The 52,242-nt window shown below is 66.0% G+C and carries 54 protein-coding genes, 1 tRNA gene and 1 pseudogene (1 of these 56 cut by a window edge); 20 read left to right on the forward strand and 36 right to left on the reverse strand.

Annotated features, from left to right (window positions below):
- Nucleotides 1-125, reverse strand: partial view of a type II toxin-antitoxin system VapB family antitoxin gene (gene vapB, locus KBY93_RS06035; protein ID WP_255093373.1) — the 5' portion only. It extends 112 nt beyond the left edge of the window; the window shows 125 of its 237 coding nt (coding positions 1-125); it begins with the start codon at nt 123-125; its stop codon lies off the left edge, out of view.
- A gap of 98 nt (nt 126-223) precedes the next feature.
- Nucleotides 224-421 (reverse strand): hypothetical protein, encoded by a 198-nt coding sequence (locus KBY93_RS06040; protein WP_255093374.1) that lies wholly within the window; start codon nt 419-421, stop codon nt 224-226.
- Between the two features lie 89 nt (nt 422-510).
- On the opposite strand from KBY93_RS06040, the gene KBY93_RS06045 reads away from it, so the two are divergent.
- Genes KBY93_RS06045 through KBY93_RS06095 form a run of 11 tightly spaced genes read left to right on the forward strand, consistent with a single transcriptional unit; the run spans nt 511 to nt 9,045 of the window.
- Entirely contained in the window at nt 511-1,491 is a 981-nt protein-coding gene (locus KBY93_RS06045; RefSeq protein WP_255093375.1) for a major capsid protein, read from the forward strand.
- 57 nt (nt 1,492-1,548) lie between these two features.
- Nucleotides 1,549-1,980, forward strand: a complete 432-nt coding sequence (locus tag KBY93_RS06050) for a hypothetical protein (protein ID WP_255093376.1) — start codon at nt 1,549-1,551, stop codon at nt 1,978-1,980.
- A gap of 4 nt (nt 1,981-1,984) precedes the next feature.
- On the forward strand, nt 1,985-2,917 hold the full coding sequence (locus KBY93_RS06055) for a hypothetical protein (protein WP_255093377.1): 933 nt from the start codon (nt 1,985-1,987) through the stop codon (nt 2,915-2,917).
- 15 nt (nt 2,918-2,932) lie between these two features.
- Nucleotides 2,933-3,715: a hypothetical protein gene (locus tag KBY93_RS06060; protein WP_255093378.1), complete on the forward strand. Its 783-nt coding sequence runs from the start codon at nt 2,933-2,935 to the stop codon at nt 3,713-3,715.
- Nucleotides 3,716-3,772: 57 nt separating this feature from the next.
- Nucleotides 3,773-4,153 carry a hypothetical protein gene (locus KBY93_RS06065; RefSeq protein WP_255093379.1) on the forward strand — a complete coding sequence of 127 codons (381 nt, stop codon included), beginning with the start codon at nt 3,773-3,775 and terminating at the stop codon, nt 4,151-4,153.
- Complete coding sequence (locus KBY93_RS06070; RefSeq protein WP_255093380.1) at nt 4,153-4,971, forward strand: hypothetical protein; 819 nt, start codon at nt 4,153-4,155, stop codon at nt 4,969-4,971. Before KBY93_RS06065 ends, KBY93_RS06070 begins: the two co-directional genes overlap by 1 nt.
- A gap of 3 nt (nt 4,972-4,974) precedes the next feature.
- Nucleotides 4,975-5,220: a hypothetical protein gene (locus tag KBY93_RS06075; RefSeq protein ID WP_255093381.1), complete on the forward strand. Its 246-nt coding sequence runs from the start codon at nt 4,975-4,977 to the stop codon at nt 5,218-5,220.
- Nucleotides 5,221-5,272: 52 nt separating this feature from the next.
- Nucleotides 5,273-6,535, forward strand: coding sequence for a hypothetical protein (locus KBY93_RS16065; protein WP_261355261.1), 1,263 nt, complete (start codon nt 5,273-5,275; stop codon nt 6,533-6,535).
- Nucleotides 6,535-6,969 carry a hypothetical protein gene (locus tag KBY93_RS06085; RefSeq protein WP_255093382.1) on the forward strand — a complete coding sequence of 145 codons (435 nt, stop codon included), beginning with the start codon at nt 6,535-6,537 and terminating at the stop codon, nt 6,967-6,969. The genes KBY93_RS16065 and KBY93_RS06085 overlap by 1 nt, the downstream gene beginning before the upstream one ends.
- Complete coding sequence (locus KBY93_RS06090) at nt 6,969-7,838, forward strand: hypothetical protein (protein ID WP_255093383.1); 870 nt, start codon at nt 6,969-6,971, stop codon at nt 7,836-7,838. Before KBY93_RS06085 ends, KBY93_RS06090 begins: the two co-directional genes overlap by 1 nt.
- A gap of 4 nt (nt 7,839-7,842) precedes the next feature.
- On the forward strand, nt 7,843-9,045 hold the full coding sequence (locus KBY93_RS06095) for a hypothetical protein (protein ID WP_255093384.1): 1,203 nt from the start codon (nt 7,843-7,845) through the stop codon (nt 9,043-9,045).
- A 95-nt stretch (nt 9,046-9,140) separates the two neighbouring features.
- Here KBY93_RS06095 and KBY93_RS06100 read toward each other — a convergent pair whose 3' ends face one another.
- Both KBY93_RS06100 and KBY93_RS06105 read right to left on the reverse strand, forming a co-directional pair.
- Complete coding sequence (locus tag KBY93_RS06100; RefSeq protein ID WP_255093385.1) at nt 9,141-10,148, reverse strand: hypothetical protein; 1,008 nt, start codon at nt 10,146-10,148, stop codon at nt 9,141-9,143.
- The gene (locus KBY93_RS06105; protein WP_255093387.1) at nt 10,148-10,600 is read right to left on the reverse strand and encodes a DUF6932 family protein; all 453 of its coding nucleotides are present in this window, start codon (nt 10,598-10,600) and stop codon (nt 10,148-10,150) included. Before KBY93_RS06105 ends, KBY93_RS06100 begins: the two co-directional genes overlap by 1 nt.
- An 857-nt stretch (nt 10,601-11,457) precedes the next feature.
- Between KBY93_RS06105 and KBY93_RS06110 the strand changes: the two genes are divergently transcribed.
- Complete coding sequence (locus KBY93_RS06110; RefSeq protein ID WP_255093388.1) at nt 11,458-11,772, forward strand: hypothetical protein; 315 nt, start codon at nt 11,458-11,460, stop codon at nt 11,770-11,772.
- A 68-nt stretch (nt 11,773-11,840) separates the two neighbouring features.
- Here KBY93_RS06110 and KBY93_RS06115 read toward each other — a convergent pair whose 3' ends face one another.
- The 9 genes from KBY93_RS06115 to KBY93_RS06155 all read right to left on the reverse strand — a co-directional run bounded on the left by KBY93_RS06115 (nt 11,841) and on the right by KBY93_RS06155 (nt 20,249).
- The gene (locus KBY93_RS06115; protein WP_255093389.1) at nt 11,841-12,626 is read right to left on the reverse strand and encodes an RAD52 family DNA repair protein; all 786 of its coding nucleotides are present in this window, start codon (nt 12,624-12,626) and stop codon (nt 11,841-11,843) included.
- Nucleotides 12,627-12,661: 35 nt separating this feature from the next.
- On the reverse strand, nt 12,662-12,874 hold the full coding sequence (locus KBY93_RS06120) for a hypothetical protein (protein ID WP_255093390.1): 213 nt from the start codon (nt 12,872-12,874) through the stop codon (nt 12,662-12,664).
- 85 nt (nt 12,875-12,959) lie between these two features.
- Nucleotides 12,960-13,592, reverse strand: a complete 633-nt coding sequence (locus KBY93_RS06125) for a siphovirus Gp157 family protein (protein WP_255093391.1) — start codon at nt 13,590-13,592, stop codon at nt 12,960-12,962.
- A 49-nt stretch (nt 13,593-13,641) separates the two neighbouring features.
- Nucleotides 13,642-14,109 (reverse strand): SLOG family protein, encoded by a 468-nt coding sequence (locus KBY93_RS06130; protein ID WP_255093392.1) that lies wholly within the window; start codon nt 14,107-14,109, stop codon nt 13,642-13,644.
- A gap of 817 nt (nt 14,110-14,926) precedes the next feature.
- Nucleotides 14,927-15,000: transfer RNA gene (locus KBY93_RS06135), tRNA-Pro, on the reverse strand.
- Between the two features lie 68 nt (nt 15,001-15,068).
- Nucleotides 15,069-18,077, reverse strand: coding sequence for an AAA family ATPase (locus tag KBY93_RS06140; RefSeq protein ID WP_255093423.1), 3,009 nt, complete (start codon nt 18,075-18,077; stop codon nt 15,069-15,071).
- The gene (locus KBY93_RS06145) at nt 18,074-19,255 is read right to left on the reverse strand and encodes an exonuclease SbcCD subunit D (protein WP_255093393.1); all 1,182 of its coding nucleotides are present in this window, start codon (nt 19,253-19,255) and stop codon (nt 18,074-18,076) included. Before KBY93_RS06145 ends, KBY93_RS06140 begins: the two co-directional genes overlap by 4 nt.
- A gap of 178 nt (nt 19,256-19,433) precedes the next feature.
- On the reverse strand, nt 19,434-19,706 hold the full coding sequence (locus KBY93_RS06150; protein ID WP_255093394.1) for a hypothetical protein: 273 nt from the start codon (nt 19,704-19,706) through the stop codon (nt 19,434-19,436).
- A gap of 141 nt (nt 19,707-19,847) precedes the next feature.
- Nucleotides 19,848-20,249 (reverse strand): Rid family detoxifying hydrolase, encoded by a 402-nt coding sequence (locus KBY93_RS06155; protein WP_399222688.1) that lies wholly within the window; start codon nt 20,247-20,249, stop codon nt 19,848-19,850.
- Between the two features lie 76 nt (nt 20,250-20,325).
- Between KBY93_RS06155 and KBY93_RS06160 the strand changes: the two genes are divergently transcribed.
- Entirely contained in the window at nt 20,326-21,489 is a 1,164-nt protein-coding gene (locus KBY93_RS06160; RefSeq protein ID WP_255093395.1) for an ABC transporter ATP-binding protein, read from the forward strand.
- On the opposite strand, the gene gloB is transcribed toward KBY93_RS06160, so the two are convergent.
- Nucleotides 21,490-22,251 carry a hydroxyacylglutathione hydrolase gene (gene gloB / locus KBY93_RS06165; protein WP_255093397.1) on the reverse strand — a complete coding sequence of 254 codons (762 nt, stop codon included), beginning with the start codon at nt 22,249-22,251 and terminating at the stop codon, nt 21,490-21,492.
- A gap of 29 nt (nt 22,252-22,280) precedes the next feature.
- On the opposite strand from gloB, the gene hisG reads away from it, so the two are divergent.
- Together hisG and KBY93_RS06175 are read left to right on the forward strand one after the other, a co-directional pair.
- Nucleotides 22,281-22,952: an ATP phosphoribosyltransferase gene (gene hisG, locus KBY93_RS06170; protein ID WP_255093399.1), complete on the forward strand. Its 672-nt coding sequence runs from the start codon at nt 22,281-22,283 to the stop codon at nt 22,950-22,952.
- On the forward strand, nt 22,952-24,751 hold the full coding sequence (locus tag KBY93_RS06175; RefSeq protein ID WP_255093400.1) for an ABC transporter ATP-binding protein: 1,800 nt from the start codon (nt 22,952-22,954) through the stop codon (nt 24,749-24,751). The genes hisG and KBY93_RS06175 overlap by 1 nt, the downstream gene beginning before the upstream one ends.
- A 3-nt stretch (nt 24,752-24,754) precedes the next feature.
- Here KBY93_RS06175 and KBY93_RS06180 read toward each other — a convergent pair whose 3' ends face one another.
- Nucleotides 24,755-25,480 (reverse strand): alpha/beta fold hydrolase, encoded by a 726-nt coding sequence (locus KBY93_RS06180; protein ID WP_255093401.1) that lies wholly within the window; start codon nt 25,478-25,480, stop codon nt 24,755-24,757.
- Nucleotides 25,481-25,587: 107 nt separating this feature from the next.
- Between KBY93_RS06180 and KBY93_RS06185 the strand changes: the two genes are divergently transcribed.
- A complete protein-coding gene (locus KBY93_RS06185) occupies nt 25,588-26,076 on the forward strand; it encodes a GNAT family N-acetyltransferase (RefSeq protein WP_255093402.1) in 489 nt (162 codons plus the stop codon).
- Nucleotides 26,077-26,101: 25 nt separating this feature from the next.
- On the opposite strand, the gene KBY93_RS06190 is transcribed toward KBY93_RS06185, so the two are convergent.
- From KBY93_RS06190 to KBY93_RS06200, 3 genes are read right to left on the reverse strand one after another with little or no spacing between them, the layout of a single operon-like run.
- Nucleotides 26,102-26,815, reverse strand: a complete 714-nt coding sequence (locus KBY93_RS06190; RefSeq protein WP_255093403.1) for a TIGR04283 family arsenosugar biosynthesis glycosyltransferase — start codon at nt 26,813-26,815, stop codon at nt 26,102-26,104.
- Nucleotides 26,812-27,435, reverse strand: a complete 624-nt coding sequence (locus KBY93_RS06195; RefSeq protein ID WP_255093404.1) for a TIGR04282 family arsenosugar biosynthesis glycosyltransferase — start codon at nt 27,433-27,435, stop codon at nt 26,812-26,814. Before KBY93_RS06195 ends, KBY93_RS06190 begins: the two co-directional genes overlap by 4 nt.
- Nucleotides 27,432-28,592, reverse strand: a complete 1,161-nt coding sequence (locus KBY93_RS06200) for a trypsin-like peptidase domain-containing protein (protein ID WP_255093405.1) — start codon at nt 28,590-28,592, stop codon at nt 27,432-27,434. The genes KBY93_RS06195 and KBY93_RS06200 overlap by 4 nt, the downstream gene beginning before the upstream one ends.
- A 99-nt stretch (nt 28,593-28,691) precedes the next feature.
- On the opposite strand from KBY93_RS06200, the gene dnaA reads away from it, so the two are divergent.
- Entirely contained in the window at nt 28,692-30,125 is a 1,434-nt protein-coding gene (gene dnaA, locus KBY93_RS06205) for a chromosomal replication initiator protein DnaA (protein WP_255093406.1), read from the forward strand.
- A 9-nt stretch (nt 30,126-30,134) separates the two neighbouring features.
- Here the strand turns inward: dnaA and cbbX are convergent, their stop codons facing one another.
- From cbbX to KBY93_RS06275, 14 genes are all read right to left on the reverse strand, one after another.
- Nucleotides 30,135-31,085 (reverse strand): CbbX protein, encoded by a 951-nt coding sequence (cbbX, locus tag KBY93_RS06210; RefSeq protein ID WP_255093407.1) that lies wholly within the window; start codon nt 31,083-31,085, stop codon nt 30,135-30,137.
- Nucleotides 31,069-31,326 (reverse strand): 4a-hydroxytetrahydrobiopterin dehydratase, encoded by a 258-nt coding sequence (locus KBY93_RS06215; protein WP_255093408.1) that lies wholly within the window; start codon nt 31,324-31,326, stop codon nt 31,069-31,071. Before KBY93_RS06215 ends, cbbX begins: the two co-directional genes overlap by 17 nt.
- A 10-nt stretch (nt 31,327-31,336) precedes the next feature.
- Nucleotides 31,337-32,485: a CO2 hydration protein gene (locus KBY93_RS06220; protein ID WP_255093409.1), complete on the reverse strand. Its 1,149-nt coding sequence runs from the start codon at nt 32,483-32,485 to the stop codon at nt 31,337-31,339.
- Nucleotides 32,485-34,041, reverse strand: coding sequence for an NADH-quinone oxidoreductase subunit M (locus KBY93_RS06225; protein ID WP_255093410.1), 1,557 nt, complete (start codon nt 34,039-34,041; stop codon nt 32,485-32,487). Before KBY93_RS06225 ends, KBY93_RS06220 begins: the two co-directional genes overlap by 1 nt.
- A gap of 30 nt (nt 34,042-34,071) precedes the next feature.
- Nucleotides 34,072-35,940, reverse strand: coding sequence for an NAD(P)H-quinone oxidoreductase subunit F (locus KBY93_RS06230; protein ID WP_255093411.1), 1,869 nt, complete (start codon nt 35,938-35,940; stop codon nt 34,072-34,074).
- 23 nt (nt 35,941-35,963) lie between these two features.
- Nucleotides 35,964-36,431 carry a ferritin-like domain-containing protein gene (locus tag KBY93_RS06235; RefSeq protein ID WP_255093412.1) on the reverse strand — a complete coding sequence of 156 codons (468 nt, stop codon included), beginning with the start codon at nt 36,429-36,431 and terminating at the stop codon, nt 35,964-35,966.
- 5 nt (nt 36,432-36,436) lie between these two features.
- Nucleotides 36,437-37,060, reverse strand: a complete 624-nt coding sequence (locus tag KBY93_RS16135) for a BMC domain-containing protein (RefSeq protein ID WP_315856389.1) — start codon at nt 37,058-37,060, stop codon at nt 36,437-36,439.
- 46 nt (nt 37,061-37,106) lie between these two features.
- Nucleotides 37,107-37,358, reverse strand: coding sequence for a carboxysome peptide B (locus KBY93_RS06245; protein WP_255093413.1), 252 nt, complete (start codon nt 37,356-37,358; stop codon nt 37,107-37,109).
- Nucleotides 37,358-37,642 (reverse strand): carboxysome peptide A, encoded by a 285-nt coding sequence (locus KBY93_RS06250; protein ID WP_094554447.1) that lies wholly within the window; start codon nt 37,640-37,642, stop codon nt 37,358-37,360. The genes KBY93_RS06245 and KBY93_RS06250 overlap by 1 nt, the downstream gene beginning before the upstream one ends.
- 1 nt (nt 37,643) lies before the next feature.
- Complete coding sequence (locus tag KBY93_RS06255; RefSeq protein ID WP_255093414.1) at nt 37,644-39,206, reverse strand: carboxysome shell carbonic anhydrase; 1,563 nt, start codon at nt 39,204-39,206, stop codon at nt 37,644-37,646.
- 38 nt (nt 39,207-39,244) lie between these two features.
- Nucleotides 39,245-41,650 carry a CsoS2 family carboxysome shell protein gene (locus KBY93_RS06260; protein ID WP_255093415.1) on the reverse strand — a complete coding sequence of 802 codons (2,406 nt, stop codon included), beginning with the start codon at nt 41,648-41,650 and terminating at the stop codon, nt 39,245-39,247.
- A 158-nt stretch (nt 41,651-41,808) separates the two neighbouring features.
- Entirely contained in the window at nt 41,809-42,150 is a 342-nt protein-coding gene (locus KBY93_RS06265; RefSeq protein WP_094513225.1) for a ribulose bisphosphate carboxylase small subunit, read from the reverse strand.
- Nucleotides 42,151-42,242: 92 nt separating this feature from the next.
- On the reverse strand, nt 42,243-43,655 hold the full coding sequence (locus KBY93_RS06270; protein ID WP_255093416.1) for a form I ribulose bisphosphate carboxylase large subunit: 1,413 nt from the start codon (nt 43,653-43,655) through the stop codon (nt 42,243-42,245).
- A 70-nt stretch (nt 43,656-43,725) separates the two neighbouring features.
- Nucleotides 43,726-44,037 carry a BMC domain-containing protein gene (locus KBY93_RS06275; RefSeq protein WP_035828781.1) on the reverse strand — a complete coding sequence of 104 codons (312 nt, stop codon included), beginning with the start codon at nt 44,035-44,037 and terminating at the stop codon, nt 43,726-43,728.
- Nucleotides 44,038-44,310: 273 nt separating this feature from the next.
- On the opposite strand from KBY93_RS06275, the gene KBY93_RS06280 reads away from it, so the two are divergent.
- The 3 genes from KBY93_RS06280 (at nt 44,311) to bchL (ending at nt 48,368) form a co-directional block, all read left to right on the forward strand.
- Nucleotides 44,311-45,564: a ferredoxin:protochlorophyllide reductase (ATP-dependent) subunit N gene (locus tag KBY93_RS06280; protein ID WP_255093417.1), complete on the forward strand. Its 1,254-nt coding sequence runs from the start codon at nt 44,311-44,313 to the stop codon at nt 45,562-45,564.
- The gene (locus KBY93_RS06285; RefSeq protein ID WP_255093418.1) at nt 45,555-47,159 is read left to right on the forward strand and encodes a ferredoxin:protochlorophyllide reductase (ATP-dependent) subunit B; all 1,605 of its coding nucleotides are present in this window, start codon (nt 45,555-45,557) and stop codon (nt 47,157-47,159) included. The genes KBY93_RS06280 and KBY93_RS06285 overlap by 10 nt, the downstream gene beginning before the upstream one ends.
- 282 nt (nt 47,160-47,441) lie before the next feature.
- Nucleotides 47,442-48,368 (forward strand): ferredoxin:protochlorophyllide reductase (ATP-dependent) iron-sulfur ATP-binding protein, encoded by a 927-nt coding sequence (bchL, locus tag KBY93_RS06290; RefSeq protein WP_255093419.1) that lies wholly within the window; start codon nt 47,442-47,444, stop codon nt 48,366-48,368.
- Nucleotides 48,369-48,393: 25 nt separating this feature from the next.
- Here the strand turns inward: bchL and KBY93_RS06295 are convergent, their stop codons facing one another.
- The 4 genes and pseudogenes from KBY93_RS06295 to KBY93_RS06310 form a co-directional block, all read right to left on the reverse strand.
- Nucleotides 48,394-49,281 carry a hypothetical protein gene (locus KBY93_RS06295; protein ID WP_255093420.1) on the reverse strand — a complete coding sequence of 296 codons (888 nt, stop codon included), beginning with the start codon at nt 49,279-49,281 and terminating at the stop codon, nt 48,394-48,396.
- Nucleotides 49,278-49,886, reverse strand: coding sequence for a hypothetical protein (locus KBY93_RS06300; RefSeq protein ID WP_198949645.1), 609 nt, complete (start codon nt 49,884-49,886; stop codon nt 49,278-49,280). Before KBY93_RS06300 ends, KBY93_RS06295 begins: the two co-directional genes overlap by 4 nt.
- Nucleotides 49,887-49,943: 57 nt before the next feature.
- Complete coding sequence (locus KBY93_RS06305) at nt 49,944-50,885, reverse strand: protochlorophyllide reductase (RefSeq protein WP_255093425.1); 942 nt, start codon at nt 50,883-50,885, stop codon at nt 49,944-49,946.
- Between the two features lie 337 nt (nt 50,886-51,222).
- Nucleotides 51,223-51,795: pseudogene (locus KBY93_RS06310) on the reverse strand (IS1595 family transposase); the annotation flags it as partial.
- Nucleotides 51,796-52,242 lie beyond the last annotated feature (447 nt).

A 52,242-nucleotide genomic window follows, 5' to 3' on the forward strand; every position in this document is an offset into this window, starting at 1 on the left:
ATGATCCGCTCCTGGCCGCAGGCCCGGACCTCCACCTCCGTGACGGAGTCGGGAAGCCGCAGATGAGCGGGGATGCGTACCGCCTGGCTGCGGTTGCTCAGAAACAGCTTGGTGACAGCCCGCATCCGACCTCTTGGATATACATGCAGTCTATCCCTGGATCACTTGTCCCGCCAGCGGGATGAGAAAGCCCGGCCGCAGCCGGGCTCGGTGGGCAGGAGACCTAATAGGGCAGCAGAGCCAGGATCTCCGGATCAAGAGCCCGCTCCGGCAGCGCCGCCTGGCGCTCCCTGAGGATCTGATCGGCCAGCTCTGCCAGCCGTGGTAGCGGCACCCAGGCCGAGTGGCAGATCGTGCTGATCCGATCAAGGGATTCGGAGCTGTGGCGCTCCTGTGCAGCGCGGCGGAAGGCGGAAGCCATGGGGAGCTGGAGAAGGACCCCAAAGCCGGGCGGGGTGGGGTCAAGGGCGGCTTTGCCGCTTGCGTCAGCCCTTGAGGCCACCCCGCACCATGACGGGCCCTGACCAGCGCCCAACCCTTTCTGTCGATGGCAATAGATGGGTGACGTTGCTGGGTACACCCGGAGCAAGCATGGGCCTCTCCCTGATCGAGGCTGCCAAACACGAGACGCGGGTGGAGCGCCTGGCCGTGATCAAGACCTTCACTGAGGGTCAACTGATCAGCCGCCTGCCCTTCCGCAACCTGCTTGGTGGTGCTCTCAAGTTCGCCGTCGAGAAGAAAATGCCCCGCGTCGGCTTCCGCGCCGTCAATGAGGGCTACCGCCGTGATTACGGCGCCGTCGAGAACGACACCGAGTTCGTCCACCTCTTTGGGGGGGACCTTGATGTGGACCGCTCGATCGTGGACCTCAACGGCCCTGAGGCCAGGGCTTCCCAGACCGAGCAGAAGGTGCGCTCAATGCGGCTCACCCTGGAAGCAGCTGTGATCAACGGCGATGCCGCCTTCGACCCCCGTGCCTTCAACGGCCTCAGCAAGCGGCTCACCCCCGGCGGCCCCCAGACCGTCGACAACACCTCAGGCAGCGTCAAGCTCACCCGCCTGGAGGCCCTGGTGGACTCCGTCAATGCCTACGGCAGCGAGAAGGTGCTGCTCACCAGCAAGGCGGGCCGGCGTCAGATCAGCTCCGCCTGCCGCGCCGCAGGCGGTGATCTCTACCAGGTGATGGACGGCCGCCACTGGTTTGAGGACACCGAAATCCTCTGCCTGGAGGAGGACGCCAACGGCAACGACGTTCTGGGCTTTGGGGAAGCGGGCGGCACCACCTCGATCTACTGCTGCGCCTTTGGCGACGAGCAGATGACCGGCCTGCAGGGACCGTTCGAGGGCCGCTACGGCATCTCGGTGCGGGACTTCGGCGAAGTGCAGGACGCCCCTGTCTTCCGCACCCGCGTCGATTGGTACGTGGGCTTCGCCGTGTGCGATCAGAAGGCGATCGGGCGGCTGTTCAACATCGGCCCCGCTCTGACCTGAGGGCCAGAGGCCCGAGGCCCAGAGGGCCACACCGCTCGATCCGTTTCTCCTGAGGACATGACCATGACCGCTTCCGGCAACAAGCTCATCGATGCCGCCACCACGCTGGTGGGCTGGATCAACTACAGCGCCACCGACCCGTTCGAGCGCACCCGGGTGAGTGCTGAGATCGTGCGCCTGAGCGTTCCGCTCGACACCGTCGAGCACTTCACCCTGCTGTTCTCCCACCCCGGTGCCGCTGCTGCGGTGACGGCCGTGCTGCAGGTGGCCCCGCTGCTCAAGGACGGCACCACCGGCACCTGGGTGACGGCCGCCACCGTGGCGATCCCCGCCGCTGGCGGCCAGATCGAGGCGACGATCAGCGGCGATGCCCTGGTGCCCGCCGCTGGTGATCTGGCCAACGTGGTTGACCCGTGCTTCTTCTTTGCGCGCGCAACCCTGACGCCATCGACGCCCGCTGGTGCCCACGTCAGCCTCACCCACGGTTGAGCCGATGAGTGACTCCGGCCCTGACGACCTCAATGGCTCCGTGATTGAGGCGACGGCGCTCGCCAATCCAGTCGTGCGCCCCACGGTGCCCGGCTCCCCCTGGGCGCCGCCTCAAGCCCTGACGCAGGGCTCGGATCCGACGGTGCCGACGGCGCCGCCGCTCGATCCGTTGCCCGATGAACTCTCTGATCGCGTCCGACCCTCTGATCCGACGATGTCGATGCCACTCACCGATGCGATGCCGAGGCTGGATGTCCCCCCCGAGGGGATGATCCGGATCACCCGTGGCAGTGAGACCCGCTACTGCTTCCCGTGTCACATGGACGGTTGGCAGACCCTGGGCTGGCAGGCGCACGCTCCCAGCCTTCCGGGTGCTGATGGGGAGAACGGTGGATCGCCGGTTGATCCGCCTGACTCGGTTCCAACGATCACCGCGATCAAAGGCGGACCATTTGTGGTCAAGGGCGAGACCGTGGAGGCGTTCGTTGTTGGTACGGGCTTCTCTGCTGATGGTGACCTTGAGGTCCGTGGTGAGAGCCAGGCAGAGGCAGGTGACTACAGCTTCCTCAGCGCCACGGAGTTGAGCTTCCAGCTGGATTGCAGCCTGATCACTGAACCTGTCCGGCTGCCGGTGGTGGCGGTGAACAGTGCGGGCAGGAGCACGCCGTTCCTGCTTCCGGTGGTGGCCGCCGGATCTGTAAGTGCAGCGGTTGCGGATGCAGCGGTGGCGGCCTCGCTGCCTGAGTTTGCGGCGATGACCAAGGCGCAGATCATCGCCGAGGTGGAGCGCCGCTACGGCGTGGCGCTGGATCCGGGCATGACCAAGGCGGAGCTGGTGGCCGAGGCTGAGCGGCTGACCTCCGGTGGCCTGACTTCCGAGGCGGAACCTGACTCCCGAGGCGAGCTCCCGGCCCTGCCGCTGGATCTGCTGCGCTGATCCCGTCGCACCGCCATGCCTTACCCGCTGCCTACTGGCCTCGATGACACCAGCGGGCGGGTGCGGATCCTCCCGCCAGTTGGCTGCCCGGGCAGCGAGGAATGGGTGCTGCTCCATGAGGCACCGCGCTGGCGGGAGCTGAGCTTCCGGCTGGGGCCGGTGCCGGCGCTGCCGCTGGAGCTGTTCTGGATGCCAGCGCCCAGCCGCTGGAATGATCCGCTCGGCTCAGCGCCGATCGAGCTGGCGGTGAACCCACTGGGACTGCCGGCCCAGGACTTTCAGGTGGACTGGGGTGATGGCAGCAGCGAAACCGTGCCGTGGACGCCCTACCGGCCGGATGTGCCCAAGGTGCGGCATGTCTACGGGCAGCGGCTGGACCTGACCGTGACGGTGACGATGGGGGTGAACATCGCCACCTTGGCGGTGGCGCTGCTGGGCTGCCCGCTGCCGCCCAACATGATCCCGACGTCCCCAACTGGCGGCGCCGCTGGCGGCAGCTTGGTGGGCGTGGAGCCGCTGGTGCCGAGCGACGGCCTCGATGGGCTGGCCTACAACGGCAGCCGCGCCGAGGTGTGGCGGCTGCGCCTGCACCCCCAGGGCGGCCTGGCGCTGCTGCCTTCGCCGGTGGATGGCAAGCCGTCGCTGGTGGTGATGAACGGCTCCGGCGCAGCCAGCCGCGGCACCCGCTGGTATGCGGGTGATGGGCCACCGCCCAGCGAGGGGCTCAACCCGACGCCGGCACCGGGGGATCTGTACCTCAACCGGACGAACGGCCAGGTGTTCGAACTGATCGTGTGAGGCCAAGGCCCCGCCAGCGCCGGTGGCAATAGCTGGGGTGAAACGCTGGGGGAGTGGATGACGTCTTGGGGCGCCCTCGGGTTGTCGCTGCGGGGGCCGGAAGGCCCAGCTGGAGCTGCTGGTCCGGCGGGCAGCCAGGGCCCAGCCGGCGCCCAGGGCCCCCAAGGTGTGCCCGGCACCACAGGCAACACCGGACCAGCCGGGCCCACCGGAGCAACGGGACCAGGCGGAGCGACTGGTCCAGCTGGAGCCACCGGCAGCCAGGGCCCAGCCGGCCCTGCTGGGCCGAGTGTGTGGGGCGGCATCACCGGCAGCTTGAGCAGCCAGGCCGATCTGCAGGCGGCGCTCAACCTCAAGCTCAATGCCTCCAGGCTGACGGTGGGACCAACGGCACCAGCCAGCCCCCAGGTCAACGACCTCTGGGTGGACACCAACTGATGGCGATCACGAACCGCGACCAGTTGATTGCGGCGCTGACGCTCTCGCGCAACGCCCTGATCGACAAGGCGAGCCTCACCAACGCTGTCGCAGGCCGCTTCTATTCGCTCTGGCGGGCGACGGGCCAGCCGGGCCAGGGCGCCATCCCCACCACGGCGGCGGTCTGCACCCGTGCCACGACTGGGGCACTGCCGCTCACGAATCAGACACCGCCGTTGGCCAGTTACATCGCCTGGCTGGATCTGGTGACGGCCAACAGCGCCACCAACCTCAGCGTCCATGACCGGCTCTGTCACCAGGGCGGCCTCTCGGGCACCGTTGCTTCCCCGACGGTGCAGACCACCAACCTGCCCCTCACCCTCACCGGCGTTGCCGCTGATCGGATCGGCGCGGTGGACCTCTCTGAGCTCTGCTGGTGGCTGGAGTGGACCACGGACACTGGCGCCACGGGCGTCAACGCCACGGTGAACGTGACCTATGCCGATGACACCACCGGAGACGTGGTGATCGCCCTGGCGGCCACCAGCCGCGCCTCCGGCCTCTATCCGATCCTCCCCGCTGCGGGCAAGAGCGGGATCAAGCAGGTCAACAGCGTGACGCTGAGCGCCACCACCGGCACAGCCGGGGCTTTCGGGGTGACGTGCACCCGCTTTTTGACCGGCACCACGACGATGGTGGCCAACAAGAGCGAGATCCGCGACTGGGCTGGCCTGGGCTTGCCGGTGGTGCCCAATGACGCCTGCCTGGCGCTGCTGATGTTCTGCTCGACTACCACCACCGGCGCGGTGCGGGGCCTGCTCAAGCTGGCGGTGGGCTGAGCGATGCGCAGGCGTCAGGACCCGATCGGGCCCTTCGAGGGTGGCCAGGGCAACTGGGACCAGGGACCGGCGGGGCGGATCGTCACCGAAGAGTTCTTCGGGGTGAGGACGGCCAGCCCAGGTGCTGCGATGACCTACCTCGGCATCGATCGGGGCTTTCAGCCGATCACCGCCAAGGTCTGGACCGGCAGCGCCTGGATCCTGCGGCCGATTCGCTTCTGGAGTGGAGCGGCCTGGGTGCTGACCTGAGGGGCCTGCTCGCATCAATGGCAATAGCTCGTGAGAACGGCCTGCAGAGCTGATGACCTCCTGGGCGAACACCGGCTCGATCCGTGGACCGCAGGGGGTGCCTGGACCGACGGGCCCCACGGGACCGGCAGGCCCGGCAGGCAGCCAAGGAAATGCTGGCCCCCAGGGTTCACCTGGCCCCACCGGCAGCCAGGGGCCAGCGGGAGCCATCGGCCCCGCAGGCAGCACGGGAGCAGCTGGCCCCCAGGGCCCGGCTGGTCCCCAGGGCACCGCCGGCACCGGTATCAACCTCAAGGGCAGTGTTCCCACCTTCTCGGCGTTGCCGACGACCAACCGCCAGCAGGGGGACGCCTACATCGTTCAGGACGAGAACGACAGCCTCTACAGCTGGAACGCATCCGGCAGCGCCTGGGTGAACGCCGGGCCGATCTCAGGCCCCGCGGGCCCCGCTGGACCGACCGGCGCCGTGGGCCCAGCTGGCCCCACCGGCCCTACCGGACCGGCCGGCAGCACCGGTGCCGCTGGACCGCAGGGGATCCAGGGACCGATCGGTGCCACCGGTGGTGCCGGCGCCCAGGGTGCCCGCGGCACGGGCTGGTATGTAGGCAGCGGCCCGCCGCCAGCCTCGATCCCCGGCCAGATCACCGGAGACCTCTACCTCGATCAAAGCAACGGCGATGTCTACAAGCTCGGCGCGACGCCGACGGGAACCCCGGTGGCCAGCCTGCCGGCGATCGGTGCGGCCTACGAGGGCGGCTACTACGGCGGGCTGATCTCCCAGAGCATGAACGGCGTGGCCACCCACGCCCTGATCATTTCCCCCAAGGCCAGCGGCCAGAGCAGCCGGGCCTGCAAGACCAGCAATACGGCAACCACGGGGGCATCGAGCACCTTCGATGGCTGGGCGAACAGCAACGCCGCCAACGATGCGGCTCACCCGGCTACCCAGTGGGCGCGGGGGCTCTCCATCGCGACCTTCACCGACTGGTACATCCCGGCGCTGTTCGAGCTGGAGATCCTCTATCGGCGTTTCAAGCCGGACGGGAGCGAGGGCAACGTGACCACCCACGGCGCCAACCCCTATGCGGTGCCGGCCAGTGCCAACTACACCTTCTCGTCTCCTGCTCAGACCACCTTCCCGCTTTTTGCGATCGGCGGTGCCCAGGAGTTCCTGGCCGGCGGGATGGGCACCTCCACCCAGGACTCGGCCACCACCCATCAGGTGCAGGACTGGTTCTATGGCAACTGGGAGCCGCTGGGCAAGACGTTTCCCCAGACCGTGCGGGCGATCCGCAAGATCCAGGTGATCCCCTGATGCCAGTTGCTCCCCGCTGGGTACCGCGGATCGACACGCCCCGGCGGGCCCTTGAGCAGCAGACCAGTGGGCCGCTGAGTGGCCCAACGATGCTGGATCTGAGCTTTGCGGGCCTCGGCGTGGATGGCCTGTTCCTGGAGGTGAGCTGCTCGGTGGCCGCCTGGGTGAGCTTCTATGACTCTCCGGCGGCACGGACGGCGGACGCCGCCCGGCCGATTGAGGAGGACCCACCGCTCTCGGCCGGTGTGTTGCTCGACCTGCGCTTCTCCGCCGACACGCCGACCCTCAAGCTGGCGCCGCTCAGCAGCTATAGCAACGGCGAGATCCCCCTGCAGCAGCGGCTCTGGGCCAGGGTGCGCACCGAGGTGACGGGCGCCCACACGGCCAGTCTGGGCGTGCTGGCTCTGGTGCTCAACGATTCGGTGGGCGGCTGATGGCAGCGACGATCACCGATCTCAGCCGCCGCGGAGACCAGGGCTTTGCCCTCCCGGGCCTGTTTGCTGAGGCCCATGCCCTGCTGATGGCCTGGATCACGGCGGCCAACGGCCAGAACCCCACCCAGCTACTGAGCGTGCTCACTGGCCCCACCGCTGCGCCGGGCTTCTGCGGCTGGACGATCAAGGCACGCCTGGCGGCGCTCAGCGGCGGCTCTCCGGTGGAGCTCATGGGCCAGTGGGTGGCGAACCTGACGACGGGCGCTGTGACCACCCACGCCGGTCTGGCCTCGGGGTTCACAGCCGGTCCCGCCCTCGGTGGCCACGGCAGTCTCACGGGCGGGGTGGGCAGCACCAGTTCCCTGATCACCCTCCCCCCTCAACCGCTGCCGCTGGGGGCGGTGGTGGCCTCCTCCCTGGCGGCAGGCCAGGAGTTCTTCTGCTTTGCCTTCTCTCAGCACTCCTTCTCCAACCGGCAGGCGGTGGCGCTGCTGATCGCCAAGGACGTGGTCTCAGGCCAGTGGCACCTCTCGCTCACCGACATGGCCGGTGTGATCGCCACGGTGGCCTGGAACCTGGCACGCCCCCAGGTGCAGCTCTCCACGGCCTTCCGCGCTGACTTCTTCTCATCGGCGGCGCCGCTGATGCTGGTGCGCCCGGCCCAGTGGCTGCCGATCACACCGACGATCGTCTACCAGGTGCCGCTGCCGCCGGTGCAGTGGTGGGACCCGGTGGCGTTGCCGGCGGACCTGGCGCTCTACAACCGCACCTTCACAAGCCTTGGGTACATCAAGCCGGCTGATGGCAGCGAGTGGTTGCAACTCGGCCCGTCACGCCTGGTGGTGCGGCTCAAGGACCACACCAGCTGAACCGATGACCCTCACCTGCTCCGCCCTGCAATGGCCGCTGTGGAACTGGACCAGCAAGTTGGCCACTGATCCGGGCCAGAAGCTGGCGGAGGCCTTCAGTGCCTTTGCGGCGGAGGTGAATGCCACGCCGGCCAATGCCCTGGTGCCACTGTCGCTGATCAAGGATCACAGCGCCGCGACGGGCACCACCACCTACGGCTATGTCTGGCGGCTGGGCCATCCCCAGACTCCGGTGCTGCTCAGCTTCTCTAACAGCTCCAAGGTTCAGGGCTACAACTCCAGCAGCAGCTCGGCGCGCCTGCTGCTGGGCCTCGAGAGCGCCTACACCAACGACAGCAGCAACGGCGGCTACGGCAGCTTCTCGGCGACTCTCTTCAGCGTCAATGCCGGCCTGTCGCACTACGCCTCCGATGGCACACCCACCTGGGATCTGGCCGGCTTTCTGTTGATTCAGGCCGATACGACGCCAGGCCGTGAATTCTTCTGCTACACGATCGCGCCGGTCGGCACCGACATCAACACGCAGAATCACACGCTGCTGTTGTTCCGCTCGCCGGTAGTGAGCGGCTGGAGTGTGCTTCTCAACCGCTCCAACTCCTACACCGGCATGTTCTATTCGCAGAACAGCTACACCTGGAGCAACAACGCCGTGGTGGCGGCCTCGATCATTCCGCTCCCACCCACTGGCAGCGACCAGCAACTGATTCGTGGCTGCGGGTTGTATGCGAACACCGCCAGCGGCCTGTTCGCGCCGGGGATCCTCCAGCCACGCATCGCGCTGCCGGACTGCTTCTGGTTGGGCAGCAACCAGCACTCCGACCCGCGCCGTCTGGGCCGGGTGAGCAACCCCGGCGGAGTCGGCACCTTTTACCAGCTGGCGGCGGCCTACAGCGGCGCCACCGACCTCTGGTACCTCAACCCACCGGGGACGCAACCACGGGCGGGCTGGGACACGGTCGGTTCCTTGCCCTGGACCACGATCCCGGATCGGCTGAGCTTCTGCCCCCTGCTCACGCCTGGGCCCGTGGCGATGGGACCAACCACCGGCCCGGATTTCCTGATCGACTGGTCAACGGCAGCGCTCGGTGCCCCGGGCGTGCGCCAGCACCCCTTCTATGCCAAGCAGCTCCAGGGGGGTGGGGGATCTGGTGGAGGTGGCAGCGGCCGTCCGAGCAGCGGAGTGCTCTGGCCGCGGGGGGCGCCATGAGCGACTGTTGTGAAGCCCCAGGAATGTCTCAGCCAGCACCCCCGCCAGTGGGCCCATTGCCGCTTCTCGGGGATCGGAGCAGCCAGCCGCTGATCTCAGCGCGCAAGCAGATCCATCTGTTGGGCGGGTCTGCGAAGAATCTCGATGGACTCCACCGCCACAAGCCTGGGCTGCTCGTCGGTAGCCGCCTCGTAGCTGCCGCTGACCCGAACCGTGCAATCGAGGATCTCCTTGACTGTTGCCTTGTGCCGCTCTTCGTACATGCAGCGGATGCCGCGCAGATACCTGGGGCCGCGGATCTCAAAGCGCAAGGCATCCAGATCGATCTCCCGCACCACGCCCTCAAAGGAATCAGTGCCGCTGGAGCGCTTCCCAGAGGGTTCGTTCAAGCTTCTCCTCAAGATCTCCCGACTCTTCATGGTCAGTGGAGGCGGTGCCAGCTCGTCTTCTCCGGGGCAACTCAGGAACAAATCGGTGATGCCTTTGTTCTTTGACGATGGGGCCAGCTTGTGGGCAGCCAGCATGATGGTGTCTCGAACGGCCGGATCAGGAAACAGGGAATAAACCTCTTCGCTGACACCCTCCTCCTCGATCAGCCTTGGGATGATGGGAAGACTGCGGACAGCGTCCCTCACGGCTTGGTAAAGCCCGTCGGTGACCCCATCGAGAACCAACTGCCCCTGGGAGTCCACTTCCCCTGGCCTTGGCACCCGCATCCCCACAACCAGGCTTCCATAAGCCAACCCGGACAAGTGCGGATCGAGATGCTCAGGCCATTTCACCCTCTGCTCACCCAGCCCTGCGATCGACTTGGCGATGTGCTGAATCTGCGTGCGCAGCTTGGAAAAGGCTCCGGTGACCAGCGAAACCGGTGGCTCGTGATTGAGAACCCCTGGCCCCGTAAAGCGAGCGACCAAATCCGAATGATCCGCCAGTGAGGCAATGGGGTAATCGTCCCGATAGAGCTTCGCGAGCAACTCGAAATAGGGGGAGCTGATTTCATCTGGATTTTTGCCCATGCGCACGGCCAGCTCACGCGCAGCCAGCAACTCCTGGTGGATGATGCGGGCCTTCTCCTCAATCGCGTCGATCCAGCCGCCCATCACCGCAACCTCAACAGCCCTTTTTTGTGGCCGTAAAACAAGTTCATGGCGATTGCCTCCCTGGGATCTAAAGAACTGAAGTAGGCAACGAAGTCTCTCCCCGACTGCTGAAGTGCTGTATTGAGGTCGATCCGATAACGAAGCAAGATGTCAGGGCACCTCTGGCATAGATCAACAGCCTGCATCTTCTGTAGATCGGGAAGCTCACGTAGCTCTAAAACGAGATTGATATTGCTGGGCTCCTCCTTGGCGGTGACATAGCTGCCATCCAGCACCACAGGTGGGATGACCGCAAAGCGGGTGGATAGTTCATCTGCGATGAACTCCTGCAGGAGGTTGGTCAGTTGACGCCTCTGCTCATTCCAGGCAAGTGCGGCCTCCACCTCCTCTATCGTGCATCCATAAACCCCGCTGGGAAGCAGGCCATACCGATCGAAATCCGGGACGGGCATGCGCTACCTGCCGGCTGCAGCAGGTAGGCGAGTGGCTTTGCCTCCCATGCCTGTGCAAGGAACGCTGCCCAGGTCAGTACCGGTGGTGTGGCTGGGCATCAGCAGCTCAACGGATTAGCGGGTTTATACCCAGCCTCCTTGGCAAGCGGAACCAGCCGACAGGGTTTGTAGACATCCCATCCCCGCACAACCAGCCGGGGCCTTGAGGCAATGCCGGCCGGGGAGAAGGAGCCGCCATGACCCTGCAGATGCGCACACCTGTGCTGGCACGACTCTGACTCGATGGGACGGCACTCGCATGGCAGACGTGTCGACAGAAGGCGACCTGAGTCGCTGACACTTCCTTAGCTGTCACACGCCTCTTATTGCGAACGATGAGAACCTTTGCGCTGCAACGCCTCTGCTTAGTGCCGATGGCATTGGGTTGCGGCGGTTCTCGGGATGCCCAGCCGGGTCGGCTCTCGCAACCAGATCACATAGGGGCGATCCTACGGCTGACCACCAAATCTGGCAATCGCCGAAGGCGACTACACCATCCCTAGTGTTTTTCGCCTGTTTGTGACCGAAAGCCGGTGCTAGACCTTGAGTTCCGCACGGGACGGCCCTTCTACGCAAGAAGGGCCCAGGGAATCTGACCTCCCTGAGCCTCCCCTTGCGGGCTACTCCACTGGTATTGGAGCCATTTCATGCTGAACCATTCCGGGCTGCCACCGGAGCCCGACCCGCACAACTCAACAACCGCCCACCCATGCCGTGGGGCGGGGCCTGCTTCCCTCAACTGCTCTCACCAGGTGACATCGATGGAGATGCCCACGGCGAGGACGGCAGTCGATTGCGTTTGAGGGGAAGGCTGAACGATGACAACGGATCAACTGACGCGAGCCCTGCTCCACAAGGTGGTAACGACAGCGGAAGGGCCCTCAGGCACCTCCTACACCGTTGCCTACTTCGAAGACGCCGATGGAGACAAGCTCCTGGCGTTTGCCACCTCCGAGCGCTTCGGAGACCTGGATCTTCTCCCGTTGATGAAAGGCCAGGAGCTCGCCCTGGCGGCCGGGAGCCCTTGCCTGGAGGTGCAGCCGCTTCACCTCCAGAGCGAAGAGGTTCAACAACACGTTGCCGAGCAACGGACCCTGCTCTCGCTGCAACAGTTGATGCAAACCGGTCACTGACTCAGTTGAGCGCAGGTGGGTGCAATCAAGGTGCCCCACCCGTAGCGATGCCGCTTCTGCTCCTGGAATCACGCCGGCACAGCTGCGTGCTGCACCAGGAAGGCCTCGATCCAGTCGTGATGGCGCTTCTGCAGGATCCGATCGGCGATGGAAGTGGCCTCCTCCGGCACCTGGAACCGCTTGCGGAAGGCCTTGGTGAAGCCCTCCAGCACTGGCCGGGGCAACCCTCGCAGGGTGGCGAGGACCTGGCGGATGACGGCCGGGTCGAGGGGCGTCAGGCCCGGGTCGTCACTGGCTTCCGCTGTGGCGTTCGGGGCCGTGGGGGACGGGCTGCGGTGGATCAACCGCGTGCCGTTGCTGGCAGGACGCTGACCGGTGCTCTCCCCTGCCGAGTCGGTGACCTCTCGCTGCTGCTTGTCATAGAGCGCCAGTCCAAATGGGTTCCCGAAGGTCATCAGCGCGCGCTTCATGGCGTCGGTTTCCGCTTCCTTGAGAGCGGATTCATGGGCCTGGCCTAGATCGACATCGATGCCGTGGCCGGCGCCGCAGCCTTCCCGGATTACCGGGGTATGAGCAGTTGCCCCGACGGTGATGCGAACCCGGGCGGTGTAGGTGACGCCCCATCCGGGCCTGGCCTCACGACCGATGGGGCGCTCGGCCTGGTTCACGCAGTGGACCTCGATCGTTTCCCGCTGCCAGCCATCGAACCCGAAGATCCGATTGGCTTCGGCGATAACCTGCCAGCCCTCCAGGTAGCTGACCTTGGTGCGACCCTGCTCGCGCTGGCGCACCTTGGCGCGATCGAGAGGGGCAGAGAGGGACTGGATCTGCTCGGCTGAGAACGTGCAGGTCATGGCATCGAGGGGATGAGTAGGAACAGGGTTCGGGATCAGTGGGCGCAGGTTTCAGGCGGCAGCGGTTCGATCAACACCCAGCAGGGCGGCTCGCTGCAATGGATGTGATCCGGCGAGGGCCGGCGGCCCGGCGGGCGGGTGATGGGCACCACCCAGCTGGCCAGGCGGGTTGACCAGATATGGCCTTTGGGCCGTGGGCTGGTGGGTGTGGTGTTGGCGGTTGTGCTGCTGTAGGTGGAGAGATCCATGGCTTCTGGTGATCTGGTCTTGGCTCTGAATGGATGACCTGGGCCTGCCCCTGCAGCAGGCCCATAACGAGTGGGCTCTGCCCCCTCAGTGGATGCGCCAGGAACGGCGGGAGATCAGCTGGGCACCGGTGATCTGCTGGCCGGCCTTGAGGGCTTCCTTGATGGCGGACTTGTCCGGCTGGCTGGTGGTTTTCACCGTCAGCCACTCGGGAGCCAGGTCCAGCTCGTCGTCGATCTCGACTGACTGGGATCTGCGGCTTGTGAGTTCGTGGTTCGGGAAGGAGAAGCGGGTGGCCTGCGGCTGCAACCGGGTGAGCACCAGCACCAGGGAGTCCTCCAGGGCCTCGGCCCGGCTGGCATCGGAGCGGGCGAGATCGGTGAGCCGCTTTGCCTGCTGCTGGCGGTAGGCGGCCTGTCCGCGCAGGTGCTCGATCACCCAGCAGGTGGCATCGGCCTTGGCCGCCAGGGTCGCCTTGTTGCCCTCCTCGGCCAGCAGGGCAGCCTCCAACTCAGCGAGGGCCTGACTGCGGGAGTCGTCGTCATCGGACTCCAGCTGCTCGGCGAGCTGGCCGATGGCGGTGGTGAGCTCCTGGGCCTCGATGCCCAGCTGCCAGAGCGAACCGGTGCGCTGAAGGGAGCAGGCGGGGCCGGCAACATCCGCAGCAACGTGCGCTGGCGCCGTGGCAGCAGCGGTGGGGGTGGGGGTAAGAACAGGCATGACGGTGATAAGGGAATGGGAACGGAGGCGCCAACAGGCGCGGAAGGCATCAGGGGCAAGGAGCAGCAGCGGGAGCCGCCCAGCGAGCGGCGGATGGGCTGACCTCCACCACGGCGATCGGCACCGGGGAACGGGAGGCCATGCGGCGGGCTTCTCTCACCAGGGAGACCGTGCCGGGCCCGCCCGGGAAGGCCACCACCAGCACGGAGGTGGAGACCCCAGGGGCGGCGTGGGACTCGGCCCGGGCAACCGCCAGCTCGAGGAGCTCCCGGTTACGGATCGGCCCGGCGGCCCGGCCATGGCGCCGCCATTCGGCGGGCATGACCAGCGCCGACCAGCCCAGCTGATGCGCCGCGCGGGCAATGGCGGCATCGGCTCCTCGGGCTCCGCCGTGAAGGAGCAGATGGACCAGCCGGCCGCCGCTGCGGGCCAGCAGTTCAGCGGCCACCCGCTGATGGGACCAGGCCAGATCACGGCCTCCACCGGCCGCGATCACAAGAGACCGGCAGGGGGCCATTCCTGGCCTGGATGACATACAAAGAGCCATGGAATCAGTTGCCGTGAATGACAACTGATCGGGGCATCATGCCGCTGGCGAGAGTGCGGCGGTGATGGCGAGATCAGGGGATGACGTTGCCGCAGGCGACGGGCTCGGGGCCTTTGGCGCGACCTTTATTCTACCAGTACAAATGCACTTTGGGTACTGCAGAGCCACTGCAACTACTCGGATCTGAGGGTTTCTTGCTCATGCTCACGGACCTAGATTGGCTGACAGTCAGCTGGCCATCTTTGCGGCCGGCCTGGGGCTCTAGGCCTGATGGACAGCCGCGCAGTCGCGCGAAGCAACCCCTGGCCCTCGTCGCCCTGATCCATCACCTGCCGGCCGCGTAAGTGGCGGCACCGCAGCCGCGGAAGAGCCGCCTGGCAGCCGTGACCTGAGCACACCCATCCCGGCGGCGCCGAGGGGAGATCAGATTCACGCGAGCGCAAGGGTCGGCGAAGCCGACTTGCCCAGCCCTTGCGCCGTGTGACACCCTGCATCTCCGCCGCCGGATGGATCGTTCATTCCTTCTTAGGTTGCGCCCGGCGAGGAAACCTCAGCTGGCCGCCAGCCAGTGACGAGACCTCTCACATCCGAGCTGCATGTGAGAGAAATGATCGGGCTGCGTGAGAAGGAGCACGGGCGAGCCCTGCCTCCGCTCCCTTGACCTGCTGCTCCGAAGCCGTGCCCCGGACAGCTTTCTTGGCCAGATGAAGTTATTGACGCCGGCCCCAGGACCAGAATCTCTCACCTTTTCTCTCACATGCCCAAGGGCCAATCACTGAGAAGTCAATCGGGGCGACAGGATTCGAACCTGCGACCTAGTGCTCCCAAAGCACCCGCGCTACCAAGCTGCGCCACGCCCCGTTAGGTGAGACTTTACCTTCCGAGCTCCTGGCGATTGCGTCATTGATGGGAACCTCACTCGGCTCTGGTCAGGACAGAGCGTTCATTCCCACACGCACCCTCGAGCCCTGATCGCTGGAGAGCACCTCGATGCCGTAGCGGATGCGCTCCTTGAGGGCTCCCACGTGACTGATGATGCCGATCATGCGGCCGCCTTCCCGCAACCGGTCGAGTTCGTCCATCGCCAGCTGGAGGTTGTCGGGATCGAGGGTGCCGAAGCCCTCATCGATGAACAGGGCCTCGAGGTGCACCCCGCCTGAGTGGGCCTCCACGGTGTCGGCCACACCCAGGGCCAGGGCCAGGGAGGCCTGGAAGGTTTCGCCGCCCGAGAGGCTGCTCACCTCTCGCTCCTCGCCGGTGTAGGCATCGAGGACACGCAGGCCCAGGCCCGCCTGGCGGCCGCCGCGCCCCCCCTCATCGGTGAGCCGCAGCTGATAGCGGCCTGAGGTCATCAGCTCAAGCCGCTGGTTGGCGTAGCGGCAGATATCGCCCAGATAGGCGGAGAGCACCCAGCGCTGCAGGGAAATGAAGGGAGCGGCCTTGCCAGAGCAGCGATCGGCCACGGCACTCAACAACTGTGCCCGCTCCCTCCGGGCGGCCAGCTCGCCTGCCCCGCTCCGGTGCTCAGAGCTGAGCCGCTCGATCTCCGCCTGCGCTCCTCGGGCTTCGCTGTGGCGCTCCACGGCCGCCGTGCGGGCGGCATCAGCGGTGGAAACCGCTTCCTGGGCCGTCGCGGTATCTGGCCGCTCCGCTGGCAGATCGGCCAGGTCCGCTGAGGCCAGCAGTCCCCTCAGCCCAATCAATTCCGTCTCGTAGGCCTTGATCCGCTGGGCCCAGAGCTGGCGCACGTTCTCCTCCCTGAGGGCGGCCACCACGGCCAGGCCATCGGCAAACTCCGATCCGGCCATATCCGTCGCCAGGCGGCCCGAAGCCTGCTCAAGCCGGGTCATGGCAGTGGTGATTTCTTGGCAGCGTCCCGCCAAAGCTTTCAGAGCTTCCTCCAGGGGTTCGTAGGTCTTCACCGCCTGCAGTGGATCGACCCCCGCCCCAAGCTGGCTGGCGATGTCGGCGGTGAGTGTTTGCGCCCGTTGATTTTCGTCTGCGGCGGCCCTGGACTGCACCGCCAGCTCCGTGCTGGCCGACTGAATGCTCGCTTGGAGTGCCTGGAGCTCCTGCTCGTGATCGTTGATCGCCTGCTCCAGGCTGGCCACTGTTACGGCTAGGGCCTGCGCAGTGGCCATGGTCTCGCTGGCCTGTAGAGCTGCAGTCCGCGCCGCCGCCTGATCAAGGTCGGCGCCGCCGGCTTTCTCCAGCACCGCCGCCAGTTCTCCCTGTGTCTTCTGCAGATCAACCGCGGCCTGCTCGGCAGCCTTGGTTGCCACGTTCAGCTCACTCTCCGCCGCAGTGATCGCCTCATCACTGACGGCGTCCTGGGACGGCTGAGATGGTGCCGGATGGTGCGCCGAACCGCAGACCGGGCAGGGGGCTCCAGACTCCAGTCCGCCGGCGAGCAGAGCCGCCATGCCAGCAATCTGACGTCGCCGGTGATCGTTCAGAGCGGCCGTGGCCTGGTTAAGCCGAGCATCGGCCATGGTTTTCGCGGCCGTGGCCTCACTCTCCTGCTTCTTGGCAGGGGCGATGGCCTCCACGGCCCGGGCGCGATCAATGGCCTCCTCTGCCGCCCGCTGCAACCCGTTGAGCTGGTCACGGGCCGAGCAGGCTTTGGTGAAGGCATTGGCGGCGGCCTGCCGCGCCTGCTGGCAGCTTTCTCTGGCGGCGGTACTGCTGGTCAGCCGCTCCTCAGCTCTTCTGGCCTGGGCAGCGGCGGCGGCGGCCCTGGCCCTTGCCTGGGCAGCTTCCATGGCCTGACTGGCCAGGGCCGTCAGCTCCACCCGTCGCGCCGCGAGGTCGTTGCGCGCTTCGCCCAGCTCCTCCAGGCTTGGCCGTGCCATCAGATCAAGCAGGACCAGCGAAGCCGGCAGGGCCTGAGCGGCGTCCCTGGCCCGGTTCGCCCGCAGCAGCTCTGCCTTGATCCCGGCCTCAAGCGTGCTCAGGGCATCACGGGCGGCCTGCTCGGTTTCCACGCTGGGGCGCAGCGCCTCGGCCGCCTCCGCCCTGCTCAGCCGCTGACGGAAGTCGATGACCGCCTCTTGCTTGGCCTCCAGTTCGGTGAGCCTGGAGAGGGCCTCTGAGCGCCGATCCCAGCGGTCGGCCAGCTTCTCGATCGCCGCCATGGCCTTCCGGGTGAGTTCAAGGCTTGCGCCCAGCTGGTTCAGGCTGTCTTGGGTGCCCCCCACCACCGCAGCGATCTGCTCCACCAGCAGATCCAGGCCCTCCTGATCGTTGGGTACCTCCAAGGGCTGTGGGGCATAGGGGCTCCACTCATGGGCAGCCTGGTGGCGCAGCACCTCCAGGGTCCGGTTCTGCTCGGCCACCTCGATGCGGGCGGCCTTGGCACGCTCCTCCAGCCAGCTGACTGCCTGCTCGTAGATCACCGTGTCGAAGAGGGTTTTCAGCAGCGCCTCCCGCTCCTCGGCCCTGGCCCGCAGCACTTCGGCGAACTTGCCCTGGGGCAGCAGGATCACCTGGCGGAACTGGGCGGCATCGAGACCCACCAGCCCCTGCACCTCGCGGGTGACCTCAGTGGTGCGGCTGGCGATCGGCTGCCAATCGTCGCCGACCAGCCGGAACAGCACCGCCTGCGGCGCCTTCTCGGTGGTTCCTTCACCCCGGGTCTTGGGGGCGGTGTACGCGGGTGATCGCTCCACGCGGTAGCGGGCCCCGCCACTGGAGAACTCCAGGCTCACCCGCGGCACGGCTGAGGGCTCGGCGTGATCAGATTTCAGCGCCTTGACGCTGCGATCCCCCGACACCTCGCCGTAGAGCGCGAAGCAGAGGGCATCGAGCAGGAAGGTCTTGCCGGCACCGGTGCTGCCGTGGATCAGGAACAGACCCTCCTGGCTGAGCGCGTCGAAGCCGATCTCCACGGGTTCGGCATAGGGCCCGAAAGCCTCGATCCTGAGCTGGTGTGGTTTCAGCGCTCCCCTCCCTTTGCGGCCACTTCGAGCGCTTCCCGCAGCAGATCGCCCTCGGCCTGGTTGGCGGCTCGCCCCTGCTGATCAGCGAAGAATGCCGCCGTCAGTTCAAACGGTGAAGCGGCCTGGCGCACCTGCTGGTTGCGCTCGCTGGCCGTGGAGCGCAGCACCTCCGGCGGACGGTGGCGCAGTTCGGCCACATGGGGGAAGCGCCGGCGCAGTCGGGCCATGGCCTGCAGGGGCAGCACCTCGTCGCTGAGGAACACCCGCACCCATGCGTCGACGGCCGACTCAAACTGCGGATCACAGCAGAGCTGGTCGATGCTTCCTTCAATGGTGCACAGCGATCGGCCCACCTGCAGCGGCACAAGCTCAACCGTTGGCTGGCCTGCGGCGTCGAGCTCCACGAGCCGCACCGACTTGGTGTGGTTCTGCTCGGAGAAGGAATAGGGCAGTGGGGTGCCGGAATAAGCCAGCCGGGGGCCATCCAGCTGCTGGGAGCCGTGCAGATGGCCCAGGGCCACGTAGTCGAAGCCGGCGAAAGCCTCCACGCTCACCCGATCGACGTTTCCGACAGTGAGCTCCCGCTCTGACTCCGAGCTCTCCCCGCCAGCGACGAAGGTGTGGGCCACCAGCAAAGAGCGGTGCTTCGGCCGGCCTTGGAGATCCCGGCGGATCCGCTCCAGTGCCAGCCGCGTCACCTCGTCATGGCGCAGGCGCACCGGCGGCGCCTCCTCCCCCAGCGCACTGTTCAGGCCAGGCCCATCCACCGCCGGCTCCAGGTAGGGAAGCGGGTAGATCGCCACCGGAGCCCCCCCCAGCCGGGGGCTCACCAGCACCGGCTCATGGGCCCGGCGCACGTCCCCCCGGATCGTCACCCCGAAGGAGGCGAGCAGGGGGTCGTAAACCGACACCCGCACATGGGAATCGTGGTTGCCGGCGATCGCCACCACCGCGGCACCGTTCTGGCGCAACTGGGCCAGAGTTTCGTTGAAAAGCTGCACGGCCTCGGATGGCGGGATCGCCCTGTCGTAGAGGTCGCCGGCGATCAGGACCGCATCAACAGCCCCCTCCCTGGCCAGCTCCACGATCCGCGACAGCGCCGCCGCCTGCTCCTCGAGCAGGGATGCGCCGTGGAAAGTCCGCCCAAGGTGCCAGTCGGAGGTGTGAAGCAGGCGCATCAGCGGCAGCTCACGCTCAGTTCCTGCCTGAGGCCGACGTTAAGTGGGCAGCGACTCCCGGCCGCAGGCGGCTGGCTGGACTCCAACAACGGTCACGCGGAAGGATGTAACCGTGATCAAGTCGATCGCAGAACTGCCTGACCTGCTCAGTTCAATGGCCCGCTGAGCGGGAACGGAATCAGGGGGCCCAGCCGCAGTGGTTGCCGGGGTAGCGCAGCGTGCGCCAGTCGCCGCCGGGGGTGCTCACTTCGACGCCGATACCGATCGGGTCCTCAAGGCCGTTGCTGTTCTGCTGCCACCACTCCTGAGCTGCATCCCAGGCGGCATCCATCGAGTCGAAATGGTCGTCGAGGACGGGATGGGGGCAGCACCGCTGGTCGACCAACCGGTAAAGCCGCGCTACGTGGGCCTGCTTGCCGGCGGAGACGGTACGGAAGGAAGAGAACGCCATGGCCCGCACATCGACAACCTCCCCATGGTGGCGGCTGTGACAGCTGTTGACTGTCACCTTCATTACAAGACACCGATGTCAAAGGATGCGCACTGTGGTCCCCAGGGCAAGGTGGACGGCTCAGCCGGTGGCCACCAACCTTCAGCCCAGCATGGCGATGCAGTCGATTTCGACCAGGGCCCCCTTAGGTAGCGCCGCCACCTGAACGCAGGCCCTGGCCGGCGAGACCCCAGCCGAGAACACCTGGGCGTAAAGAGCATTGACCCGGGCGAAGTCGGCCAGATCGGTGAGGAACACCGTGGTGCGCACCACCTGCTGGGCTGTGCAGCCCGCCGCGCTCAGCACCGCCTGAAGATTGGTGAGCACCTGCCTGGTTTCGGCCTCCACATCCCCGTCGCCCACCAGCACACCCGTGGCTGGATCCAGGGCGATCTGGCCGGAGCAGAACAGCAGCCCCCCCGCCTTGACCGCCTGGTTGTAGGGACCCACCGGTGCTGGCGCTGCGGCCGTGGTGACCGCCTCGGCGGGAGTGCCCATGCCCATGGCTATGGCAGGTGAAAATGGATGTCAACTGTACGGACCAGGCTCCATCGCCCCTTCCACCCCAGTTCCGCTGCCTGTGTCCACCGCACTCCAGGCGGATGAGCGACCTGATCCTGTGCGGCTGGAGAACGTCTGGCACCGCTACCCCACTGCCCGTGGCGCCACCGACGCCGGTAATCCACAGAACTGGACCCTGCAGGGGGTGAACCTGCAGCTGCACCAGGGCGAATTGGTTGGGTTGCTGGGCCCTTCCGGTTGCGGAAAGACGACCCTGCTGCGTCTGATCGCCGGCTTCGAGCGGCCGGCCCGCGGCCGGGTGCTGATCCATGGCCAGGAGGTGGCAGGCCCCCACGGCTGGCTGGCACCGGAGCGTCGGGGGGTGGGCATGGTCTTCCAGGACTACGCCCTCTTCCCCCATCTCGATGCCTGGAGCAACGTCTGTTTCGGGCTCAAGCCCCGCCAGGATCGCAGCCGGGCTGCCTGGCTGCTGGAGCTGCTGGGGCTGACGGGGTTGGAGCGCCGCTACCCCCACGAACTCTCGGGCGGTCAGCGGCAGCGCCTGGCCCTGGCGCGGGCCCTCGCTCCGGGACCAACTCTGCTGCTGCTGGATGAGCCCTTCTCGAACCTGGATGTGGAGGTGCGGCTGAGGCTGCGGGCCGAGCTCCCCGGCGTGCTCAGCCGCTGCCAGGCCAGCGGCCTGATCGTGACCCACGATCCCGAGGAGGCCCTGGCCATCTGCGACCGGGTCGCGGTGCTGCAGGGGGGGCATCTGCACCAATGCAGCAGTCCGCGCGAGATGGTGCGAGCTCCCGCCTCAGCCTTCGTGGGCCGCTTCGTTTTGCAGGGAAACCTGCTCGAGGCCCATTGGAGCGGCGACCAGCTGCTCACGCCCCTCGGTGCCTTGCGCCCGGAGCCGAGCGAATCCATCCCCAGCGCTGATGCTCCCGGCCCCTGGCAGGTGCTGCTGAGTCCATCGGCCTTTGATCTCAACGTCGATCCCAGTGGCCCCGCCGAGGTGGTGGCACGTGAGTTCCTTGGGCGTGAGTGGCTCTACCAGGTGCGGCTCGACGCTCTGGGCTCCGCTGCCCCGGTTGATCTCCGCTTTCGCCTGCCCCTCGAGCGCGACTACCCTCTCGGCCTGCGCTGCCGCCCGTGGTTGCGGCCCGGCGAGCCAGCCCGTCTCTTCCCCACAGGCCAGAGCCTCTGGCCGTCGGAGTCCCCCAGCCCAAAGGCGGCCTGATCAGCCCTGCCAGTGGTCCTTGCTGCGGCGACGGCTGGCGAACGTTTCCACATCGCTGGCCCTGAGCATCAGGTTCGTGGCCCGCTCAAGGGCGATCGTGCTGGGGATGGTGGGCTGATTCCGCTTCCGCCGCTCCTCCACGGCCGCGAGCCGCTCCTGGATCGCCGCTCGCTCCGCCCCCGGCTCCGGACAGTTCGCCGCCGCCCAGCGCAGATTGTCGAGGGTGTACTCGTGGGCGCACCAGACGCGGGTGTCCCCGGGCAGGGCCCCCAGCCGCTGCAAAGAATGGTGCATCTCCGTGGGGCTTCCTTCGAACAGCCGCCCGCAACCAGCGGCGAAGATCGTGTCGCCGCAGAACAGCTCTCCCTGGCCATCCGCCAGCGGCGGCAGATAGAAGGCCAGGTGGCAGCGGGTGTGCCCGGGAACCGCCAGTACATCCACGCAGCGCCCCAGCAGCTCCAGCTGGTCGCCGTCCTGCAGGGACACGGTCTGGAAAGGAATGCGCGCCCGGTCCGCCCCTGAAGCCATCACAGCTGCATCAGGCCAGTGGCGCAGCAGACCCGGGGTGCCGTCGATGTGGTCCCGGTGGTGGTGGGTCTGCAGCACCGAGACCAGCTCAAGTCCCTTTCTCTCCAGCCAGGTGATCACCGGCTCGGACACACCGGGGTCCACCACCACCGCCCGTGCACCGTCGTGGAGCACGACGACGTAGTTGTCGTGCAGCACCGGGATCAGCTCCACCTCGCTATGACTCGCGTCCATCGGTAAAGTTCAGGTTGCGGTGTAAGTCCATGATCACCGTCGCGCTAGCCAAAGGGGCACTACTCAAGGATTCGGTGCGCTGCTTCGCCGCCGCCGGGCTTGATTTCAGTGCCCTGCTCGATGCCGACAATCGCCAGCTGATGGTGCCCAGTCCCTGCGGCCGGGCCAGGGCCCTGCTGGTGCGTAACGGCGATGTTCCTGTCTATGTGGCGTATGGCCAGGCCCAGCTGGGTGTGGTTGGCGATGACGTGCTGCGCGAGCACCAGTTGCCGGTGGCACCACTGCTGGATCTGGGCTTCGGTGGCTGCCGCATGGCCGTGGCCGTGAAGGAAAACAGCGGCTACACCCAGGCGTCGGATCTGCCGGCTCACTGCCGGGTGGCCAGCAAGTTCGTGCGCTGCGCCGAAACCTTTTTTGCAGGGCTTGATCTGCCCGTGGAGCTGATCCATCTCACCGGCTCGGTCGAGCTGGGTCCGATCACCGGCATGTCAGAGGCGATCGTGGATCTGGTGGCAACCGGCCGCACCTTGCGGGACAACGGCCTGGTGGCCCTTGATGAGTTGTTCCACAGCACTGCCCGTCTGATCGGCAATCCCCTGGCCCTGCGCTTCGATCTCGGCGAGCTGCAGCACATCATCGACAGGGTGGCCACCTCCAGCTGCGCGACGACCATGTCCGCCTCCGCCCCCTCCCAACGCTGATGGCCGCCCACGACAGCCAGCGGCTCAGGCGGCTGCTGCCCTACCTGCGCTACGACCGGCGCCGTCTGATCCTGGTGGTGCTGCTCCTGATCCCCGTGGCTCTGGCCGCCGCGATCCAGCCGCTGTTGATCGGTCAGGCCATCGCCGTCCTGCGGGGTGAGCCCACGGCCGCCTGGTTGGCGGGGCAGAGCGTTTCGCAGGCGATCCGCACCCTGGTGCTGATTCTCTTCGGGGCGGTGCTGCTGCGACTGGCATTGCAGGGGGCCCAGTCCTACAGCGTCCAGGCGGTGGGCCAGCGGCTCACCGCCCGCATTCGCGACGACCTCTTCCGCCACGCCCTGGCCCTCTCGCTGCGCTTCCACGACCGCACTCCGGTGGGCAAGCTGCTCACTCGCCTCACCAGCGATGTGGATGCCCTGGCCGAGGTGTTCGGCAGCGGCGCCGTGGGCGTGCTGGCCGATCTGGTCAGCCTGCTGGTGATCGGCGTCACGATGATCAGCATCGAACCTCGCCTCGGTGCCCTGCTGCTGGCCAGTCAGGTGCCGGCCATTCTGGTGATCCTCTGGCTGCAGGGCCGTTACCGCAAGGCCAACTACCGGGTGCGTGAAGAGCTGAGCCAGCTCAACGCCGATCTGCAGGAGAACCTGCAGGGGCTTGAGGTTGTGCAGATGTTCCGGCGTGAGGCCACCAACAGTGCCCGCTTCGCTGTCACCACCAACGCCTACCGCCGCGCCGTCACCGGCACGATTTTTTATGAAAGTGCCGTGTCGGCCTTCATCGAATGGGTGGCTCTCACCGCCGTGGCCGTGGTGCTGGCCATCGGAGGCTGGATGGTGATCGCCGGCACCATCGGCCTGGGCACCCTCACCACCTTCATCCTCTTTTCCCAGCGCCTGTTCGACCCCCTGCGCCAGCTGGCGGAGCGCTTCACCCAGATCCAGGGAGGACTCACGGCGGTGGAGCGCATCGGTGAGCTGATGGAGCAGCCGATCGAGATCGCCGACCTGGAGCAGGGCCTGCGCAGCAGTGCCGCCCAACGCTCGGGGTTACTGCGAGCCAGCGCCGGTGAGGTGATCTTCGAGGCGGTGAGCTTCTCCTACCGCCCCGATGATCCGATCCTCACCGACCTGAGCTTCCGGATCGCCCCTGGAGAGAAGGTGGCTCTGGTGGGTCCAACCGGCTCCGGCAAGACCACCATCATCCGGCTGCTCTGTCGGCTCTACGAGCCCCAGAGCGGCCGGATCCTGCTCGATGGCATCGACATCCGCGAGCTGCCCAGTGCCACCCTGCGCCAGCGGTTGGGGGTGGTCCTGCAGGACACCTTCCTGTTCAGCGGCAATGTGGCAGACAACCTTCGCCTCGATGCGCCGATCCCCCAGGCAGATCTGGAGCGGATCTGCGCCGAGCTGGGTCTCGATCCCCTGCTGCGTCGCCTGCCTGACGGCCTGGCCACTGAATTGCGTGAGCGGGGCGGGAACCTTTCCTCAGGTGAGCGCCAGCTGCTGTCGGTGGCGCGGGTGGCGATGCGGGATCCCTCCGTGCTGGTGATGGATGAGGCCACCGCCTTCATGGATCCCTCCACCGAGGCCACTCTCCAGCGCGATCTGGAGCGGCTGCTCACCGGCCGCACCGCCATCGTCATCGCCCACCGCCTTGCCACCGTGGAGGCGGCCGACCGCATCCTGGTCCTGCGCCGGGGGCGACTGATCGAGCAGGGCACCCACCGGGAGCTGCGGGCTGCCGGTGGCCTCTATGCCGAGCTGGCGGACTTGCAGGAGCGGGGCCTGGCCCGCCTTTAAGGATCAGGGCAGCCGCTCCAGCCAGGCGTCGATCAGGGCGGCCAGCTGGCGGGGACACTCCCGCATCGGCAAGTGGCCGCAGTCGGGGATGACGGCCAGTTCATGGCTTGGGGCATAGCCCGCCAGGTGGCGCACGTAACGAGGAGCCATCACCTGATCCAGGCTGCCCGCGATCCAGAGGCTCGGCACCCGCAGGGCGGCGGTGAGTGAGGGCAGCTGGCTGACGGCGCCGCGGTTGGTGCTGCAGGCCAGCAGGCCGCGGGCCGCGCGCGCGTCCGCCACCAACGGACTGCGGATCGCCGCCGTGCCTGGCAGCCGCGCCAGCCATCCCGGGCGGTAGCGCAGGAACAGGGAGCCCCCTTGCCGCACCCGGGCGAAGGCTCTGGGCTGATACACCCCGCCACCGGCGGCGATCTGGATCACCCCCCGCAGCCGTGGCCCCAGGAGCCCGGCCGCGTGCAGGGCGATGCTGCCCCCCAGGGAGTGGCCCATCAGCACGACGGGTGAGTTGGGATCGATCCGGTTACAGGCCTCGCTGACCCAGCGCCCATAGCTGGCCAGGCTCGGCTGCAGTCCAGCCGGGCGCGGCTCCGTTCCGAAACCCGGCAGATCAGGGCACCACAGACGCCAGCGGTTCTGCAGTTCGGCCGTCAGCGGGTCCCAGAGCCGGCCGGAGAGCATCCAGCCGTGCAGTGCGATCAGCAGCAGCCCGGGCTGGTCGGGTTCCAAGGCCTGGGAGCGAGAAACCAATCCCTTCAGGGGGTCTGCCACCAGCCTGCCCTGGAACGCCCTCGATCGGGCAGGATCGTGCCAATGCGTTGCCTCGGCCGTCTGGTTTGGACACAGACCCGCTCCTTTCGAGCTTTTACGGCCCCGGCTGGCGCCATTGCCCCAGTCCGAACCCCCAGCTGGAGCTGGTGCTCAGCCTGGAGCGGGACATCGATCTGGTGGAACTCGAGCAGCTCTGTGATGCCGTCGGCTGGAGCCGCCGTCCGATCAGGCGTGTGCGCAAAGCCCTGCAGAACAGCCTGCTGAGGGTGGGCCTATGGCGCCATGACCCGAGGGTGCCACGCCTGGTGGGCTTCGCCCGCTGCACCGGCGATGGGGTGATGGAGGCCACGGTCTGGGATGTGGCCGTCCATCCCCTGTACCAGGGCGCTGGTCTGGGGCGGCAACTGATGGACTACGTGCTCGAGCAGCTCAGGCTGATGGAGGTGGACCGGGTCAGCCTGTTCGCCGATCCCGAAGTGGTGGGGTTTTATCAGTCCCAGGGGTGGGAGCTGGAACCTCACCAGCGTCGTTGCGCCTTCTGGTATTCGCCCTGACCCTCCTGAGCTCCAGACGGCCCGCTCAAAGCTGGTAGTACCGGGCTGCCAGGGTCGCGGGATCGGCGCCTCGGCGCCAGGCCTGGCGCAACCGGGCGTTGCGCCAGGCCGTGCTCCAGACCCCCAGGCGCCGCCAGCGCCGCCCATCCACCTGCACGGGTAGCCCCAGGTCGCGGATCGGGCCCAGCTGGCGCAGGCGCAGAATCAGATCGAGGTCCTCCATCAGGGGCAGGGCCCGCAGACCGCCGGCTCGCTCCAGCAGGCGCCGCGGCAGCAGCAGCCCCTGGTCGCCATAGGGCAGCTGGCCGAGGCCACTGCGCAGCCGTACGCCCCACTCCACCAGGCGCAGGGCAGGACCTGCCCCCTGGATCCCCAGGCGGAAACACCAGGGGGTCTCAGGGGCGGCCATTGCCCGCTGCACCGCCGACCACCATCCCGGCGCCAGACGCAGGTCGGCATGCAGCAACAACAACCAGGCGGCACGGCTGCGGGCGACTCCCGCCGCCAGCTGACAGCCCCGCCCCCCCGCCGCCTGCATCACCCGTGCGCCCGCCAGGGCCGAGAGGCTGGGGCTGCCATCACGGCTGCCCCCATCCACCACCAGGCAGCTGTCGATCAGGCCGGCGGGAGCCATTGCCAGATCCGCCAGAAGGGCCGGCAAGTGCCCTGCCTCGTTCAGGGCAGGGATCACCACCGCCAGGGGGGCGCCGACGGTAGTTGGTGCAGCCGTTGCCCTCACCCCAGCCAGGGCTCCAGATCCCCGCGGCGGTCGAGGTCGCTGTGGACCGCCAGCTGAGCGGGTTCCAATCCCTCACAGGCGGCCCGCTCCAGGGTGCGGCGGAGCACGTCGGTGCCTCCCCAGGGAATTCCGCTGAGCAGGCTGGACCGGCGTCCAGTCAGCCCGATCAGCCAGTAGCCCCCATCGCTGGCCGGGCCGAGCACCAGGGGGCTTTGGGTGAACGCTGCGAACGCCGCCTCGAGATCCGCGCTGCTCAGCAGGGGCAGGTCGGTGCCGATCAGCAGCACCTGCTGGGCACCCTCGCCGAAAGCTCGCGCCAGCTGCCTGGCCATCCGGCTGCCCAGGCCACCTATCCCCTGCAGCACAGCCCGATGAGCGCCGAGGCTGTGGCCCCAGCGTCGGGCGCCCCGCGGACCCAGGCCGCTCACCGCCAGAACCAGCTCGATGCCGCCCAGCTGGCGGGCAGCAGTCAGGGTGTGTTCGCTCAGTCGGCGCTGGATCCGAGCGGCTGCCTCAGGGCCGATACAGGCCGCCAGGCGGCTTTTGCAACGTCCCGCTGCCGGCCAGCGGGCCATCACCACCAGCTGCCTCCTGGGACGGATCAGCGTCAGCGGGCTCACTCGCTGGAGCGCAGCTCCGCCGGCTCCAGCGAGATGCTGCGGCTGCTGTTCCCCCGTTTGATGCTGATCGACAGGGGCTGGCCCACCTTGCCCTGATCAACGGCCACCTGCACTTCCGAAGGATTCTTCACCGCCTTGCCACCAACGGTCTCGATCAGGTCGCAGGGTTTCAGGCCCGCCTTGGCCGCCGGGCTGTCCTTGAGCACCTCCACCACCACGACCCCATCGATTTCCGGCAGGCGGCATTCGCTGGAGGTGGCATTGATCTCCCGGGCCAATCTGGGCGTGAGCGCCTGCAGTCGCACCCCTATGTAGGGGTGTGAGGCGCGTCCCTTCTCCAGGATCTGGGCGGCGATCTGCTTACCCAGGTTGATTGGGATCGCGAAGCTCAGGCCAGCCCCAGGCGCCTGGCGGATGGCGGTGTTCACGCCGATCACCTGACCGCGGTCGTTGATCAGGGGGCCGCCGCTGTTACCGGGGTTCACCGCCGCATCGGTCTGGATGTAGGGCACCCGCTGGCCTTCGCCGATGGCATTGGTGCGCTGAATCGCGCTGATGATGCCCGCCGTCACGGTGTTGTCGAGGCCAAGGGGGTTGCCGATGGCGATAGCCCATTCACCGGGTCTCACCTGGCTGGAATCACCCAGGGGCGCCACCGGCAGCTTCTGGGCTACAACCCGGACCACAGCGATGTCGGTGAGGGGATCGGCGCCGAGCACCTTGCCGTTGAAGCTGCGCCCATCCGGCAGGGTCACCGACACTTCATTGGCACCCTCGACCACGTGGGCGTTGGTGAGGATCACCCCGTCGGAGCGGGTGATGAAGCCCGAGCCCTGGCCCTGCTGCTGCTGGATCGAGGGACCTCCACCGAACAGGCCTCCGAGGGGATTGATCACCCGCTTGACCGTGTCGATGCGCACCACAGCCGGACCGACCTTCTCGACCGCTTTGACGATGAAGTTACTGCCCACCTGAAGCGGCGCGGCTGGGGGGGCGTCGCTCACGCGGGGACCCGGGGCGGTGGGTCCACCCCTGGGCAGCCCAGGGATGTTCGGCAGCGGGATTGTGCAGCTGGCCAGGAGGAGTCCACAGAGGCCGGTGGCGGCCAGGACCCGGCGACGGGGCGTCAGGAGGCCAGGGGCGCGGTGGGGAGTCATGGCAGGGGAGCGGACCGGGGCCGCGAAGCGCTTCATTAAAGACGGAGCGGGTCGGGGGAGCTGCCTATATTCGGCCACTGGCTGAGTGAGGGTTGGACGGTGCAGCAGGGTCAGGAGCTGTGGCACCAAGTCCAGGAGGCACTGCAGGCCAACCTCAGCAAGCCCACTTTTGAAACCTGGATCCGCCCGGCCCGCTGCACGGGCTACGCCGATGGGCAGCTCCAGTTGGAGGCTCCCAACAGCTTTGCCAGCGGCTGGCTGCGCAAGAACTACCTGGTGATGATCGCCGCGGTGGCCACCGATCTCGCCGGCCACGCCATTCAGGTGGAAGTCGGCACCGCCGCCGCGCAGGAGCTGGATGGGGCTCTGAATGGCTCCACTCCGGCCGAGCGCCCGGGCCCCGGCCAGCAGACGCTGGCCGGGGCCTCACCAGGGGCGGTGCTTAGGGCCACAGTGGGCCCCAGCGGACCCACCGCCAGCGGCGAGACGCCCCGCCGACCGGCTCCGGGGCTCAACCCCCGTTATGTCTTCAACCGCTTCGTGGTGGGGCCGAACAGCCGCATGGCCCACGCGGCGGCCCTGGCGGTGGCAGAGGCGCCCGGCCGTGAATTCAATCCGCTTTTCCTCTGCGGCGGCGTCGGGCTGGGCAAGACCCACCTGATGCAGGCGATCGGCCACTACCGCCTGGAGATCGATCCGGAGGCCCGGGTCTTTTACGTCTCCACCGAAACCTTCACCAACGACCTGATCCAGGCGATCCGCAAGGACGGAATGCAGAAGTTCCGTGACCGCTATCGCGCCGCTGACCTGATCCTTGTTGACGACATCCAGTTCATCGAGGGCAAGGAATACACCCAGGAAGAGTTCTTCCACACCTTCAACGCCCTGCATGAGGCCGGTCGCCAGATTGTGATCGCCAGTGACCGCCCCCCCAGCCAGATCCCCCGCCTGCAGGAACGTCTGATTTCCCGCTTCTCGATGGGACTGATCGCCGACATCCAGACGCCCGACCTGGAAACCCGCATGGCGATCCTTCACAAGAAGGCCGAACAGGAGCGCATGACCCTCCCCCGCGACCTGATTCAGTATCTGGCGGGGCGTTTCACCTCCAACATCCGCGAATTGGAGGGTGCCCTGACCCGGGCGGTGGCCTTCGCCTCGATCACCGGCCTGCCGATGACGGTGGAATCAGTGGCGCCGATGCTTGATCCCGTGGGCAACGAGGTGCCGGTCACCCCCCAGCAGGTGGTGGACAAGGTGTCCGAGGTGTTCGGGGTCAGCGCCGAGGAGATGCGCAGCAGCAGCCGCAAACGGGCTGTGAGCCAGGCCCGCCAGGTGGGCATGTACCTGCTGCGCCAGAGCACCGACCTGAGCCTGCCCCGCATAGGCGATGTCTTCGGCGGCAAGGACCACAGCACCGTGATGTATGCGGTGGAACAGGTGGAGAAGAAACTGGCGATTGATCCTTCCCTGGCCCGCCAGTTGCAACAGGTACGAGATCTGCTCCAGATCGACAGCCGTCGCCGTCGCTGAGATGGCAGGTCAGGTGAGCGGCAGGCTGGGATCGAGCCCTTCCACTTCCCCCTGAAACACGCGGCTGGCGGTGATGTCCTCGGCCTGGATCGTGATCAGGTCCAGCTTGGTCAGACCCCGCCCCATGTGGTTAAAGAGCCGGTTGGCCTGACGCATGCGTGCCCGGTCGATGGCATTGCGGATAGAGCGGCCATTGGCGAAGAAGGGCAGCTGCATACGCCGCTGGATGTATTCGTAGAAGGCGGCCTTGGCCTCATCGCCGAAGCGGTAACTCTCGGCAGCCAGAATCAACTGGGCGATAGCCAGCAATTCTGCGGCGGTGTAATCAGGGAAATCTATGTGATTAGCCACCCGTGAGGAGAGGCCAGGATTCGACTGGTAGAAGATATCCATCTTGTCTTTGTAGCCTGCGAAGATCACAACCAGGTCGTCGCGATTGTTCTCCATCACCTGAAGCAGGATCTCTATGGCTTCGGCGCCATAGTCCCGTTCGTTCTCAGGGCGGTAGAGATAGTAGGCCTCATCGATGAAAAGTACACCGCCCATTGCCTTCTTGAGCATGTCGCGGGTTTTGGGCGCGGTGTGGCCGATGTACTGGCCCACCAGATCATCCCGGGTTGCGGTGACGAGATGGCCCTTGCGCACGTATCCCAGCCGGTGCAGGATCTCGGAAATTCGCTCAGCCACGGTGGTCTTGCCGGTACCCGGCCTGCCCGTGAACGACATGTGCAGACTCGGCGCAGCCGTGGCCAGGCCCACCTGCTTGCGCGCTCGCTCCACCACCAGCAGCGCCGCTATCTCGCGGATGCGCGTTTTCACCGGCTTGAGCCCGATCAGGTCGGCATCGAGTTGGTCAAGCACTTCCTGCACATTGGCGGCCTCGTAGGCCTCCTGCAGGTTGACCGGGGCATCCAGGTCGGAGAGAGCGTTGCCGGCTTCGGGCTCAGGCAAGGAGGTCATCGATGGCCGCAGCGAAAGCGTGGTCGGCGGAGGTGATCGGGCTGTCGTCGCCGTCGGAACGCAGGGTGATGTTCACGTAGGTGCGTCCGAAGCTGATGTCCGGGTAGCGGCCCTGCTGCACGCACAGGTCGTTGAGGCGGTCCAGGAAGGCCCGGTTGCTGGCGTAATCGGCGAATTCGATGCGCCGTTCGAGCCGCTCGGCTTGTTCGGGTTTCGGACGCGGGGTCCAGGGCTGCTCCATGAGAACCACGCTACGGCAGGGGGTCGAGGCAGTCGGTGCGGGCGGCCGCCAGCCGAGCGGCCCAGGCGGCGGCGTAGGCCCGGTTGGCCTCATGGGCCGCCGGTTCGGGGCTGTTCAGGGGATGGGGGAAAGTGCCACGGATGGCTGCGTTGGTGACGCAGAACATCGACTTCTGGAAGCTCATGCAGATCTTCACGCGTACGTCGCCCTCACCCCGGGTGCGCTTGCGGTAGAGCCCATCCAGCCGTTGCGGCAGGTGACGGAACATGTCCTGCATCAGCAGGCTGGGGGGTATGCCGGCTCCCATTGTCGGGAGTGGATCGGCGAACAGGGCTCCGTAGGCGAACTTGGCCTGATCCGGGGAGATCTGCTGAGCCTGGGCATTGAAGCTCACAGTGCCCAGGAACGGCAAACCTCGCAAGAAAACCGCCTCCACGTAGGGCACGGCCACATCCACCAGGAAGGTGAGCCCCGCCTCCGGTGGCAGCACCCAGAGGTGCTCACCCGCCACCGCCACCCCGTAGGTGATCGGGTTGGCGGCGGCGGCCACCAGGCCGTCCTTGATGAACTCCACCACCGCCTCGATCGAAGCCACGCTGCCGTCGGCTTCGGCGCGGGCCAGATCAAGGAACAGATCGCTCATCACCCGCCAGAACTGGCCAAGGGCGTGGGTCGTGGCCGCCGTGCGGATCATCTCGATCAGGAAGCCCGAAAACAGCGGATGCAGCATGGCCAGCAACGGATCGCGCCGGGTCTTGCGGCGGATGATCACGGCGCAGCTCTCGGCGAAAGCCGCAGAATCAAGGTATGCATCGAGGCCGCCGGTGCCGTGCCAGAGCATCGCCTTCATGCAGTATTCGGCGTACTCGAAATTGATCCGATCGTGGTTGAGGTGGCGCCAGATCTTCGCGGGGCTCTTCTCGCCATCCAGGTACTTGAACAGCGGCACTGGCACCAGAAACTGATGTTCGGCCTGGAAGATCAGGTTGGTGCTGTAGGCATCGAGCACCTCCCCGTAGCTTTTGAGCACATCCACCACTTCGATCAGATGCTCGCGGCTCTCGGCCAGCAGCGTCTGCCCCGTCAGCAGTTTTTCCTCCAACTCGGCGGCGGCGGGCATGCCACCGCTATGAACCAGCTCGGCCGGGATGATCGGCATCAGCCCAACCCTCCCGCCTGCAGCCCCAGCAATGGCCCTGACGCCAGCTGCAGTGCCGATACAAGGGCCGGCAGCTGGGCGATCGCCGTGCACGTGCTCTCACTCAGGCGCCCCAGACCAGCGGGCAGCAGACCGATCGCCACCACCGCCATCGCCAGTCCCGTCGCCGGAATCGTTTCCCGGGGTGCCACCGGCGCCAGCTGCACATCCAGGCGACCGTGGGCCACAGGATCGGTCGCCGGAGTGATCGCCAGCCGGCCGAAGAAGGCGCGGTTCACCAGCAGCAGGAAGTACACCGCCGTCAGGCCCGAGCCCAGCATCGAGAGCAGGGTGGCCAGCGGGTAGGCGCTGATGCTGCCGCGGAACACCATGAACTCGGAGATGAAGCCCGCCATGCCGGGCATGCCGGCGCTGGCCATGACACCAAGAATCATGAGCGTGCCGGTGAACGGCAGGCCCCGCTCCGGGTTGAGCAGCCCGTGCAGCACAGTCAGGTCGCGGGTGCCGGTCTTGCGGTACACGATCCCCACCAGCAGGAACAGCAGCGCCGAGATCAGGCCGTGGCTCACCATCTGGAACACCGCCCCGAGGATCGCCACCGGCGTGGCCGCCGCCGCCGCCAGCAGGATGTAGCCCATGTGGCCCACCGAGCTGTAGGCCACCATCCGCTTCATGTCCTTCTGGGCAATCGCCGCCAGCGAACCGAACAGCACTGACACCGCAGCCCAGATCGCCAGCCCTGGTGCAAGCTGTGCCCAGGCCTCCGGGAACAGTCCCAGGCAGAAGCGCAGCAGGCCGTAGGTGCCGAGCTTCAGCAGCACCCCTGCCAGTAGAACCGACACCGGCGTGGATGCCTGGGTGTGGGCATCCGGCAGCCAGTTGTGGAAAGGGAACAGCGGCACCTTGATGCCGAAGCCGATCAACAGCGCCCCAAGCAGCAACAGTTGGCTGCCCATCGCCAGCTGCTCGCTGCTGACCGGTGTGAGGCTGAAATCGACAGTGCCCGTGGCCAGGGCCAACCCCAGGAAGGCACCCAGGATCAGCATTCCCGACACCGCCGTGAAGATCAGGAACTTGGTGGCCGCATAAGCACGGTTGGCACCGCCCCAGATGCTGATCAGGGCCCAGAGCGGGATCAGCTCCAGCTCATAGAAGAGGAAGAAGAGCAGCAGGTTCTCAGCCAGGAAAGCGCCGTTCACAGCCCCACTGATCACCAACAACAGGGCGAAGTAGAGGCGCGGACGCTGGCTGATGTCTCGCGTGCAGATCGCCGACACCAGCGTGAGCGCGCCGTTGATCAGCACGAGCGGCATCGACAGGCCGTCGACGCCGAGCCGGTACTCGAGCCCGAGGCCGCTCACCCAGGGCAGCGCCTCCTGCAGCTGCATGGCGCTGCTGCTGGGATCAAAGCGGGCAAGCACGATCAGGCTCCAGGCCAGTTGCAGGCCGAGCACTACCAAGGCAATCACCCGTAGCCGCCCTGGGGGCAGCTGGCCTGGCCAGAGCACGAGTGCCAGAGCGCCGGCGAAGGGGATCAGCAGCAGGATGCTCAGCATTGGCATAGGTGGCTCCACCTGGGGTTCGGGCTATCCATGCAGCCACTGCAACCACTGCAGCGAGGCAAGCAGCAGCACGATCGCCAGCACCACCGTGAGCAGGTAGCTCTGCAGCTGGCCGCTTACGCCGAGCTTGAGGCCATCGGCGCTGGCCAGAGACAGCCGTCCGATTCCGTTCACCAGGCCATTCACCACCCTGCTGTCGAGCCAGTCGCTCAGCCTGGCCAGGCCGGCCACCGCCGCGACGATCGTGGCCCGGTAGATGCGATCGGTGTAGAAGTCGGAGGCGAGCAGATCCTGCAGCACTCGCAGCGGCTGGAGCAAAGAGCGCGACCAGAACTTATGAAGCTGCGCCACAGCGCCGGCTGCCACACCGACCAGCCCGCTGGAGACGACTGCAATGGCCACCGGCAGGGAGAACGAGGCGATGCCAGGAACAGGATCGAGTCGGGCCATCAGTGCCGGCATCAGCGCCACCAGCACCGTGAGGCTCACCATCGGCAGCGCCATCAGCCAGTTCACCTCCGGCGCGCGCTTGGTTTTGGGCATCGCCGGGCCAAGGAACACGTGCCGGTAGACGCGGGTGAGGTTGAAGGCGGTGAGTGCGTTGGTTAGCAGGCAGACGGCCGCAAAGAAGGGCTGCTGGTGGGCGAAGGTCTCAACCAGCAGCCCGAAGCACCAGAAGCAGCCAAGGGGCAACAGGCCTACCAGGCCCGCGGAGCCCACCAGGTAGGCGCTGGTGGTGGCGGGCATGCGTGAGCCGAGGCCGCCCAGTTCGGTGAGGTCCTGACAGTTGGTGGTGGCGATGATGCTGCCCACGCTCATGAATAACAATGCCTTGGACAGGCCGTGGGCAAACAGCAGCAGCAGCGCGATCGCAGGTTGCTGCAGAGCAATCGCGATGAACACAAGCCCCAGATAGGAGGTGGTGGAATACGAGAAGGCCCGTTTGATGTCCACCTGGGCGATTGCGACCAGGGCGCCGGCCACGGCGCTGATCGTGCCCACCACCAGCAAAACGGTTGTGGCCAGAGGGGAGAAACGCAGCAGTGGCATCACCTTCATCAGCACCAGGGCGCCGGCGGTGACGACCACCGAGTTGCGCAGGATCGAGGCGGGGTTCGGCCCCTCCATCGCCTCATCGAGCCATAAGTGCATCGGGAACTGGGCGCACTTGCCCATCGGCCCGGCGATCAGCCCAAGCCCCAGCAGCGTGCCGGCCAGGGGCGTGAGCGCACCACTGGCGTCGGCCTCAGCGGCCCAGACGTAGAGATCCTGGAACTCCATCGAGCCCGCCCAGGCCGAAAGCGCCACCATCCCCATCAGCAGCAGCACATCGCCCACCCGCTTGGTGAGGAAGGCGTCGCGAGCGGCCGTGACCACCAGTGGCTGGGCGTACCAGAACCCCACCAGCAGATAGGTGGAGAGGGTGAGCATCTCCAGCAGGAAATAGCTCATGAACAAACTGCTGCTGAGCACCACACCTGCCAGGGCTCCCTCGAAGAAGCCAACCAGCGCGTAGAAGCGGGCCAGCGACCATTCCTTGTCGAGGTAGCCGAGGGCGTACACCTGGCCCAGCAGGCTCAAGCCCGTCACCAGCTCGAGCGCCGCCAGGTTGGTGAGCGAGAGGTCGAAGCCGATGCGCAGGTCAAGGTCGGCGGCCTGGAACCAGGGGAACTCCAGGTGCTGGGGGCCGAGCTGCCACACCTGCTGCAGGATCAGGCTGCCGTGGATCACCGCCAGCAGCGTGACCAGCAGGTTCAGGTAAGCCGCTGGGCGTGGACCGTTGCGCTTGAACCAGCCCGCCGCCCACGGCAGCGACAGCAGCATGCCGCTGAATCCGTATAGAGGGATCAACCAGACCAGCTGGATCGGCAGGGACAGGGAGGGGGCGGACAAGTTGGGGGCGCAGAGGGCCGGACCTAGAAGGTGGCTCGCTCACGCAGGCGTGCCGGGCCGGCGTTGAGAACGGCCAGCCAATGGTTGAGTTCCTCGCCGTGTTGTCGTTCCTCGCTCCATAAGTCCTGGAAGAAGGTGGAGTTGGCTTCATCACCGATCAGCAGGCAGAAACGACTTGCCTCGGCATACAGCTCAATCAGTTCGTCCTCCAGCACGATATTCAGTTGCAGCAGCCCGAACAGGTCGCGGGCGATGCTCACCGGCTTCAGCTGGGACGCGGCAGGCGCTACGCCGAGACGAAGCATCTGTTGCACCAGCCGCTCGGCATGCTGCATCTCCTCGACCGTTTCCTGGCGGAACCGGTCGGCGGAACCGCCATCGCCCCAGAGGGCGAGCAGGGAGGCCTGGGTCATGTACTGCTGAACCGCGGACAGTTCCAGGCTCAGAGTTCGTCCCAGATAGCCCAGCACCCGAGGGTGAACGGTCTCCATGGTGATCAGCTCCTGCGCTCAGCGCCGCTGAAGGCAAGGATCGGCTCCAGTTCGCTGTGGGGGCGGGCAATGATGTGGGCAGCCACAAGGCCATCTCCCACACGCTCGCAGGCATCGGCCCCGGCGCGCACGGCGGCGTTGACTGCACCGGTTTCGCCGCGCACCATCACGGTCACGTAGCCGCCACCCACGAATTCACGGGAGATCATCGTCACTTCAGCGGCCTTGGTCATGGCGTCAGCCGCCTCGATCGCGGGTACGAGGCCGCGGGTCTCGATCATGCCGAGAGCAATGCCGTGCGGAGTAGATGCCATGGCTTTGGAGGGGGAGGAGGGGGACTTGGGGGGAGGTGTGGTGCCACCGGAGCGGCCGCGGCTGGCGGCAGCCGGGGTGCTGCTGCTGGCCCTGGCCGAGGGGCTGGGAGCCGCTGCTGCTGGGGCTGAGGCAGGGCTGCTGCCACTGGTCGCGGATGAACCTGGGGCTGGAGGCGGGTCCACGGGTTTGTCCGCAGGGGAGGGGGGTGTGGGTGTGGCCGAGGCGGGAAGTGCCTTGGCCGCGGCAGCTCGGCTCACACCACTGCTGGCGCTGCTGCGCCTGGAGGAGGGTTGGCGGGAGGAGGGTGTGGCCATGGATCGAGCTGGGCTGACGGCAGGGAGAAGGTGGAGGGAAGGGGGATCAACCGTCTGGATCCCAGAGATCAATGATCCCAGCAATCGTGAGGTCGGTCTGGGTGTCGGGAACGCCTGTGGCAAAGCGAGCGGCGGAGCCACTGGCGGTGAACACCCAGTTGCCTGGTGCGGCGCCCACCGGATCGACGGCCACCATCAACTTGCCTTTGGTGGAGCGCAGGATGCGGAGTTGCCAGTGGAGCAGGCCTCCCACCCGTTGGCTGCAGACGAGGGAGCCGGTGACTTGCATGATTTCCATCAGGCTGCTCCAGAACGTGGCTGCGGAACAGGTAGGCCAGCATCCGGGTCCCAGTGGTCGATGATCCCCACGATCGTGAGGTCGCTGGGATAAGACTTACTCCCAGCGGCTTCACGGGCTGCGGAACTGCCCACACAGATCACCCAGTCGCCGGGGATGCAGCCCACGGCGTCGACGGCCACCTTCTGTGAACTGCCATCCAGCACCACCTGGAGATGCTTGTGCTCGAATTCGGGGATTCGGTTGGTGGACACCAGAGGCTTGAGAACTTTGCAGATCAGCATCTCAATGACCTCCGGCTGGTTCCAGCTTGATCGAGGACCCGACCGTTTCGGCGGGAACGTGACGATCGCGGTCGCGCACGCTCAGCAACGTGTGCAGAAGACCGCTGCCCACCAGATCGGGATAGCGGTTGCGAATGGCGTCATCTGTCCGCTGGCAGTAGAGCACGGCCCGTTCACGGGCCCCAGGCACACTGCCGTGGTAGTCGAAACGAATCACCACCGGGATAGGCAGTCCGCGGGACACGTTCAGTCCCTTGAAGATCTTCACGCCTACATCGAGATCAGCAGCCCCTTCCTCGACGGTGTCCATGTGGGCGAAGTAAGTGAGATTGCGTAGATGAATCTCCTTGAAACCGATGCCGACACCGATGAAGCGCTCGGCATGGCCCGCATCTGCGTAGGCGGCATCGTGATATGTACGCACGAAATCGATCTGGGAGATGTTGTGCTCGATCAGGCGGGCGATCAGCCGCCCCATCCCCGGATCGACGGCACCGTCGGGAACCCCTTCGCCGTTGCCTGAGCGGGCGGCCAGCACCAGGGCATGCACCCGGTCCCGGGCGGCCTCGGCGGGGAGATCCTGGGTGGCGCTGTACACCTCAAGAGCATCGAGCCAGCGCTCCTGATCGGTGTGGCCGTTCACATCGGGCACATGGACACGGATGGCATCGGTGTCAGTGTCCAGCCCGATCAGGAGCAGGTCGACGGAGGCCCCGCAGCAGAAGCTGTTCTCCACCGCCTGCTGGAACTCCTGCAGGCGGAGCAGTCCCCCGGCTGCGGCGGCGGCATCGTTGGAGCCATGGGCAGCACACCCCTCATGGCTGGGATCCCTGGAGCTGAAGTGATACACCACCACCTTCAGGTAGCGGGTGGGCTCATGGGCGCCATTGGGCCGGGCTTCCCGGTAGCGCAGATGCTCGGTGCGCACCCAGCGGTCGACGGTGTTCTCCACATCGAACATCGCGCCGGCATGGGGACGGCGGCGGACGGATCCGAAGGGGAGACGCAGGGCATAGGCGATGGCATGGGCCAGGCGACCATCCGCACAGGGGCTCACATCCAGCAGATGAAAGCCACAGGAGAGCAGAAAGGCATTGAAGGACTCGGCGCTCTCGCTTCCCTCTTGACCCTGGAGCGGATCGTCGCGGAAAAAGCTGGCACTGACCTGCTCATAGGCCTCGTACAGGCACCACGCGAACAGGCTGCGCATGTCGAGTTGGCTGACCCAGGCCGACTCCAGAATCGTGGCGGGCAATGCATGGCCGAGCTCTGCGAGGGCATGGCGCTGGGCCTGCTCCACAAAGTCGTCGTCGTGTTGCAGGGCCGATAGCCGCTTGAGCACCGGCACGATCCGGTCAAACGACTGCTTCACCTGGCTGTCGTAGGCCTGGAGGCGTTCGTTGGCCGCTGCATCGCTGAGCGGATGAAGCTTCAGGACCGCAGTGAAGCGGTTCGCTCTCCCCAGCCCTGAGCCGGAAAGAGAGGAGCTGGGAGCGGGACGGCGGGCTGGGGCCGTGGGAGCCAGGGGCCTCTCGGCGGAGCCGTAGCGGCGGGGGCGGGGCAAGGTTCAGTGCTGCGACAGGAAGGAACGTGGAGAGAGACTCAACCTCGGGCACCGCCTGAAACGGTGATCAGCGAGCCCTTGTCGGTGTTGCCACTGGAGCCGGTGACGCGGCTGACCGGTTGCACCACTTCGTCATTGCGCTTGAGGGGGATGGTGGCCATTGCCGTCATCGGCCCGGTGCGGGTGGGGTTGCGGCGGCGGGCTGAGGCACCCTCGGTGCCGGTGACACGCTTACCCCGATCCCAGTCGTCACCGGTGATATTCAGACCGGCGGAAATACCTTCCCCTGTGACTCGGCTGGTGGGCCGCACGTCTTCATCAAGGCTGACTGGCGCACTGGGAAGAGGCGCTGGAGCCTGGGGGCGGGGTGGCAGCACGGAGGTCTGACGCCGCATTGGGGGGAGCGGCTGGGGCTCGGGGCCGCGCTGGTCAAAACGTGCCTGCTCGGTGCCGGTGACCTTGCCACCGGCTAGATCAAAAGGGCCGGTTATCCTTGCGCTGGTTTCGTAGCGGGTACCGGTGACGGCAGAGCCCCGCTCCCGCTGCTGATGGGCAGCCCTTGCTGGGGATTGCACGCTGAACTCCTGCCAGGGCTGGGGGTCCAGTGGTTGGGGGAAATCGGCTTCGTGACCCTGGGCGGCGCTGCAGGCTTCGTTGTACTGATCAACGCCGACGTACGGGGTGCCGGAGATGGTTTCACAGGCACCTTTGGAGGCCCCGGTCATCACCCCGCCGATACCAGGTTGCAGGCCGCTCATGCGCGGTCCGGGGGTGCCGGCGCGAGCTGGAGTCCGCTGGCGGATGCCGCGCACGGCCGAGGAATCGCACCAGGCGCTGGCTTGCTCGAGACCGGCGTAGGGCGTGCCGGTGACGGCCTTACAGGTACCGGGCTCATCTCCGGTGACCTTGGATGAGCGGCCGGTGCTGGTGCCCGAGACGATCAACTGCTTGTTGGTGAGGCTGAACCCGACCTTGGCAGCTTCGGGCTCAGGGCGAGCACCACAGAAATTCTGGTACTGCTGGCTGCCGATGTACTCATCGCCGGTGACACGGCGGCAGCTGCCAGGTTCGTCACCGGTGACCTTGTCACTGCGACCCACAAGAGTGCCGGTGATGCCGGTGCCCCTCAGGGTCTGGACGCTGGCCACCTTTGGCGGAGCCTGGCCAGGAGTGCTGATCGAATCAGAGCCCAAATACTGTGTGCCGGTGGGCTGGATACCGGCTCCGTGCTCATCACCGGTGACCCGCTCAGAGCGTCCCACCATCACACCAGAGACTGGCCGCCCGGCCACGGTCTGGCTGAGACCCACCTTGCGGGGACTGACGGAGGTGGTGCCGCAGTAGGCCGCCGCCTGATTCGCCGAGATGTACTCGGTGCCGGTGACGGATTTACAGGTTCCGGGTTCATCTCCGGTGACCTTTTCGGAGCGACCCACCTCATTGCCGGTGACCCGGTTGCCGTGGCTGGTGGCCGTGACGCGCACCTTGGCGGGTTGAAGGGGGGAGGGCTCGTTCTGACAGAAACTGCGGAAGATCTCAGCTCCCATGTATTCGGTCCCGGTGATGGGACGGCAGGTGCTGGCCTCGTTACCGGTCGTCTTCTCTGAACGGTTGGCCTGGGTGCCGGTGACCACCTGACCGCGGAGGGTTTCACTGGCGCTCACCTTCCAGCTTGCGTCCTGGGCACCTTCCAGCTTGTTGGGCCCGCGGCGGGGACCCGTGGGCCGGGTGACTCCTGTGCCGCGGCTGACAGCGCCCGCACCGTTCTTGCTCTTGAGATCGCGGATGCGGTGGGCCAGTTCCCGGCTGCTGATGTCGGGGTTCGACTGGCGCACAATGGCTGCGGTGCCGCTGGAGCTGTTGGTTGAGGCCGACTTGCCGCGCTTGGAGAGAGCTTCCCGGCGCGCCATCACAATGGCGCGGCTGGGATTGAACTGGGCGGAGCGCTTCGAGGTAGGCCGGGTGCCGTTGCTGCGGCGATCGCTGAGAGAACTGGAGGGAGTGGAGCTCAGGGACAGAGCGGGCCGGCTGGCCGCTGGCGGCTGCGGGCTCACGGGCTCTGGATTTGGGGTTGAAACGGCGCGCAGAGAGCTGCCATCACGACTGCGATCCTTGCTTGTGTCGGCCCGCTTGCCGCGTTTGCTCAGGGCCTCTCGCCTTGCCAGGACCAGATCCCGGCTCGGATTACTTATAGCTGCGCGATTGACCGGGCGGGATGGGCTGATGGACCCATGAGCGGCGGTGCTGAACAACGGCTTGGAGGGCGCACTGACCTCGCGGCTGACGGCCGGTACCACCGGGGTGATCGAGCGGGTGGGGCGGGCCTCAGCGGCGCTGCGGGTGCGGTTGGCACTGTTGGAATACCGCTTCTCCGCCGTTTTCCCGGCTGTGGAGAGCGCCATCCGGCGCGCAAGGGCCGCTTCGCGACTGGATTGAGATGCCATGTCCGCCCTGTGAAGAAACAACCTGGAAGGAGACAGCTGGAGAGAACTGGTGAAGGGAGGACCCAATGCCTGCCGTTCACAAGCCCCTCGCGAGCTGTCGGAAAAATGAATATTGAGGGCAGCAGGTTCCGGACATAGGCCGGGACCTGCTGCAGTGATCAGCGTGCTTCGAAGACCACGAAGCAGGACCCCTGACTCTGGGTGTAGGCGTCGTAGCCGACCAGACGGACGTGATGGTCGGGGTAGGCGCGGTGGCAGGCCTCGAGCTCACTGACGATCACGCCCAGATCCTTCTCACCGAAGAAGGGCAATTTCCAGTACGACCAATAGGTCGCCATCGAACGGCTGGGGTGAACGTGCTCGACAAGCGGGCTCCATCCCTGGGCAATGATGTAAGCGATCTGGTCGTAGATCTCGTCCTGGGACATCGGCGGGAGGAAGCCGAAGGTCTCCAGGGTGGCGACTGTTTGGTAGTCACCCACGGTGCTCTTGAAGGGCATGGGGATCCTTGTGGGGAATCAGGTGAATGCAGGCAAACCGGATGTGACCGCGGGGAGGGAGACACTCCTTCCCCGCAGGCCAACAGCCCCGATCAGTTGACGTCAAGTTTGTCGACGGTGTCGAACTCAAACTTGATTTCCTTCCAGGTCTCGAGCGCGATGGCGAGCTCGGGGCTGTGCTTCGCGGCTTCCATGAGGATGTCGCGGCTTTCCTTCTCGATCTCACGTCCGGCGTTACGGGCCTTGACGCAGGCTTCGAGGGCCACGCGGTTGGCAGCGGCGCCAGCGGCGGAACCCCAGGGGTGACCGTGAGTACCACCACCGAACTGCAACACGGAGTCGTCACCGAAAATCGCCACCAGCGCAGGCATGTGCCAAACGTGGATGCCGCCGGAGGCCACAGCGAAGACGCCGGGCATCGAACCCCAATCCTGGTCGAAGAAGTTGCCGCGGCTGCGGTCTTCGGGAACGAAGGATTCACGCAGTTGGTCGATGAAGCCGAGGGTGGTCTGACGATCACCTTCGAGCTTGCCCACCACCGTGCCTGTGTGCAGCTGGTCGCCACCGGAGAGGCGCAGGCACTTGGCCAGCACCCGGAAGTGGATGCCGTGCTTGGGGTGACGGTCGATCACCGCGTGCATCGCACGGTGAATGTGCAGCAGCATGCCGTTCTTGCGGCACCACTTCGACAGACCGGTGTTGGCCGTGAAGCCACCGGTGATGTAGTCGTGCATGATGATGGGCTGGCCCAGTTCTTTGGCGAACTCGGCACGCTCATACATCTCCTCGGGAGTGGCGGCGGTGCAGTTGAGGTAGTGCCCCTTCTTCTCGCCGGTTTCTTCCTGGGCCAGCTGTACGGCTTCGGCCACGAACTCGAAGCGGTTCTGCCAGCGCTGGAAGGGCTGGGAGTTGATGTTTTCGTCGTCCTTGGTGAAATCGAGACCACCGCGGAGGCATTCGTACACCACCCGGCCGTAGTTCTTGCCGGAGAGGCCGAGCTTCGGCTTGATCGTGCAACCCAGAAGCGGACGGCCGTACTTGTTCATCCGGTCGCGCTCGACGCAGATTCCGTTCGGCGGGCCGGGGCAGGTCTTGATGAAGGCCATCGGGAAGCGGATGTCTTCCAGACGGAGGTGGCGCAGGGCCTTGAAGCCGAACACGTTGCCCACCAGGGAGGTGAGCACGTTGGTGATCGAGCCTTCCTCGAACAGATCGAGGGGGTAGGCGATGAAGGCGTAGAACGACTCCTTGTCACCGGGAACGTCTTCGATTCGATAGCAACGGCCTTTGTAGAAGTCGAGGTCGGTGAGGAGCTCGGACCACACGGTGGACCAGGTGCCGGTCGAGGATTCGGCGGCCACGGCAGCGGCCACTTCTTCCTTGGGAACGCCTTCCTGACCAGTGACCTTGAAACAGGCCAGCAGGTCAGTGTCCAGGGGAATGTAGTCGGGAGTCCAGTACGTGTCCCTGTACTCCTTGACCCCAGCGTCGTACTTCTTGCTCATGGGGAAAATCTCCTTGTTGGTCGGGTGGGAAAGATGAGAGTGCTGCGCTCCATCAGGGGCGCGTCAGACCTCAGTCCTTGGAACCCAGACCGAAGTTGCTGTTAAGGGCCGGCTCGACTTCACGGTGGGGGCGGGCGATGATGTGGGCAGCCACCAGGCCGTCACCCACGCGCTCACAGGCATCGGCACCGGCACGCACAGCCGCATTAACGGCCCCGGTCTCGCCGCGGACCAGAACGGTCACGTAGCCGCCACCCACGAACTCACGGCCGATCAGACGCACTTCGGCGGCCTTGGTCATGGCGTCGGCCGCTTCGATTGCCGGCACGAGGCCGCGCGTCTCGATCATGCCGAGGGCGATGCCCATGGTTTCATTCGCCATTGCCTACTCCGGAAAAGGGGGGGAGGTTCGCTTAGGACCATGCTCCGCGGCATACCCCCCCGTCAAGCGATTCGGGTGCTTTGAACGATCACGGTGCCTGGGGCGGTTGATAAGCCCTGCTCATGCTCGGCTGCTGGCCATTAAGACGTGTAACGAGGCGCCGCCTGCGGCCTGTCAAGTATTGGATTTGTCTCTGATCCCGAAGACTTGTCAACAGCCGACGTTTTCCGCGGCCAGGGTGGCTAGTCCGTAATGGATCAAAGGTTCTCGCCCATGGCCCAGACGTCCACCCTCCCACCCGTGCTGCGCGAAAGCGGACAGCGGGAGGTGTTCTGCGGCCTCACCTCGATCGTCTGGCTGCACAGGCGCATGCCAGATGCTTTCTTTCTGGTGGTGGGCTCGCGCACCTGTGCCCACCTGATCCAGTCGGCCGCCGGGGTGATGATCTTTGCGGAACCCCGCTTCGGCACAGCGATCCTGGGAGAGCGCGACCTGGCCGGTCTGGCGGACGCCAATGAGGAACTCGACCGGCTGGTGGGCGATCTGCTGGCCAGGCGGCCCGAGATTCGCACCCTCTTCCTGGTGGGTTCCTGCCCCTCGGAGGTGATCAAGCTTGACCTGGCCAAGGCTGCCGAGCGCATCAACACCCGCATGCAGGGGCGGGTGCGGGTGGTGAATTATTCCGGCAGCGGCATCGAAACCACGTTCACCCAGGGGGAGGACGGTGCCCTGACCTCCCTGGTCCCGCTCCTGCCCAGCAATCCTGAGCCCCAGTTGCTGATCGTGGGCACCCTGGCCGACGGGGTGGAGGAGCGTTTCCTCTCCCTGTTTGCGCGCATGGGCCTCGAGACGGTTCGCACCCTGCCGCCCCGCCAGTCGACCGACCTGCCGCCGGTGGGCCCCGGCACCCGTCTGCTGCTGGCCCAGCCCTTTGTGGCCGACACGGTGCGCGCCCTGGAGCGCCGCGGTGCCCAGCGGATCTCTGCCCCCTACCCGCTCGGGGTTGAGGGGAGTTGCGCCTGGATGGCGGCGGCGGCGGCGGCCTTCGGGATCGATCCCGAACGGGTGGCTGCGGTGCTCGACCCCCTGGCCGAGCGAGGGCGGCGTGCCCTGGAGCCACTGCGACGCAAACTCGAAGGCAAACGCCTCTTCCTGCTGCCCGATTCCCAGCTGGAAATCCCCCTGGCCCGTTTTCTGCATCGGGAGTGCGGTATGGAGCTGGTGGAGGTGGGCACCCCCTACCTCGACCGCCAGCTGATGGCAGAGGAACTGCCCCTGCTGCCCGAGGGCACCCAGCTCAGTGAAGGCCAGGATGTGGAGAAACAGCTGGAACGTATTCGTGCCAGCCGTCCTGATCTGGTGGTCTGCGGCATGGGTCTGGCCAATCCACTAGAAGCGGAAGGCTTCGCAACCAAGTGGTCGATCGAGCTTGTCTTCAGCCCGATTCACGGTTGTGACCAGGCTGCTGACCTGGCTGAACTGTTCGCCCGTCCCCTCAATCGCCGGGAGTTGCTGCAATGGAACTGACCCTCTGGACCTATGAAGGCCCCCCCCATGTGGGAGCCATGCGCATCGCCGCTTCGATGGAGGGCGTTCACTACGTGCTGCATGCCCCCCAGGGCGACACCTACGCCGATCTGCTGTTCACAATGATCGAGCGGCGTGATCGCCGCCCCCCTGTCACCTACACCACCTTCCAGGCCAGGGATCTGGGCGGTGACACGGCCGAACTGGTGAAGCGCTCGATCCAGCAGGCGGTGGACCGGTTCAAGCCAGAGGCCCTGCTGGTGGGGGAAAGCTGCACGGCCGAGCTGATCCAGGACCAGCCGGGCTCCCTCGCCTGTGGCATGGATCTGGGGGTGCCTGTGGTGAGCCTGGAGTTGCCCGCGTACTCGAAGAAAGAGAATTGGGGAGCGGCTGAAACCCTTTACCAGCTCTGCCGCGGATTGCTCAAAAGCCAGGTGCCTGCTCCCGGGACAGCCAGGCCCGGGCCCGAGCGCTGGAAGGAGGAGAAACGCCGCCCTCGGGTCAATCTGCTGGGCCCGAGCCTGCTGGGCTTCCGCTGCCGCGACGATGTGCGCGAACTGCGCGGCCTTCTGGCTGATCACGGCATCGACGTGAATGTGGTGGCTCCCCTGGGAGCCAGGCCGGCCGACCTGATCCGCCTGCCCCAGGCCGACGCCAACCTCTGCCTCTACCCGGAGGTGGCCGGTCCGCTCTGCAGCTGGCTGGAGCGCAACTTCGGCACCCCGGTGGTGCGAACCGTTCCGATCGGGATCGGTGCCACGGCCCAGTTCCTGCGAGAGCTCTGCGCTCTGCTGGGCCTGGAGCCGCCGGAACTGCGGGAGGCTGACCAGCGCTCCAGGTTGCCCTGGTATTCAAAATCGGTGGATTCCACATATCTCACCGGCAAGCGGGTGTTCATTTTCGCCGACGCCACCCATGCGATCGCAGCGGCCCGGATTGCCTCGCGGGAACTGGGCTTCACGGTGGTAGGGCTGGGTACCTACAGCCGCGAACAGGCACGTGAGGTGCGGGCCGCCGCTAAGGAACTGGGCCTGGAGGCCCTGATTTCCGACGACTATCTGGAAGTGGAGCAGGCGATGGCTGAGGCAGCTCCTGAGCTGGTGCTCGGCACCCAGATGGAGCGTCACAGCGCCAAGCGTCTGGGGATTCCCTGCGCCGTGATCAGTGCCCCGCTGCATGTACAGGATGTGCCGGCCCGTTATGCCCCCCAGATGGGATGGGAGGGGGCCAATGTCATTTTTGATTCCTGGGTGCACCCCCTGATGATGGGCCTGGAGGAACATCTGATCGGCATGTTCCGCCACGATTTCGAATTTGTTGATGGCCATCTCAGCCATCTCGGGGGTGCTTCCGCCCCCGCTGCCCAGCCGGTGGCCGCCCCTGTCAACGAGGTTCCTGAAGTGACACCTCTTTCAGCCACTCCTGAGGGAGGAGCCCTGCGCTGGACGGCCTCCGGTGAAGCAGAACTCTCCCGCATTCCCTTCTTCGTGAGGGGCAAAGTGCGACGCAATACCGAGGCCTATGCCAACGAACGTGGCGTGGCGGAGATCACCGAGGAAACGCTCTATGAAGCCAAGGCCCATTTCAGCCGCTGAAAGCAGGGATCGGTGATCGCTGAAGCCAGTCCAATCTCCCCACGAATCAGGCAGCCTGGCCGTCGTCCGACGAGCTAGGTCTTTATACCCATGCCAACCGGCGTAATCCTGGGCTGGCCAAGTGGTTGTCCAGACCCAAGCCGCGGGGATTCTCGCGGCTTGGGTGAGCATTCCAAGATCCTGATCGTCTTGATGTTTCGGTTTGAGCCAGACCCGGCATCTGCCTACCCGGCTGCACTTTGATAAGGGCACTGCCGATGTCGACTCGGCCAAGGAAGTGTTATGACCACGACTCTGCCACCCAAGCAGACAACAGCTCCTGCCAAGGGTTCTGCCAAGAGCCATGAGGACGGCGAGGGCAGCCTCCAGGTCCATCAGGATGCCTCCATGCACATTGAGGCAGGCGCCTTGGTGATTGCTGTCTATGGCAAGGGGGGGATTGGCAAGTCCACCACCTCATCCAACCTTTCGGCGGCTTTCTCCAAGCTGGGCAAGCGGGTGCTTCAGATCGGTTGCGATCCCAAGCACGACAGCACCTTCACCCTGACCAAGAAGATGGTGCCCACGGTGATCGATATCCTCGAGACTGTTGATTTCCACACCGAGGAACTCCGACCCGAAGACTTCGTGTTTGAGGGCTTCAATGGCGTGATGTGCGTGGAATCCGGCGGTCCGCCGGCGGGCACTGGATGCGGCGGCTATGTCACCGGGCAGACAGTGAAGCTGCTCAAGGAGCACCATCTACTCGAAGACACCGATGTGGTGATCTTCGATGTGCTTGGGGATGTGGTCTGCGGTGGTTTTGCCGCGCCGCTGCAGCATGCCGACTACTGCCTGATCGTTACCGCCAATGATTTTGATTCAATCTTTGCGATGAATCGGATCATGCAGGCGATCAATGCCAAGGCCAAGAACTACAAGGTGCGGCTGGGTGGCGTCATCGCCAACCGTTCGGAAGACACCGATCAGATCGACAAGTTCAACGAGCGCACCGGCCTGCGCACCATGGCCCACTTCAAGACCGTGGATGCTATCCGCCGCTCCCGCCTGAAGAAGTGCACCATCTTCGAGATGGAGCCGAGTCCCGAGGTCGAAGCTGTTCAGCAGGAGTATCTCAGCCTGGCTCAGAAGATGCTCAGCGATGTGGAGCCCCTTGAGGCCGAATCCCTCAAGGATCGTGAGATCTTCGATCTGCTCGGGTTCGACTGATCCTCAGAAGACGCCTGATCCTGGGTCAGATTTCGGCGGCAGCTCGCTCCACCAGCCGTCGTGCAACGGCCTGCACGCCGGTGTGGGCGTAGGTGTCGGTGAAGGCATCCAGAAAGGCGGCCAGCTGATCCATCCGCCCCTGCCATGGGCCGAGCGTGGATTCAAGCGCCTGGACGGCCCTCTGGCCGGTGAGACCCAGCTGACTGACGAATCCGCCGGCCCATCCGAGCCACTGGTCGACACCGCGGCGCAGAAAATTCATGTGCTCCGAGTCGCTGCGGCCTGGAATCAGCGCGGCCATCCGTCCGTAGGCCGGCAACTTGCGCAGATCGCCGCTGCCGGCTGCACCAAGCAGCCCATCGAGACGGGAGAGGGCCTGATCCCCGAGCGGCAGCAGCCCGTCGAAGCAGACCAGGGCCGCCATCCGCACCCTGGCTTCGCCGGCGTAGTCCGCCAGGGCGGCGCCGAAGTCGGCGAAGCTGTCGCCAGGGAGTCCGTTCACCTGGGTGAAGGCCAGCAGCTCGGCCCCCACCTTCAGGCTCAGATCCACCGCCTGGAGGGTGTCACCAGGTGGGGTGACGCTGGCTATCCGCTTGAGCAGCGGCACTCCTGCTGTGACGTTGGCCAGCACCCGCAGCCCGCCGGTGGCATGCTGGGAGCGATTCACGGCGTCGTAGAGGCTCAGGGCCCGCTCGTAACCCTCATGACGGGCGCGGCTGAGCTGATCGGCGCGAGCCCGCACCTGGCGCACCAGTTCGGGATCATCGCTGCCGATCACCTCGCGGATCAGCGTGTCAGCGCTGGTGAGGTTGCTCCAGCCGCCGGGCACGAGGGTGCTGATGCCCTTGAGGGACAGCACGGTGAGATCACGGCGGGGAAGGCGCTCGAGGCGCTCGAGGACGGTGCGGCTCATGAGGCGGGCTGGGGAGCGGCGGACTTGAGTTCGAGCTGAGGCAGTTGTTCACCGCTGGCGGGGGGCAGGCGGCGGGGCTCAGCGGCCTTGGCGAGCCGCCCGCGGGACGCGGCGGCGGGCTGAAGTGCCGCCAGGGCCTGGAGATCAAAAGCGCCCAGCAACTCATGCCGGCGCTCAGGTTCTAGCCCTGATCCCTGCCCGATCACTTTGACCTGGAAGCGGTCGGCCACAAGAAGGGCGCTGGCCTGGGCCCCCTGATCCACCAGAGGCCACCCCTTCAGCCGGGTCTGGACGGCTGCGAACTTGGTGCGGGCCTCCGGTGCCGTGACTGTGTCGGAGATGGCCAGCAAGGCCGTCACCTGACCGTCGTGCTTGAGCTTGGCTTCACTGAACCCCCGCTTCTCCTGAGTGAAGACGACCGACTCTCCGGCCGCTGCACTGGGGAACAGCGCATTGAACTCCGTGCCGTTGACCACCTCACGGGTGGATATCTCGGCAACGGTGCCCCCTGGCAGCCAGGTGGAGAATGGCAGGAGCAGGATCGCCCCACCAATCAGTGTCACAGCAATGGTGATCCCGATCACCCAGCGCAGAAGGCGCGACATGCGATCTCCTTCAATCCTCTGAATCAGCCCATCACTAGCAAGGCTGGAGCGCAGGACTCAACCCAGCCCAACAAGCTTCATAGAGAGATCCCACGTCTTAGCAGCGGTTTCGGGATCGCTGGCCTTCTCCGACAGTTCCTGGATGAACTGTTGACCATTGGCCTTCTGGCGATTGCCCCAGCTCCAGTGCGCACCCGACACGGCGAAGGCCGGATCGGCCACCACCTGAGCCACCCGTTCACCGGCCAGTTCCTGACTCACATAACCGCCGGTGATGTTCTTCTGGAACCAGGGGAAGATGGTCTGGAAGGCCTTCGGGGTGTTGCGAAACAGGGGTGTATCGGCGACGCAGCCGGGGTAGAGCGAGCTGAAGATGATGCCGGTGGAGTCGTGCAGTCGGCGGTGCAGCTCCTGGGTGGTGATCATGTTGCAGAGCTTGCTGTCCTTGTAGGCCTTGCCAGGTTTGAAGACCTTGCCATTGGCCATGCTGATGGGCGCCTTGAAGCCCGCCTCGAAGCCCGAAAGGTCGCCCAGGTCGGCGGGGGCCGGGATCGGAATCTTGCCGCCCAGCTCCTTGGAGTTGGCCGTGACCGTTCCCAGAATCACCAGCCGCCGCGAAGGATGGCTTGACTTCTTCAGGTCGTCGAGCAGGGCGTGGATCAGCAGGAAATGCCCGAAATGGTTGGTGGCCATCGAGATCTCGTAGCCCTGGGGCGAACGCTCGGGTTGCTTCAGCCGTGGCTTATACACGGCGGCGTTGCATACCAGCGCGTCGAGGCTGCGACCGGTGGCGTGGAACGCAGCCACGAGCCGACGCACACTCTCGAGATCACCCAGATCCACCTGCAGGTGGGTGAGGGAGCTCTCGGGGATCTCCAGGGAATGGGCCGCCGCTCTGGCCTTGGCAAGATCCCGGCAGGCCATCACCACGTGCCAGCCACGCTGGGCCATGGCTTTGGCGGCGTATAGGCCCACCCCGGAGGAAGCTCCGGTGATCATCACAGTTCCGCTCTGGCCACCACTGCCCGTGCCAGGGCTGGAGGGGGTAGACGGGGTGGGTGAACTGGAAGCAGACGCCATCGGGGCGCGTCGGTTCGGGGTGCCTCAACCTACGGACAAGGCCAGCTGCCAGCGCCGAGTGCGAGGCGAAGTTCAACACAAGGTCACGTTCAACCCAGGAAGCCACGATGCCCCCTATCGTGATGCTGGATGCCGAACCTGAAGTTGCTTGCAGTCTGGTTGCCTCAAGCCATGGGGTATCAAGACATGCAGTTTGAACAGACGCGCAACTAGAAGCGGCGCAATTTGCTGCTGGGCTGCTTTTGGTCGCTCTAGCTCAGCCGAACATAACTGGACTTGATTGCCCATAATCCTCCGCGACCCTCAAGATCCGCTCCGGGCAGGGTTTACAGCAGCAGACCGAATTAGCGATCCGCTCGGTCATATCCACCATTTCAAAACGTCTATTGAAGCGAAAGCAGAAGCCGCCCAGGTAGCGCATGGCGTACTTGTCAAAGTTGAAGGCATGGAAGGTGCCGCTGAAGCTGTTTTTCAAGTTGCCAAGCAGGATGTTGATCCAGCGGAAATCAAGCAGGTCATTGGGATGACGCCCGCCGTTGACACCAGCCTCATGGCTGCACCCTGCCTTGACCACTGAGCGGAAGCAAGACAGGCCATCAGAGAGCACTGCGCAGCTGGCTGCCAGGTGCTTGCTGGCCCATGTCGCAATCGCCGCTGAGCCGAAGGTCTGCACTGGTGAAATCATGGCGTGGATGGGATGGCCGGCCTCATTCAGCGAGATGGCGGCGACGATCGGCACCTTGTTCTCCGATCCACGACCTGCCTTGCCGCCAGGGCGTTCTCCGCCGAGGTAGCCATCATCCATCTGGATCTTTCCCCGCAGCACATACCGCTACCGGGGCAATGGAGCTGGGGCGATGGCCACGGGAAGACCGACCTTTGGAGCGCCAGCTTGGTCGCCAGCAGCGGTGCCGAGCACCCGGGATGAAAAACCAGCCCGAGGGCTTGACATCCATTAGGAACCCAGGGGGCGGGACGTCTCTCCTGGAACCTCGATCCTGCTGAGCCCTTGACGACAGGCTGATCACCGCTTGGATCTCAGGCAGAGATTGCTTGAGATGAGCAGCGCTCCGGCCGGGATTTCAGAAGCCGACTGGCTCGCCACTCCATCCAGTGTCAGGGATGGCCGCGGCGGGATCAGTGGACTCCCCAGGGCTGCCTAAAAGTGTGATCAAGCCGTGCCTGGGGCCAGGCTGCCCTCTCCCAGCGCCAGCATCCGGCTGATGTCATGGGCCACCTCCTGCTGGCCGGCATGGATCGATCGAAAACCGCTCCG

The sequence above is a fragment of the Synechococcus sp. J7-Johnson genome (assembly GCF_024345795.1).
Classification (GTDB): domain Bacteria; phylum Cyanobacteriota; class Cyanobacteriia; order PCC-6307; family Cyanobiaceae; genus Regnicoccus_A.

What these genes read in the sequence shown, in the direction of transcription:
- KBY93_RS06040 (WP_255093374.1), bottom strand. Translation starts at nt 421, where the DNA reads ATGGCTTCCGCCTTCCGCCGCGCTGCACAGGAGCGCCACAGCTCCGAA.
- KBY93_RS06045 (WP_255093375.1), top strand. Translation starts at nt 511, where the DNA reads ATGACGGGCCCTGACCAGCGCCCAACCCTTTCTGTCGATGGCAATAGA.
- KBY93_RS06050 (WP_255093376.1), top strand. Translation starts at nt 1,549, where the DNA reads ATGACCATGACCGCTTCCGGCAACAAGCTCATCGATGCCGCCACCACG.
- KBY93_RS06055 (WP_255093377.1), top strand. Translation starts at nt 1,985, where the DNA reads ATGAGTGACTCCGGCCCTGACGACCTCAATGGCTCCGTGATTGAGGCG.
- KBY93_RS06060 (WP_255093378.1), top strand. Translation starts at nt 2,933, where the DNA reads ATGCCTTACCCGCTGCCTACTGGCCTCGATGACACCAGCGGGCGGGTG.
- KBY93_RS06065 (WP_255093379.1), top strand. Translation starts at nt 3,773, where the DNA reads ATGACGTCTTGGGGCGCCCTCGGGTTGTCGCTGCGGGGGCCGGAAGGC.
- KBY93_RS06070 (WP_255093380.1), top strand. Translation starts at nt 4,153, where the DNA reads ATGGCGATCACGAACCGCGACCAGTTGATTGCGGCGCTGACGCTCTCG.
- KBY93_RS06075 (WP_255093381.1), top strand. Translation starts at nt 4,975, where the DNA reads ATGCGCAGGCGTCAGGACCCGATCGGGCCCTTCGAGGGTGGCCAGGGC.
- KBY93_RS16065 (WP_261355261.1), top strand. Translation starts at nt 5,273, where the DNA reads ATGACCTCCTGGGCGAACACCGGCTCGATCCGTGGACCGCAGGGGGTG.
- KBY93_RS06085 (WP_255093382.1), top strand. Translation starts at nt 6,535, where the DNA reads ATGCCAGTTGCTCCCCGCTGGGTACCGCGGATCGACACGCCCCGGCGG.
- KBY93_RS06090 (WP_255093383.1), top strand. Translation starts at nt 6,969, where the DNA reads ATGGCAGCGACGATCACCGATCTCAGCCGCCGCGGAGACCAGGGCTTT.
- KBY93_RS06095 (WP_255093384.1), top strand. Translation starts at nt 7,843, where the DNA reads ATGACCCTCACCTGCTCCGCCCTGCAATGGCCGCTGTGGAACTGGACC.
- KBY93_RS06100 (WP_255093385.1), bottom strand. Translation starts at nt 10,148, where the DNA reads ATGGGCGGCTGGATCGACGCGATTGAGGAGAAGGCCCGCATCATCCAC.
- KBY93_RS06105 (WP_255093387.1), bottom strand. Translation starts at nt 10,600, where the DNA reads ATGCCCGTCCCGGATTTCGATCGGTATGGCCTGCTTCCCAGCGGGGTT.
- KBY93_RS06110 (WP_255093388.1), top strand. Translation starts at nt 11,458, where the DNA reads ATGACAACGGATCAACTGACGCGAGCCCTGCTCCACAAGGTGGTAACG.
- KBY93_RS06115 (WP_255093389.1), bottom strand. Translation starts at nt 12,626, where the DNA reads ATGACCTGCACGTTCTCAGCCGAGCAGATCCAGTCCCTCTCTGCCCCT.
- KBY93_RS06120 (WP_255093390.1), bottom strand. Translation starts at nt 12,874, where the DNA reads ATGGATCTCTCCACCTACAGCAGCACAACCGCCAACACCACACCCACC.
- KBY93_RS06125 (WP_255093391.1), bottom strand. Translation starts at nt 13,592, where the DNA reads ATGCCTGTTCTTACCCCCACCCCCACCGCTGCTGCCACGGCGCCAGCG.
- KBY93_RS06130 (WP_255093392.1), bottom strand. Translation starts at nt 14,109, where the DNA reads ATGGCCCCCTGCCGGTCTCTTGTGATCGCGGCCGGTGGAGGCCGTGAT.
- KBY93_RS06145 (WP_255093393.1), bottom strand. Translation starts at nt 19,255, where the DNA reads ATGCGCCTGCTTCACACCTCCGACTGGCACCTTGGGCGGACTTTCCAC.
- KBY93_RS06150 (WP_255093394.1), bottom strand. Translation starts at nt 19,706, where the DNA reads ATGGCGTTCTCTTCCTTCCGTACCGTCTCCGCCGGCAAGCAGGCCCAC.
- KBY93_RS06155 (WP_399222688.1), bottom strand. Translation starts at nt 20,249, where the DNA reads ATGGGCATGGGCACTCCCGCCGAGGCGGTCACCACGGCCGCAGCGCCA.
- gloB (WP_255093397.1), bottom strand. Translation starts at nt 22,251, where the DNA reads ATGGACGCGAGTCATAGCGAGGTGGAGCTGATCCCGGTGCTGCACGAC.
- hisG (WP_255093399.1), top strand. Translation starts at nt 22,281, where the DNA reads ATGATCACCGTCGCGCTAGCCAAAGGGGCACTACTCAAGGATTCGGTG.
- KBY93_RS06175 (WP_255093400.1), top strand. Translation starts at nt 22,952, where the DNA reads ATGGCCGCCCACGACAGCCAGCGGCTCAGGCGGCTGCTGCCCTACCTG.
- KBY93_RS06200 (WP_255093405.1), bottom strand. Translation starts at nt 28,592, where the DNA reads ATGACTCCCCACCGCGCCCCTGGCCTCCTGACGCCCCGTCGCCGGGTC.
- cbbX (WP_255093407.1), bottom strand. Translation starts at nt 31,085, where the DNA reads ATGACCTCCTTGCCTGAGCCCGAAGCCGGCAACGCTCTCTCCGACCTG.
- KBY93_RS06215 (WP_255093408.1), bottom strand. Translation starts at nt 31,326, where the DNA reads ATGGAGCAGCCCTGGACCCCGCGTCCGAAACCCGAACAAGCCGAGCGG.
- KBY93_RS06220 (WP_255093409.1), bottom strand. Translation starts at nt 32,485, where the DNA reads ATGCCGATCATCCCGGCCGAGCTGGTTCATAGCGGTGGCATGCCCGCC.
- KBY93_RS06225 (WP_255093410.1), bottom strand. Translation starts at nt 34,041, where the DNA reads ATGCTGAGCATCCTGCTGCTGATCCCCTTCGCCGGCGCTCTGGCACTC.
- KBY93_RS06235 (WP_255093412.1), bottom strand. Translation starts at nt 36,431, where the DNA reads ATGGAGACCGTTCACCCTCGGGTGCTGGGCTATCTGGGACGAACTCTG.
- KBY93_RS16135 (WP_315856389.1), bottom strand. Translation starts at nt 37,060, where the DNA reads ATGGCCACACCCTCCTCCCGCCAACCCTCCTCCAGGCGCAGCAGCGCC.
- KBY93_RS06245 (WP_255093413.1), bottom strand. Translation starts at nt 37,358, where the DNA reads ATGGAAATCATGCAAGTCACCGGCTCCCTCGTCTGCAGCCAACGGGTG.
- KBY93_RS06250 (WP_094554447.1), bottom strand. Translation starts at nt 37,642, where the DNA reads ATGCTGATCTGCAAAGTTCTCAAGCCTCTGGTGTCCACCAACCGAATC.
- KBY93_RS06260 (WP_255093415.1), bottom strand. Translation starts at nt 41,650, where the DNA reads ATGGCATCTCAATCCAGTCGCGAAGCGGCCCTTGCGCGCCGGATGGCG.
- KBY93_RS06265 (WP_094513225.1), bottom strand. Translation starts at nt 42,150, where the DNA reads ATGCCCTTCAAGAGCACCGTGGGTGACTACCAAACAGTCGCCACCCTG.
- KBY93_RS06270 (WP_255093416.1), bottom strand. Translation starts at nt 43,655, where the DNA reads ATGAGCAAGAAGTACGACGCTGGGGTCAAGGAGTACAGGGACACGTAC.
- KBY93_RS06275 (WP_035828781.1), bottom strand. Translation starts at nt 44,037, where the DNA reads ATGGCGAATGAAACCATGGGCATCGCCCTCGGCATGATCGAGACGCGC.
- KBY93_RS06280 (WP_255093417.1), top strand. Translation starts at nt 44,311, where the DNA reads ATGGCCCAGACGTCCACCCTCCCACCCGTGCTGCGCGAAAGCGGACAG.
- KBY93_RS06285 (WP_255093418.1), top strand. Translation starts at nt 45,555, where the DNA reads ATGGAACTGACCCTCTGGACCTATGAAGGCCCCCCCCATGTGGGAGCC.
- bchL (WP_255093419.1), top strand. Translation starts at nt 47,442, where the DNA reads ATGACCACGACTCTGCCACCCAAGCAGACAACAGCTCCTGCCAAGGGT.
- KBY93_RS06295 (WP_255093420.1), bottom strand. Translation starts at nt 49,281, where the DNA reads ATGAGCCGCACCGTCCTCGAGCGCCTCGAGCGCCTTCCCCGCCGTGAT.
- KBY93_RS06300 (WP_198949645.1), bottom strand. Translation starts at nt 49,886, where the DNA reads ATGTCGCGCCTTCTGCGCTGGGTGATCGGGATCACCATTGCTGTGACA.
- KBY93_RS06305 (WP_255093425.1), bottom strand. Translation starts at nt 50,885, where the DNA reads ATGATCACCGGAGCTTCCTCCGGGGTGGGCCTATACGCCGCCAAAGCC.